Source organism: Acinetobacter sp. NIPH 817, assembly GCF_000368405.1.
Lineage (GTDB): Bacteria > Pseudomonadota > Gammaproteobacteria > Pseudomonadales > Moraxellaceae > Acinetobacter.
The window spans coordinates 2524723-2582393 of the sequence record NZ_KB849420.1; the positions used below are offsets into that span (position 1 = coordinate 2524723).

At 39.1% G+C, this 57671-nt stretch carries 56 protein-coding genes and 1 pseudogene (1 of these 57 running past the window's edge); 23 read left to right on the forward strand and 34 right to left on the reverse strand.

Annotated elements, in window-relative coordinates; translation table 11 throughout:
• Window positions 1-383 precede the first annotated feature (383 nt).
• The 7 genes from F968_RS15495 to F968_RS15525 all read left to right on the forward strand — a co-directional run bounded on the left by F968_RS15495 (window position 384) and on the right by F968_RS15525 (window position 5327).
• Window positions 384-1262, forward strand: coding sequence for an MlaA family lipoprotein (locus F968_RS15495; protein WP_004794490.1), 879 nt, complete (start codon window positions 384-386; stop codon window positions 1260-1262).
• Between the two features lie 109 nt (window positions 1263-1371).
• Window positions 1372-2340, forward strand: coding sequence for an RsbU family protein phosphatase GigA (gigA, locus tag F968_RS15500; protein ID WP_004794492.1), 969 nt, complete (start codon window positions 1372-1374; stop codon window positions 2338-2340).
• Window positions 2341-2442: 102 nt separating this feature from the next.
• Window positions 2443-2964 carry an anti-anti-sigma factor GigB gene (gene gigB, locus F968_RS15505; protein WP_002117273.1) on the forward strand — a complete coding sequence of 174 codons (522 nt, stop codon included), beginning with the start codon at window positions 2443-2445 and terminating at the stop codon, window positions 2962-2964.
• Window positions 2965-2990: 26 nt separating this feature from the next.
• Complete coding sequence (locus F968_RS15510) at window positions 2991-3815, forward strand: carbon-nitrogen hydrolase family protein (protein ID WP_004794494.1); 825 nt, start codon at window positions 2991-2993, stop codon at window positions 3813-3815.
• A gap of 14 nt (window positions 3816-3829) precedes the next feature.
• Window positions 3830-4204: a DUF4951 domain-containing protein gene (locus tag F968_RS15515; RefSeq protein ID WP_004794496.1), complete on the forward strand. Its 375-nt coding sequence runs from the start codon at window positions 3830-3832 to the stop codon at window positions 4202-4204.
• 165 nt (window positions 4205-4369) lie between these two features.
• Entirely contained in the window at window positions 4370-4807 is a 438-nt protein-coding gene (locus F968_RS15520; RefSeq protein ID WP_004794498.1) for a MarR family winged helix-turn-helix transcriptional regulator, read from the forward strand.
• Window positions 4808-4895: 88 nt separating this feature from the next.
• Entirely contained in the window at window positions 4896-5327 is a 432-nt protein-coding gene (locus F968_RS15525) for an organic hydroperoxide resistance protein (protein WP_002117290.1), read from the forward strand.
• Window positions 5328-5385: 58 nt separating this feature from the next.
• Here the strand turns inward: F968_RS15525 and gspE are convergent, their stop codons facing one another.
• Complete coding sequence (gene gspE / locus F968_RS15530; RefSeq protein WP_004794500.1) at window positions 5386-6876, reverse strand: type II secretion system ATPase GspE; 1491 nt, start codon at window positions 6874-6876, stop codon at window positions 5386-5388.
• A 96-nt stretch (window positions 6877-6972) separates the two neighbouring features.
• Here gspE and F968_RS15535 point away from each other — a divergent pair, with 96 nt between their 5' ends.
• Together F968_RS15535 and F968_RS15540 are read left to right on the forward strand one after the other, a co-directional pair.
• Window positions 6973-7794: a hypothetical protein gene (locus F968_RS15535; RefSeq protein ID WP_004794502.1), complete on the forward strand. Its 822-nt coding sequence runs from the start codon at window positions 6973-6975 to the stop codon at window positions 7792-7794.
• A gap of 9 nt (window positions 7795-7803) precedes the next feature.
• On the forward strand, window positions 7804-8721 hold the full coding sequence (locus tag F968_RS15540) for a mechanosensitive ion channel family protein (RefSeq protein ID WP_004794505.1): 918 nt from the start codon (window positions 7804-7806) through the stop codon (window positions 8719-8721).
• Here F968_RS15540 and F968_RS15545 read toward each other — a convergent pair.
• Window positions 8711-11515: a DUF2339 domain-containing protein gene (locus F968_RS15545; protein ID WP_004794507.1), complete on the reverse strand. Its 2805-nt coding sequence runs from the start codon at window positions 11513-11515 to the stop codon at window positions 8711-8713. The genes F968_RS15540 and F968_RS15545 overlap by 11 nt on opposite strands.
• Window positions 11516-11669: 154 nt before the next feature.
• Here F968_RS15545 and polA point away from each other — a divergent pair, with 154 nt between their 5' ends.
• Complete coding sequence (gene polA, locus F968_RS15550; protein WP_004794510.1) at window positions 11670-14441, forward strand: DNA polymerase I; 2772 nt, start codon at window positions 11670-11672, stop codon at window positions 14439-14441.
• A gap of 51 nt (window positions 14442-14492) precedes the next feature.
• Here polA and F968_RS15555 read toward each other — a convergent pair whose 3' ends face one another.
• From F968_RS15555 to ppx, 5 genes are read right to left on the reverse strand one after another with little or no spacing between them, the layout of a single operon-like run.
• On the reverse strand, window positions 14493-15062 hold the full coding sequence (locus F968_RS15555) for a YggT family protein (protein WP_004794512.1): 570 nt from the start codon (window positions 15060-15062) through the stop codon (window positions 14493-14495).
• 21 nt (window positions 15063-15083) lie between these two features.
• A complete protein-coding gene (gene proC, locus F968_RS15560; protein ID WP_081399200.1) occupies window positions 15084-15920 on the reverse strand; it encodes a pyrroline-5-carboxylate reductase in 837 nt (278 codons plus the stop codon).
• Complete coding sequence (tilS, locus tag F968_RS15565) at window positions 15892-17295, reverse strand: tRNA lysidine(34) synthetase TilS (protein ID WP_081399564.1); 1404 nt, start codon at window positions 17293-17295, stop codon at window positions 15892-15894. The genes proC and tilS overlap by 29 nt, the downstream gene beginning before the upstream one ends.
• Window positions 17232-18053, reverse strand: coding sequence for an acetyl-CoA carboxylase carboxyltransferase subunit alpha (locus F968_RS15570; protein ID WP_004794519.1), 822 nt, complete (start codon window positions 18051-18053; stop codon window positions 17232-17234). Before F968_RS15570 ends, tilS begins: the two co-directional genes overlap by 64 nt.
• Before the next feature lie 18 nt (window positions 18054-18071).
• Complete coding sequence (gene ppx / locus F968_RS15575) at window positions 18072-19592, reverse strand: exopolyphosphatase (protein ID WP_004794521.1); 1521 nt, start codon at window positions 19590-19592, stop codon at window positions 18072-18074.
• Window positions 19593-19869: 277 nt separating this feature from the next.
• Here ppx and trxA point away from each other — a divergent pair, with 277 nt between their 5' ends.
• On the forward strand, window positions 19870-20196 hold the full coding sequence (trxA, locus tag F968_RS15580; protein WP_003655060.1) for a thioredoxin: 327 nt from the start codon (window positions 19870-19872) through the stop codon (window positions 20194-20196).
• A 322-nt stretch (window positions 20197-20518) separates the two neighbouring features.
• Window positions 20519-21787: a transcription termination factor Rho gene (gene rho / locus F968_RS15585; protein WP_004794523.1), complete on the forward strand. Its 1269-nt coding sequence runs from the start codon at window positions 20519-20521 to the stop codon at window positions 21785-21787.
• A gap of 182 nt (window positions 21788-21969) precedes the next feature.
• Here rho and F968_RS19985 read toward each other — a convergent pair whose 3' ends face one another.
• A complete protein-coding gene (locus F968_RS19985; protein ID WP_081399565.1) occupies window positions 21970-22104 on the reverse strand; it encodes a hypothetical protein in 135 nt (44 codons plus the stop codon).
• Between the two features lie 94 nt (window positions 22105-22198).
• On the opposite strand from F968_RS19985, the gene F968_RS15590 reads away from it, so the two are divergent.
• Window positions 22199-22432 (forward strand): hypothetical protein, encoded by a 234-nt coding sequence (locus F968_RS15590; protein ID WP_004794525.1) that lies wholly within the window; start codon window positions 22199-22201, stop codon window positions 22430-22432.
• A 153-nt stretch (window positions 22433-22585) separates the two neighbouring features.
• On the opposite strand, the gene F968_RS15595 is transcribed toward F968_RS15590, so the two are convergent.
• From F968_RS15595 to pheS, 3 genes are read right to left on the reverse strand one after another with little or no spacing between them, the layout of a single operon-like run.
• Window positions 22586-22882 carry an integration host factor subunit alpha gene (locus F968_RS15595; protein WP_000126166.1) on the reverse strand — a complete coding sequence of 99 codons (297 nt, stop codon included), beginning with the start codon at window positions 22880-22882 and terminating at the stop codon, window positions 22586-22588.
• A complete protein-coding gene (pheT, locus tag F968_RS15600) occupies window positions 22879-25260 on the reverse strand; it encodes a phenylalanine--tRNA ligase subunit beta (protein WP_004794527.1) in 2382 nt (793 codons plus the stop codon). Before pheT ends, F968_RS15595 begins: the two co-directional genes overlap by 4 nt.
• Before the next feature lie 32 nt (window positions 25261-25292).
• Window positions 25293-26273 carry a phenylalanine--tRNA ligase subunit alpha gene (gene pheS, locus F968_RS15605; protein WP_004794529.1) on the reverse strand — a complete coding sequence of 327 codons (981 nt, stop codon included), beginning with the start codon at window positions 26271-26273 and terminating at the stop codon, window positions 25293-25295.
• A gap of 158 nt (window positions 26274-26431) precedes the next feature.
• Here pheS and F968_RS15610 point away from each other — a divergent pair, with 158 nt between their 5' ends.
• Complete coding sequence (locus F968_RS15610) at window positions 26432-27424, forward strand: hypothetical protein (protein ID WP_004794531.1); 993 nt, start codon at window positions 26432-26434, stop codon at window positions 27422-27424.
• A gap of 6 nt (window positions 27425-27430) precedes the next feature.
• Here the strand turns inward: F968_RS15610 and F968_RS15615 are convergent.
• From F968_RS15615 to rpmI, 4 genes and pseudogenes are all read right to left on the reverse strand, one after another.
• A pseudogene (locus F968_RS15615) lies at window positions 27431-27854 on the reverse strand (N-acetyltransferase).
• A gap of 57 nt (window positions 27855-27911) precedes the next feature.
• Complete coding sequence (locus tag F968_RS15620) at window positions 27912-28469, reverse strand: NADAR family protein (RefSeq protein ID WP_004794534.1); 558 nt, start codon at window positions 28467-28469, stop codon at window positions 27912-27914.
• Between the two features lie 92 nt (window positions 28470-28561).
• Window positions 28562-28921 carry a 50S ribosomal protein L20 gene (gene rplT / locus F968_RS15625; RefSeq protein WP_000124858.1) on the reverse strand — a complete coding sequence of 120 codons (360 nt, stop codon included), beginning with the start codon at window positions 28919-28921 and terminating at the stop codon, window positions 28562-28564.
• Window positions 28922-28932: 11 nt separating this feature from the next.
• The gene (rpmI, locus tag F968_RS15630) at window positions 28933-29127 is read right to left on the reverse strand and encodes a 50S ribosomal protein L35 (RefSeq protein ID WP_003655048.1); all 195 of its coding nucleotides are present in this window, start codon (window positions 29125-29127) and stop codon (window positions 28933-28935) included.
• Between the two features lie 236 nt (window positions 29128-29363).
• Between rpmI and nreB the strand changes: the two genes are divergently transcribed.
• Window positions 29364-30617, forward strand: a complete 1254-nt coding sequence (gene nreB, locus F968_RS15635; protein ID WP_004794538.1) for a nickel resistance MFS transporter NreB — start codon at window positions 29364-29366, stop codon at window positions 30615-30617.
• A gap of 44 nt (window positions 30618-30661) precedes the next feature.
• Here nreB and F968_RS15640 read toward each other — a convergent pair whose 3' ends face one another.
• The 4 genes from F968_RS15640 to thrS form a co-directional block, all read right to left on the reverse strand.
• On the reverse strand, window positions 30662-31090 hold the full coding sequence (locus F968_RS15640; RefSeq protein ID WP_004794540.1) for a YqaA family protein: 429 nt from the start codon (window positions 31088-31090) through the stop codon (window positions 30662-30664).
• Between the two features lie 57 nt (window positions 31091-31147).
• Window positions 31148-31768 carry a glutathione S-transferase N-terminal domain-containing protein gene (locus F968_RS15645; RefSeq protein WP_004794542.1) on the reverse strand — a complete coding sequence of 207 codons (621 nt, stop codon included), beginning with the start codon at window positions 31766-31768 and terminating at the stop codon, window positions 31148-31150.
• A 229-nt stretch (window positions 31769-31997) separates the two neighbouring features.
• Complete coding sequence (gene infC / locus F968_RS15650; RefSeq protein ID WP_081399203.1) at window positions 31998-32549, reverse strand: translation initiation factor IF-3; 552 nt, start codon at window positions 32547-32549, stop codon at window positions 31998-32000.
• Between the two features lie 5 nt (window positions 32550-32554).
• Complete coding sequence (thrS, locus tag F968_RS15655) at window positions 32555-34477, reverse strand: threonine--tRNA ligase (protein WP_004794546.1); 1923 nt, start codon at window positions 34475-34477, stop codon at window positions 32555-32557.
• Between the two features lie 393 nt (window positions 34478-34870).
• Here thrS and F968_RS15660 point away from each other — a divergent pair, with 393 nt between their 5' ends.
• Window positions 34871-36508 carry an acyl-CoA synthetase gene (locus tag F968_RS15660; RefSeq protein WP_004794548.1) on the forward strand — a complete coding sequence of 546 codons (1638 nt, stop codon included), beginning with the start codon at window positions 34871-34873 and terminating at the stop codon, window positions 36506-36508.
• A gap of 45 nt (window positions 36509-36553) precedes the next feature.
• On the opposite strand, the gene yjgA is transcribed toward F968_RS15660, so the two are convergent.
• The 9 genes from yjgA to mazG all read right to left on the reverse strand — a co-directional run bounded on the left by yjgA (window position 36554) and on the right by mazG (window position 43190).
• Window positions 36554-37090 (reverse strand): ribosome biogenesis factor YjgA, encoded by a 537-nt coding sequence (gene yjgA / locus F968_RS15665; protein ID WP_004794549.1) that lies wholly within the window; start codon window positions 37088-37090, stop codon window positions 36554-36556.
• A 2-nt stretch (window positions 37091-37092) separates the two neighbouring features.
• A complete protein-coding gene (locus F968_RS15670; protein ID WP_013198928.1) occupies window positions 37093-37362 on the reverse strand; it encodes an HPr family phosphocarrier protein in 270 nt (89 codons plus the stop codon).
• Window positions 37359-38210 carry an RNase adapter RapZ gene (rapZ, locus tag F968_RS15675; RefSeq protein ID WP_004794551.1) on the reverse strand — a complete coding sequence of 284 codons (852 nt, stop codon included), beginning with the start codon at window positions 38208-38210 and terminating at the stop codon, window positions 37359-37361. Before rapZ ends, F968_RS15670 begins: the two co-directional genes overlap by 4 nt.
• Window positions 38211-38234: 24 nt before the next feature.
• On the reverse strand, window positions 38235-39083 hold the full coding sequence (gene panC, locus F968_RS15680) for a pantoate--beta-alanine ligase (protein WP_004794555.1): 849 nt from the start codon (window positions 39081-39083) through the stop codon (window positions 38235-38237).
• A 3-nt stretch (window positions 39084-39086) separates the two neighbouring features.
• The gene (panB, locus tag F968_RS15685; protein WP_004794557.1) at window positions 39087-39896 is read right to left on the reverse strand and encodes a 3-methyl-2-oxobutanoate hydroxymethyltransferase; all 810 of its coding nucleotides are present in this window, start codon (window positions 39894-39896) and stop codon (window positions 39087-39089) included.
• Between the two features lie 46 nt (window positions 39897-39942).
• Complete coding sequence (gene folK / locus F968_RS15690) at window positions 39943-40425, reverse strand: 2-amino-4-hydroxy-6-hydroxymethyldihydropteridine diphosphokinase (protein WP_004794560.1); 483 nt, start codon at window positions 40423-40425, stop codon at window positions 39943-39945.
• Window positions 40422-41885 carry a polynucleotide adenylyltransferase PcnB gene (gene pcnB / locus F968_RS15695; RefSeq protein WP_004794561.1) on the reverse strand — a complete coding sequence of 488 codons (1464 nt, stop codon included), beginning with the start codon at window positions 41883-41885 and terminating at the stop codon, window positions 40422-40424. Before pcnB ends, folK begins: the two co-directional genes overlap by 4 nt.
• A gap of 125 nt (window positions 41886-42010) precedes the next feature.
• Window positions 42011-42415: a ComEA family DNA-binding protein gene (locus F968_RS15700; protein ID WP_004794563.1), complete on the reverse strand. Its 405-nt coding sequence runs from the start codon at window positions 42413-42415 to the stop codon at window positions 42011-42013.
• Window positions 42384-43190, reverse strand: a complete 807-nt coding sequence (gene mazG, locus F968_RS15705; RefSeq protein ID WP_004794566.1) for a nucleoside triphosphate pyrophosphohydrolase — start codon at window positions 43188-43190, stop codon at window positions 42384-42386. Before mazG ends, F968_RS15700 begins: the two co-directional genes overlap by 32 nt.
• Window positions 43191-43302: 112 nt before the next feature.
• On the opposite strand from mazG, the gene F968_RS15710 reads away from it, so the two are divergent.
• Window positions 43303-44076: an SDR family oxidoreductase gene (locus tag F968_RS15710; RefSeq protein ID WP_004794568.1), complete on the forward strand. Its 774-nt coding sequence runs from the start codon at window positions 43303-43305 to the stop codon at window positions 44074-44076.
• Window positions 44077-44123: 47 nt separating this feature from the next.
• Here F968_RS15710 and F968_RS15715 read toward each other — a convergent pair whose 3' ends face one another.
• From F968_RS15715 to cysM, 4 genes are read right to left on the reverse strand one after another with little or no spacing between them, the layout of a single operon-like run.
• A complete protein-coding gene (locus tag F968_RS15715; protein ID WP_004794570.1) occupies window positions 44124-46430 on the reverse strand; it encodes a RelA/SpoT family protein in 2307 nt (768 codons plus the stop codon).
• A gap of 30 nt (window positions 46431-46460) precedes the next feature.
• Entirely contained in the window at window positions 46461-47852 is a 1392-nt protein-coding gene (rlmD, locus tag F968_RS15720) for a 23S rRNA (uracil(1939)-C(5))-methyltransferase RlmD (RefSeq protein ID WP_004794572.1), read from the reverse strand.
• Between the two features lie 9 nt (window positions 47853-47861).
• Window positions 47862-48680 carry a 3'-5' exonuclease gene (locus tag F968_RS15725; protein ID WP_004794574.1) on the reverse strand — a complete coding sequence of 273 codons (819 nt, stop codon included), beginning with the start codon at window positions 48678-48680 and terminating at the stop codon, window positions 47862-47864.
• Between the two features lie 12 nt (window positions 48681-48692).
• Window positions 48693-49616, reverse strand: coding sequence for a cysteine synthase CysM (gene cysM / locus F968_RS15730; protein WP_004794576.1), 924 nt, complete (start codon window positions 49614-49616; stop codon window positions 48693-48695).
• Window positions 49617-49788: 172 nt separating this feature from the next.
• Here cysM and F968_RS15735 point away from each other — a divergent pair, with 172 nt between their 5' ends.
• From F968_RS15735 to rsfS, 5 genes are all read left to right on the forward strand, one after another.
• A complete protein-coding gene (locus F968_RS15735) occupies window positions 49789-52596 on the forward strand; it encodes a GacS-like sensor histidine kinase (protein WP_004794578.1) in 2808 nt (935 codons plus the stop codon).
• A gap of 94 nt (window positions 52597-52690) precedes the next feature.
• Window positions 52691-53479 (forward strand): crotonase/enoyl-CoA hydratase family protein, encoded by a 789-nt coding sequence (locus F968_RS15740; protein WP_004794580.1) that lies wholly within the window; start codon window positions 52691-52693, stop codon window positions 53477-53479.
• A 12-nt stretch (window positions 53480-53491) separates the two neighbouring features.
• A complete protein-coding gene (locus F968_RS15745; RefSeq protein ID WP_004794581.1) occupies window positions 53492-54361 on the forward strand; it encodes an NAD(P)-dependent oxidoreductase in 870 nt (289 codons plus the stop codon).
• A gap of 13 nt (window positions 54362-54374) precedes the next feature.
• A complete protein-coding gene (locus F968_RS15750) occupies window positions 54375-55169 on the forward strand; it encodes a hydroxypyruvate isomerase family protein (RefSeq protein WP_004794584.1) in 795 nt (264 codons plus the stop codon).
• Between the two features lie 81 nt (window positions 55170-55250).
• Window positions 55251-55652 carry a ribosome silencing factor gene (gene rsfS, locus F968_RS15755; RefSeq protein WP_004794586.1) on the forward strand — a complete coding sequence of 134 codons (402 nt, stop codon included), beginning with the start codon at window positions 55251-55253 and terminating at the stop codon, window positions 55650-55652.
• A gap of 84 nt (window positions 55653-55736) precedes the next feature.
• Here the strand turns inward: rsfS and F968_RS15760 are convergent, their stop codons facing one another.
• On the reverse strand, window positions 55737-56114 hold the full coding sequence (locus F968_RS15760) for a hypothetical protein (RefSeq protein WP_004794588.1): 378 nt from the start codon (window positions 56112-56114) through the stop codon (window positions 55737-55739).
• Between the two features lie 263 nt (window positions 56115-56377).
• Between F968_RS15760 and F968_RS15765 the strand changes: the two genes are divergently transcribed.
• Window positions 56378-57199, forward strand: coding sequence for an SDR family NAD(P)-dependent oxidoreductase (locus tag F968_RS15765; protein ID WP_004794590.1), 822 nt, complete (start codon window positions 56378-56380; stop codon window positions 57197-57199).
• A gap of 63 nt (window positions 57200-57262) precedes the next feature.
• On the opposite strand, the gene F968_RS15770 is transcribed toward F968_RS15765, so the two are convergent.
• A protein-coding gene (locus F968_RS15770; RefSeq protein WP_004794591.1) for an NAD(P)(+) transhydrogenase (Re/Si-specific) subunit beta crosses the window boundary here: on the reverse strand, window positions 57263-57671 show its 3' portion. The gene runs 1046 nt beyond the window's last position; only the last 409 of its 1455 coding nucleotides appear in the window; the start codon falls outside the window, past its right edge; it ends in the stop codon at window positions 57263-57265.

Here is a 57671-nt window from a genome sequence, read left to right on the forward strand (position 1 = left end):
TCACCAGCAAGCTAGGTCGGCTATATTACTCTTAATCTCTTAAAAGTCAACAGGTAATTTCGATATTTTTAAAACTTATTCTCAAAACCAACTTCTCATCAAATTCATCACTTAAAGCAACCAATCTAATTCCAAGTAACTGTTTTTCAACAAGTTCTTATCTGCATCACCGCCGATGGATGTGCATTATAGACCATTAAAAACCTTTGGCAACCCCTTTTTTAATTTAATATTGCCACATGTTCGTTTTTTAGCCTTTTTAGCATTTTATCTATATTATTTGATCAATTTTACATTGATAATAGGTTATCAATTTTGTATTAAAACATATCTCCACCCAACTGCACATTAAGTATTAGCCTGGCTGGCGGTTAAGGAATTATATGAATTATTCTAATTTAATTTTACTAAGCGTGTTATCTGTAGGTGTTTGTACCTCTATATATGCTCAAGAAAACACGGTAAGTGAATCTGCTAATGCGAGTTCATTAGAAGAAACAGGGCCAAACCATCCCCGTTCACAAATTATTAAAGATTTAAAAAACATTAAAGTTAAAGATTTAAAAATTAATGCAAATGCAGCTCAACCAGATCTTGTCAAAGATCCTTTGCAATCATTGAACCGTCCAATTTATTCTTTTAATGATATGTTGGATCGCAATTTTTTACGCCCAGTTGCTGTTCAATATAGAGAAAAAACCCCAGAAGATGTACGTGGTTCTTATCGCCAGTTCCGTAAAAATCTTGGTGAACCATGGAATGCTGTCAATCAGCTTATTCAAGGCCGCCCTGGTCGTGCAGCAAAAACTTTAGGCCGATTTACGATTAACACTTTAACTACTCTTGGTTTGGCTGACCCAGCAAGTCGCTTAGGCTTACCAACTGAAGAAGAGAATTTTGGTGTAACTCTTGGCTACTATGGCGTTCCTTCTGGCCCATTCCTTATGTTGCCTTTTTTTGGTCCAAGCACCTTACGTGATGGTTTTGGTTTAGCAGTAGATGCCCAAGCTCGCCCACAAAAATACGTTATGGATGATCAAGAAGGTCTTTATTGGTCGAGTAATCTATTACAAGCCGTGGATACACGTGCTCAATATCTTGATTTAGATCAAACCTTACAAGGTGATCAATACGCTATGATTCGAGACTTATACCTCCAGCGTAAAGCATTCCAAATTGCAGAGAAGAAAGGTGACTCAGCTGACGTATCTTTCATTGATGATGACTCAGAAGATACACCAGATGAGAATCAAAACCCTTAACATGAAATAAAGGTGTTGCTTGGATTAAGAGTTCGGCAATACCTTGATTTTGATCATACATACTCTATGATGAATAAAGTGATCATATAAAAGGACTACCATATCTTCTATGTATTTTATTAAACCGACACGCTCTATTCCTTATTTAGAGCAAGCTTTGGATAAACTGCCAGGCTTACAAGTCATTAACATAGATGATTTAGATTTATATGATCCAACCATCATTGCAATTGCAGATGTACAAGATTTCCTAACTTATAAATGGAATTTACCAACGGTCGTAATTGCTTTTGAACATGAAGGTACCGCTTTGGCACATGCATGGGAAGCAGGTGCTCTTGCAGGCTGGGTGTGGAATCAGTTACCTAATGATTTAAATAAAGCCTTATCAAAAATTGATGCTCAATATAAGCGTAACCAAGATAGTCGTGATTTACCTTCGGCTGCTGAACTGCAAAAACGTTTATTGCCGAATCCAATTGATTTATTAAATTATGAAGTCGAAACTTTCTTTCAGCCTTCAGCTTATCTTTCCGGTGATTGGTACGACTATTGGAAATTAAATGATAAAGAAGTTTTATTCTATCTTGCTGATGTTTCAGGTCATGGTGTAACCAGTAGTTTATTAACATCATGGATGGCAGCATTTCATGGTCGCTCCAAAACCCCAAGACAATTAATAAAAAAATTAAATGGGATGCTAGTTCAAGAAAATATCGAAAAGCACATTACGATTGTGGTGGGTATTTTAAACCTTGAAACACATACTCTTCGCTGGTCAAGTGCTGGGCACTACCCTCCTCCTATCATTTTTGAGCCTAATCAGGCACCGAAGATTCTAACAACGAGCAGTTTCCCACTAGGTTTAACTGACGAACTCGAAGTTGAAGAGCATATTTGTACGTTAAATCGCCATGCTCGCTTCATTGTTTGCTCGGACGGAGCCCTCGAACCTTTTGATGGCGGTTTAAACGATCAGTTCCAACAATTGGTCCATCATTTGCAAAATCAATCATTTCAAGCACCCGATCATGTGGCCGACGATATTGCCATCTTCAGTCTTTGTCGAATGAATTAATTTACGAATCAATTAATTACATAATATACGACTTAAGGACTCTTGAGTCTGGGATGGCACTATGTGATAATTTTTCTATCCTTCTCTGAAAATGGCATTTATATGTCAACAGGTCATGTTGAATATGCAAGTTTAAATGGAACGCATATTTTCAAACTTATTGGTGAAGTGCGAGCCCATTCTTGTATAAGTCTAGACAAACTTTTAAACAGAATTGAACAGCAAGAGAATGTTGTAGGTGCAATCGTTGATTTAACCCAAACAACATTTATTGATAGTACTGTATTAGGCATCCTAGCTAAGTTGGGTTTAAAGCTTAAACAGACTCATCATATTCAAGCTGTGATGCTATCTACCAATCCAGATATCACAACCTTAGCCAACAGTATGGGGCTAGGGCAGGTTTTTGTCATTTTGAATTATTGTGGTGATCCTAACGTTTGCACATTAACGTTAACAGATGAACAAATCACTCATAATGCAATGCTAAGAACTGTTCTGGATGCACATAAGACATTGATGAAACTCAATGCAAACAATCAGAATATGTTTGAGCCACTTGTTAAGCAGTTACAGAAAGAACAAGATACGCTTGAACAGGTATCTGACAAGCAAAATGCCTGATTTTCACCATTAAGCCGGATTAGAATATGACCCTCGTTTCTGTTGCTCAAATGAACTCTCAAAATGATATTGAAAATAATTTTCAAGTCATTGAGTCTTTGATTCAACAGAGCAAGGCACAAAATGCCAGTTTGATTGTTTTCCCCGAAAACTTTGTATGTTTTGCTGCTGGAAAACAACGTGAAACTGCTGAGCAATTTGAATCTATTCAACAAAGGCTTGAGAAACTCGCACATCAATATCAAATCTGGATTGTGGCTGGCACCTTACCTTGCCCATTCCGTCCAGATGGTTCCACTATTCAAGATGGTCGCGTCCGAACTGTTAGCCTCTGTATTAGTCCTGAGCGTACAGAAGCGCGTTATGACAAGATCCATTTATTTGATGTACAAGTTGGTGATGCTGTTGGTGGTTATCAGGAGTCTCGTTTCTTTGAACCAGGAACAGACGTAGTAGTCACATCTACCCCTTTTGGCAATATTGGCTTAATGGTATGTTATGACTTGCGTTTTCCAGAGCTTGCTCTAACGCTAAGACAACAAGGCGCTCATATTCTTACTGCCCCTGCTGCATTTACCTATACAACTGGACAAATGCACTGGCAGCTTTTGTTACAAGCTCGGGCAATGGATAGCCAATGTTATGTTTTAGGTGCAGCACAACAGGGCTGGCATGGTGAAAAACGACAGACCTGGGGACACTCTGGGGCAACTGATAGTCGTGGCCAAATTTTAAGTATGGTTGGATATGAAGGAAATGGTTTAATTACTGTACCCTTTGATCTAACGGCGCAAGATCTCGTCCGCTCTTCAATGCCTCTAATGACACACCGTAAATTAATTCACTATTAAAAGTTTAATTATTCATGTGGAAATACTTATTTAGCTTTTTTTGCTTGGGGGCAAATATTCATTGTTATGCTGAGTTTGGGACAACGAATCATTTCGTTTCACCAACGGCACAGCTCAAATCAGATATTCTCCCCTCTACTCCTAAAGATATTCCTTTGCCTGCATTTGGCCAGAGAATAATTGGATGGGGAACGGGTGCAGAAGGCGCAAGACAACGTTTAGAAAATATTCAGCCAGCAGATGTTTCTATGATTAAAAAACAAGGAACAACGCTTGAAATGATTACTGCATGGCAAGATTTTTATGAACAAGAGCAACAACGCAATGCAAATAATCCTACCGCTAAATATCGTGCGCGTTTAATGAAAAAAATTGCAGATCTGTGGTAGACAATTTTATCTAAAATATTTTTATGTTATGGAATAATTGGATTAATTATTCCATTTTTTATGTCTCTTAATTTACTTTATTCATAACCTATTCTGATGAACATTTAAGAAACTGAATAGAACGCGATATACTACAAAAGCAATATGAGTTTCTTTGAGGAATATATGGACCAAGACTGTCAAAACTTAAAGCTTGAGAATCAATTATGTTTCCTCATTTATTCAACAAATTTAGCGCTTAATCAACTCTACAGAAAACTTCTCGCGCCTTTGGGGCTTACCTACCCCCAATATTTAGTGATGTTAGTGTTATGGGAGCAAGATGAAGTGACTGTTTCAGAAATTGGAGCTAAACTTTTTTTAGAATCATCCACCCTCACTCCTATCTTGAAAAAGTTACAAGCCCTGCATTTGCTTCATCGTACCCGCTCAACTCAAGACGAGAGACAAGTGATTATTACACTTAGCGATGAAGGAAAAAAATTAAAAGATCAAGCATTGGATATTCCAGCAGGTGTACTAGAAGCAAGTTCATGTGATATGACAACACTATTAGGCCTGAAAGATCAACTTACCAAACTCCGTACAAACCTAGTCAAATAAACAGCAATTTTTTCAAAAAATATACTTGTCAAAATAATTAAGTCGTGTACGATATATTTGTATTCAATTTATTTTAGGAATAAAAACGATGTCATTAGAAAAAGTTGTTTATCGCGCAAAAGCTAAAGCAACCGGTGGTCGTGATGGCCGTGCAACTTCATCTGACGGTGTATTAGATGTACAACTTGGCGTACCTAAAGAAATGGGTGGCGCTGGTGGTGCCGTAACAAACCCTGAGCAATTATTTGCAGCTGGCTATTCAGCATGCTTTTTAGGAGCTTTAAAATTTGTTGCAAACCGCGATAAATTTAATATTAGCAAAGATGCTTATGTAGAAGGTGAAGTGGGTATTGGTCCAATTCCTACAGGTTTTAGCATCGAAGTAACTTTAAATGTTTACTTAGTGGGTATGGACCGTGAAGAAGCTGAAAAGTTAGTTGCAGCAGCTCATATTGTTTGCCCATATTCAAATGCAACTCGTAACAATATTGATGTAACTTTTAATATTGTGACTGAGTAATTTTTTAAGTTTAAAAAATGCCCGAATCATATCGGGCATTTTTATTGCAGATTACAAATTATACTTCACTTGCTTCATTGGTTACTCGAAGTACTTCTTCAAGTGTGGTTTTACCTGTAAGTACTTTGCGTAAACCATCATCACGAATAGAACCCGAATACTGACGAGCATGATTTTCTAACTCATATTCAGCCGCATTGCCATGAATAAGGCGACGCATTGGCTCATCAACAGGTACGATTTCATAAATGGCTGTACGTCCATTAAAGCCTAAATGTGAGCAATGATCACATCCTTTGGCTTCAGGTAACTGCAACAAAGGTTCATTATGAATATGTTGAAAAACCTGTTTTTCAAAAGTATCAGCTTCACGCCATGTCATACAATGTGGACATAAAGTACGAACCAAACGTTGAGCAATCACCCCAATTAAAGAGCTTGATAATAAGAAGGGTTCAATCCCCATATCTTTAAGTCGAGTAACCGCACCAATAGCTGTATTGGTATGTAGTGTCGATAAAACCAAATGTCCAGTTAACGATGCTTGTACTGCAATTTCAGCTGTTTCCAAGTCACGAATCTCACCTACCATCACTACATCTGGATCTTGACGCAACATTGCTTTTAAAGCGCGAGCAAACGTCATATCCACTTTGGTATTGACTTGTGTTTGACCAATGCCTTCAAGTTGATATTCAATCGGATCTTCGGCAGTTAAGATGTTGCGCGTATTATCATTTAGATCAGATAAAGCTGCATATAAAGTCGTTGTTTTCCCCGAACCTGTAGGGCCTGTGACCAAAATAATGCCATGAGGACGATGTACTAACTGAGTTAAACGCTCGTAGTCATTTGCCATTAATCCCAAGTGGATCATATTAAGTCGACCAGCTTGCTTATCGAGCAAACGCATTACAACCCTTTCACCATGTGAAGATGGTAAAGTCGAAACACGAACATCTACTTCTCGGCCTGCAAGACGTAAAGAAATACGCCCATCTTGCGGCACACGCTTTTCTGCAATATCGAGTTTTGCCATGACTTTAATACGTGAAACCAGCAACGGTGCCAACTCACGGCGCGGCTGTACAACTTCACGTAATTGGCCATCTACACGTAATCGTACAGATAATTTCTTTTCGAAAGCTTCAATGTGAATATCAGAAGCTCCTACTCGAATTGCCTCAGAAAGTAGCGCATTAATCAGACGAACAATAGGCGCATCATCTTCCTGATCCATCAAATCTTCTGTCTCAGGAACCTGATCGGCCAAACTTAATAAATCAGGATGATCTTCTAAACCTGCTGCAACTTGTTGTGATTCCCCTGTATCTCCGGCATAGCTTGTACTTAAGAGCGTATTAAATTCTTGTTCAGTACATAATTGGAAATGAGCTGGCTTACCTAGAATTCGTCTTGCTTCCTGCAATGCAATTTTTTCAGTGTTTTGACGTCTAATAATAAATACTTGATCACCGTCATAACGAAATAAAACACCATGACGCTTGGCAAAACTATATGGAACTTGTATTTGTTTCAATATTTGCATCACAATTTATAATGATGAGTAAGATGATTTTGAGTGTACTCTAAGCAGATTACAGCGTGAAGTCTGTTTAACAACTCGGTAGAGGAATTTTACGTCTTGTTTGAAAATAATGAATATCAGCCTCGCCCCCAGAATTCCTTAAAATGGTGGGGAGAACAGCGCTTTGAAATTAATCAGTCTAAAGCATGGCAATTTGGTTCAATGCTTTTTCGTCTAACGCGCGGTATAAAAGAATGGCGTATTGAATATTATCGCCCCTCTCTTCAAGACGATAATGAGCAAGATTGGCATCCAATTGCCGATCCGAACTTTGCCTTTCCGCATACTGTTCAAGTAGAACGCTACATGTTTCGGAAAACTAATCCAGAATTTTTACTTATGCCCCGTCTGGCAGACCGTTCTGTAGTCATTAAACCCGTTGATCCTATCTACATTCCAGCGGGACAACGTGGGACTCTATATATAAGTACACCACTATGGATTGCAGGTTTAGTTGAAAGTCAGCATGAGCCTTTGTTTGAGATTCCTGTGATTCAACCTAAAGATACATGGTTTGGTCCTAATGCCCAGCAAGGTGAAATTTGTTATGCCACTTCTGTAGATGGGCGTACCGATTTAAACCTGTTAACACCTCGAGCTTTTCGTGCGGTTACACCGATTGATTTTCACAACACCAGTAATCATCAATTACGCTTTGATCGTATGAATGTGCCAGTTACGGCCCTTCCTCTTTTTTATAGTGAAAGTACTGGTCGTTTATGGACTTCTCAAATTAAAGTTTATTATGAAGGTTCTGATCGTCCCGCACGTATTCGTATTGAAAACCGTACGCCTCCTCTTGCTGGTGAAGTGACCTATGTTCACCCACCACGTTCACCTGGTGGAGCATTATTCAATATGTTTGATTCATTCTTTTAAGAGGGTTATATGGCTGATTCAAATATTCCAAAAGATATCGCTGATAGCCTCAAAAGCATATTTACCAATATTAATACCGAACGTATTAGTGAAATTTTAGTCGCTGTTGTACTGTGTTTCATTGGCTTTGTTCTTGCTCGTATTATTTCGAATACGTTTATTAGAACCATTGGCTCACGTTTTAATGCTCATCAACGTCTGGTGTGGCGCCGTGGTATTTTTTATTTCATTTTCTTACTCTTCATTATGACGAGTTTAAAAGAAGCTGGTTTTAAACTGAGTGTGTTTCTTGGCGCGGCAGGGATTTTAACCGTAGCGCTCGGTTTCGCATCACAAACATCAGCCAGCAACTTGATTAGTGGTTTATTTTTGATTGGTGAAGGTTCATTTGAAGTCGGTGATACGATCCAGATTACGCTCATTCGTGGAAATACAATTGAAGGTGAAGTGATCTCGATTGATTTACTTTCGGTTAAGCTGCTTACATTAGACAATGTCTATATTCGTTTGCCAAACGAACAACTCATTCGTGCTCCCGTGCACAACTTATCTAAATATCCTATACGACGTATTCCAATTACACTTGCAATTAACTTCCATGAAGACATCATTAAAGTTCGCGAGGTTCTACTGAATGTAGCAGCTCATTATCCTCTTGTTTTAGATGATCCTAAACCCGCTGTTACAGTTACTGCATTCAGAGAATCATCAATTGAGCTTTTATTTACAATGTGGTGTCGACAAGAGAACTCTTTAAAAGTTCGAGATGAGATGCAAGAAAGAATTCGAAATGGATTTTTAGATAACCGAATCGAAATCCCTGTTCCTAAAATGGGCTTGATTGATCGACCATCTAGTGTTTTTGCTGAAGATGATATCGATCAATACAGCAATCAAAAAGAATTAAATCGAGAGCCTAAAGCTTAGGCTCTTCATTTTTCTGTACAGCGGATGATGGTGGTAATGGCGCAAGATAAGCAATAATCAACATTACCCCACCCGCGCCAATAAATGAAATGACTCGAGTTAAAGTGGCACTTTGCGATAGATCTAGTAAAATCAGTTTTAATACGACAATCCCTAAAAGCGCAGCACCTACAAACCACAATTGACGAATCATTTTTCTACTAGAGAATGTAGTTAAAATGAATGCCAAGATTACCCAAAGCAATGTCAGACTTAACTGTACTATTCCATTTGTCCAAATTGCAGCACTCCAGAGTGGTGTTGCCCAGTAATGGTGCAAGCCTCTAACCACCACACTACTAAACACCAACAACCCTACTAGAATTGTTGTAATTTTAAAAGTCCACTCCAGTGATTTATCTTGATCAAAAGCATGCTGATAAATAATAAAGAGTAGACCAGCAAATACTGAAATTGAAAGGAAGTCAGTTAAGTTAATCAAAGGAACAAAGTAAAGGTACTCAGCAGAATGCCGGTCTACGCTCACTACTAGCAACCAAAGTAAGCTTAAACACCACACTGGAATTTGATGTAACAAGGTAGTTTTATTAGCTTTATACGCCCAAAGGGAATAAACCACAGGAACAAAAGCCAGAGCAACAAGTGGCATTTGTGGAAATATTGCCAAACCAACCGTTGCTAATGCTAACCAGCTCAAACCAGACCAGACCTTTAAAGATCCAAACTGACCTGATTGCGGTTGAGCCATAACAAATAAGGCACTAAGAAGCATTGCTGTGATGAGGAAAGTACCCTGCTGTAATATACTCGGCCATTTAAACATGCTGAATACTTGACTAGTAAAGGCTTCACCCAAAATTAACAACAATAACAGACTAATTAAACCTAACTGTAGACTCTGCCATTGGACCCTTAGTTTATAGTGAACCACTACACTAAATATTGATAATAATAGTATCGCAATCATCAAATATGGGCTTAAGCCATGATGTTGCCATGCCAAAATTTCTATACCAGCAATAGCGCCTGCATACATACCTAAGCATAAGAAAATGCCACTAAACATGCTGGCACTAAAATAGTGTTGCTCTTTACTGTTGTATTGCAATAAATAATAGGCTGAAATGAATTGGGCAATTGCATAAATGCTTGTGCTTAGCGTCGGGAACTCTGCATTCGCCCAAAATTGATAAAACAATGCAACTGAACTGAGTAAAACTAAAATTACACCAATATATCGGCTCAAACAGTAGCGCTCAGTTACTCCCCATACAATAAGGGCCGTACCTTGAGCAACCCAGCCAATTGCAGTCCAATGTGCCCCTTTCGCGAGTGGAAAGATTAAAGCAAAAAATGCAACGGCGAGGATGAAAAAGCTTTTGGCAAGAACTGAAAGTTGAGGATGGGTCTTTTTGATCCAGAAAGTTAATATCGCATAGGTACCAGCCAAAACAGCAGCACCAATCGTCAATGCTTGAGTAGACTCATGAACTAAATAGGCATGTAGCGTAAAGCCTAGTACAGGCACACTAAAAATAAGACCAACATCCAAGAGCGGAGGTAAACGAATGCCTTCTTGTTGTTCACGTGCTGAAAATCGAGATATATTTTGGCTATAACGGACACTAAGCCAAATAAACAGAGCTATATGTAGCCATAAAATCCAGTCTAATGTGTCAAATTTTGCTGGTTCCGCATAAAAACCTATCGCACTACCACCAATAAACATTGTGGCAAAGAAAGCAATCTGATTTAAGATTTTCCATGGTTGAATAAAATTAACCGCAGCAACTGCTAAGTTAATGACTAAGTAGTAGCTAAATAGGAAGACTACATCCGGACGATATTGTGGAATAACTAAAGGTGCTGCATAAGCCATGCCGAGTGCTAAAATTGCCAAATAAATAGCTTGTTGTTTTAAACTCAGGAATACCGTAATAGCCAATAAGATAGTAAACAGAATACTCGCTGTAGTTAGATTGGCAATTACACCAAAATGATGCGAGAACACGAGTGTTAGGAATACAACAGCTAGCCCTACACCCTGCAATGCCACAGCAAAAAGTTGATTTTTCCTTTGCAAGCTATAACCAAATGCCGTTAATACACCTCCCGCAATTGCAATAAAACCAAGTTTCACACCTAAACTTAATTGCCAGTGCTCACTTGCAAAACGCAATAACAACACTACCCCAACCATCAACACGGCGACGGCAACTCTTAAAATTGGATTGCCATGAACCATCCAGTCGACTGCTGGTTGCCACCATGCAGTTTTTACAGGAACTGGTTGTTCTTCTTGATTTAAAACTGATGTTTCAACAGGAATTAACGTGTCTGTACTATTGGAATCAACTTGCACTACCGCTGGAGTTATAATTTCTGTTTGTAGAGTTTCATTTACATGAACAGTTTGTTTTACTGACTCGAGGTATAACAGTCGAGTATGAAACGCACTAATCGTTTGAACTAAACATAACAATAAAACCAGCAATGCCCCACCAGCAATCCACATCCAGTGATTCATATAAGCAACTAATGCAACCAAGGCGGCTGCATAAATCACTATTGTTTGTGTATGAATAGAATAAAGTGGTTTTTTCTGCTTAGAAAACTGTTGTTCTAAATGAGTCAGACGCTGATGCAGATTTGATAATAACTGAACCAGTACTACCACGAGTGCAATAGATAAAGCAGCAACAGCACTCTGAAATTTAAAACCAATTGAAATGGCTAAAAACAAAGTCAAAGCGATCAAAACAATGATCATTCCCTGTTTGTCTTTTTTATACATGGGCTTAGCAATATGACACCTTCATTAGATGTCATCTTACTTCAAGCCAATACAAGCGTATATTTATACATACAAAATACTGCAAAAATCATAATCCTGCATTCATGGCCGTTTTCACGTAAAATACCCGTAATTCAAATTAAGGAATTGTTCAATGCCACCATTTGTCTTGGTTGATGGGTCCTATTTTTTATTTCGTGCATATCATGCATTACCACCATTGACGACCTCTACAGGGTTACATACCAATGCAATACGTGGAGCAATTTCTGCGATTCAAAAACTTATGCGTCGTATGCAACCGACGCATATGGCCGTAATTTTTGATACGCCTGAGCCAACTTTCCGTCATAAGCTTTCACCTATTTATAAAGGTGATCGCCCAACCATGCCTGAAGAGTTATCTCAACAGATTCCATATTTACATGCATTAATTAAAGCCCAAGGCATTCCTTTATATAGTCTTCCAGGCGCTGAGGCAGATGACATTATCGGTACACTTGCTAAACGTGCCGTGCTTGAAGGGCATCATGTACTTATCTCAACTGGAGATAAAGACATGGCTCAGCTCGTCAATGATCATGTCAAACTTGAAGATAGCTTTAAAGATCGTGTAATGGACACCGACGGTGTTTTTGAAAAATTTGGCGTTTGGCCAAATCAGATTATCGACTATTTAACACTAATGGGTGATGCATCCGACGGTATTATGGGTGTTCCAGGCGTAGGGGCAAAAACAGCCGCTAAGTTACTGACCGAATATGGCACTTTAGAGAATATCATTGCCAATGCTGATCAACTTAAAGGTAAGATTAGCCAAAATATTAAAGATAATTTAGACAATATTAAGCTTGATCACCAGTTAGCTAGCATTGTCTGTGATCTTCCTTTAGAACTCGACTGGCATGAACTAAAACTCACTGATCCAAATGTTGATGCTTTACGTAACCTCTATACTGAGCTTGAGTTTAGAAATCAGTTACAGTCGCTTGATCATCCGAATAATCCAAACAGCTCTACTTATAAACAACAAGTTTCACAAGTAGTGGTTCAAGATGAAGTTAAACCGGCTGACGCTATAGAAACCGAAGATCAGGCAAGCTTAACTAGTCAAGATGACCAGCTTGGGACTGCAAATTATCATACTGTTTTAACTCAAGAAGCATGGGATCAACTCTTGCAACGCATGCAAAATGCTGATCATTTTGCCATTGATACAGAAACTACAAGCCTTGATTACCGTATTGCCGAGATGGTTGGTTTTTCAATCGCTTTTGATGCGCAAGATGCTTACTATGTGCCTTTAGCGCATAATTATGAAAATGCACCGCAGCAACTGGACCGTGAACAAATTCTGGCTCTAATTAAGCCTGTATTAGAAAATGAAGCGGTTAAAAAAATCGGTCATCATCTTAAATATGATGCCCATATCTTTGCTAATCACGGTATAGACCTTAAAGGCTGGTATTTCGATAGCATGCTGGCATCTTATGTACTAAATGCAGCAGCAACTCGTCACGGCATGGACGATGTTGCTCGTGTCTACTTAAGTCACTTAACCACCACTTTTGAACAAATTGCTGGTAAAGGTGCTAAACAAAAGACTTTTAATCAAATTGAGATTGAAGTTGCTGCCCACTATGCAGCAGAAGATGCACATGTGACCTATCGCTTGTATGAAGTACTTTCAAACAAACTTAAGCCATTTCCTGAGTTAGAAAATATTTTATATAACATCGAAATGCCGGTTGCCCGAATTTTATCAGGCATGGAAGAAGATGGTATTCGTTTAGATCATGCTTTCTTAGATAAATTAAGTGTTGAATTTGCAAAAACCATGGAAGGCCTTGAAAATCAGGCTATGGAAATTGCAGATGAAACTTTTAATATCGCTTCACCTAAGCAAGTAGGCGAAATCTTATTTGATAAATTAGGAATCAAAGGCGGTAAAAAAACTGCAACTGGACAATACAGCACCAGTGAAAGTGTTTTAGAAAAGATTGAACATCCTTTAGCGGAAATTATTCTAGAGCATCGTGGTTTGGCAAAGCTAAAAAGTACCTATACGGACCGTCTAGTAGAGCAATCTCATAACGACACTCATCGTGTGCATACGAGCTATCATCAAGCACTTACAGCGACAGGTCGCCTCTCCTCTTCTGATCCTAACTTACAAAATATTCCAATTCGTAGACAAATTGGCCGTCAAATTCGTAAAGCATTCATTGCACCAGAAGGCCGAGTTTTATTAGCTGCCGATTACTCGCAAATTGAACTGCGTTTAATGGCACATTTTTCTCAAGATGATGCTTTAGTACATGCGTTCCAGCACGGACAAGACGTTCACCGCCGTACTGCGGCAGAAGTATTAGGCATTGCAATTGAAGATGTAACCAATGACCAACGTCGTCAAGCTAAGGCAGTAAACTTTGGTCTACTGTATGGTATGTCTGAGTTTGGTTTGATTCGTCAGTTAGGTTTCACACGTCAAGAATCGCAAAATTATATTAAGCAATATTTCCAACGCTACCCTGGCATCTATGAATATATGCAACGCACGCGTCAAGTTGCATCAGAGCAAGGCTTTGTTGAAACTATTTTAGGCCGTCGTCTTTATACACCAGATATTGATGCACGAAATGTGATGGTGCGTAAGGCTGCCGAACGTGCTGCAATCAATGCACCTTTACAAGGTAGTGCAGCTGATATTATTAAAATTGCGATGATTGAAGTCGATAAAATCTTGCCAAAAGATCAAGCCAAGTTACTTCTTCAAGTACACGATGAATTAGTTTTTGAAGCCGATCAAAACATTGCTGAAGAACTTTCCAAACAAATCGCAAAAGTCATGGAATCTGTTGTAGAAATTTCCGTGCCTTTAGTGGTTGAAGTAGGACAAGGACAAAACTGGGATGACGCCCATTAATTAATAGAAATAAAAAAGGGCTATGAAATACAGCCCTTTTTTTGAGTTAGCTTAAAGACCAGTTAAGAGAACTTTAGCAACTTCATTCATTAAAATTTCGGCAATATAGAGCGCCAAAAAAGCCAAAATTGGTGATAAGTCAATCATTCCCATATTAGGCAATAAACGACGGAATGGCGCGAGCAATGGTTCAGCTAAATCTTGAATCACCTCAATATAAGGTGAACGCGATTGAGTGAACATAACCACCCAACTCAAAATGATTGTTGCAAAAATTAAATAACGGCAGAAACGGATCAAGTCCTGAATCATAGTCACAAATGTCAGAATCACTAAATGAATCGGACTATTTGGCATAGAACCAGAAAGATACATCACACCGAAAATTTTCAGTAAATACAAAATAATTAAAAGAGCTAGCGCAGCTAAATTAAATCGGCCTTTTGCGACCGTCGGAAAAATTCGGCCAAAAATATCAACAATTTTAGTCGCCTTTACAGTCGATAAAACCACAGGATTATAAGGACTTACTGCCGCCAATTGCATTAAAAAACGGAAAAAGACCAATAAAATCGCGACATTAATTAAAATTCCAAAAATTAGCGCAGAATTTGCACCCATAGTTGTCTTATCCTATTTAAGCTATTTCGCACTGTCACTCAATTCTTGAGCCAATTCTTGGCTACGCTTCTGTGCAGCAGCCAATGCAGATTGAATATTTTGGGAGATTTGTGCACGGTCAAAAACTTCAAGTGCGGCTTGTGTGGTACCATTTGGCGATGTCACATTCTTACGAAGTTCAGATGGAGTGTTTGAACTGGTAATTGCCATTTGAGCTGCACCTAACGCCGTTTGAAGAGTTAACGCAGTTGCAACTTTTTCATCCAGTCCTAAATTCTTACCTGCACGGATCATACTTTCCATCAGATAGAAGAAATATGCAGGACCTGAACCAGAAACTGCTGTTACCGCATCAATTTGAGCTTCGGAGTTTACCCAAATTGTTAAGCCTGTGGCCGCTAAAATCTGACTTGTTAATTCACGATCCGAAGTACCTACTACATCATTTGCATAGATACCGTGCGCGCCAGTTTGAACTAGAGCTGGGGTATTCGGCATAACGCGAACAATTCGATTGCTATCAATTAAGTTTGATATCGTTTGAATTTCAGCACCAGCAATAATTGAAATGACTAATTTATCTGATAACAGACCTTTCAACGGACGTAAAACAGTCGCCAAAACTTGCGGCTTTACCGCTAGAACGACAACATCAGCATTTTGAATTGCAGCCACGTTATCTTGTGTTACATGGACTTCTTTTTCTTGTAATAATTGACGGATCTGCTCAACAGGATCTGAAACGGTAATACGTGTCGGTGGTAAACCTCTTGAAATGAGCCCGCCAATTAACGCTTGGGCCATATTACCGCCACCAATAAAACAGATATTACAATTTACTGCACTTGCCATAACCATATTCGCCATTTACCAGATTACAAGAATGAGAAATTAAATCTGGTTGCCATCCTCCTTGCTCACAATACGGAGACTGAGCCAACCAAAATCCTTTCGGTGTAAAAACCCCAAGCATAACATTATCTATGACTAATATTTGAATTGTATGACGAAGCCAAGGCAAAATATGTGCTTCTTGAATTGCTTTTTTTAATGGCCATTGTCCAACACGACCATATAAGTGGACTTTTTCTCCACCTTGGCGTCGAATTATTGTCAATTTTTTATTTAATAAAGATGGAGCCAAACCGATATTTTTTTGTGTAATCTGAAAACGCCCTGAAGCGTAATGCACTATTTCCCCCATTTGGAAATGATGCTCCCACTCTACTTCAACCGGGTTTAATTTTTCAGCAAGAAAAACTTGCTTACTCAATCTATAAAGATGGTGTTGATAACGGACATAGTAAAACTGATTCCAGTGTAATGCTGCCTGTGCATCAGACTTTGAGTCAATCACTTCATTTTTTAAACGCTCAACCATTTCAAATGCAGGTCGATATTGCCCATCACCTTTCATCCAAACTGAAAGTAATTGACGTTGACGGGCAACTGATAAGTCTAAAAGTTTAGTTAAGTCTAGACACTCAGCAGTACCACAATGTTTTAAATCAGCTTTCAAAACTTCTTCTAAAATTTCAGAAGCATCTTGCATGAGATAACTGGTTCGGCTCAGTGCTTGCTGCATTTTAGGAAATCTGTTTTGTAAAAATGGCCAAAGTTCCTCACGCGACCACGCCCGATCATAATGAATATCGTAATTTGTCGGGTCATTTACATACGCAATTTCAAGTTGAGTAGCCCAATCAGCAATTTGCTCACGAGATAAGTCTAAAAAAGGACGCCAAATCGTCATGTCTACACGGTAATCCACAGATTGCATTGCGGCTAATCCATCAACACCTGCACCCGATAATAAACGTAGTATTACCGTTTCAGCCTGATCTTGCTGATGATGAGCAAGTACTAAAGTTTCATTCGCTTGCAAATGCTGTAGATAAGCTTGATAACGTGCCTGACGTGCTTGAGCTTCCAAATTACCATCGGTAACCTGAACTTTTTGAATAATAAAAGGAATATCTAAACGAGCAGCTTGTTCAGCGACTAGTTTCCCCCACTCTGCACTTTGTGATTGCAGTTGATGGTCGATATAAATTACTCGGATCTTTTGAGGGAAAATTTGAGACATCAAATGTAGTAGCAGCATAGAATCCATGCCACCACTACATCCAATAAGAAAAGAACTATTTTCTGAAAATAGTTGAGCCTGCTTTAAGACATTATGCCTAAATTTGCGCTGCCAAACTTCATTAAACGTTGATAACGTTCTTCGCATCGTTCATTTGCATCCATTGGTAGCAACTCATCCAAAGCTTGCTTCAAAACTACTTTTAGGTTTTGCATGACTTGCTCAGGGTCTAAATGCGCCCCTTCGCCTTCATCTACTACATATTCAACAATACCTAGAGATTGTAATTTGTCTGCTGTCAAACCTAAAGCTTCGCTTGCTTGAGCCGCTTTTTCAGCAGTTTTCCACAAAATAGATGCACAACCTTCTGGTGAAATCACAGAATAGATACTGTGTGACAACATAATGACTCTGTCAGCAACACCAATCCCTAAAGCACCACCAGAACCACCTTCACCTAGTACTGTTGCAACAACAGGAACTTTCAAGCTTGAAAGTTGAGCAAGGCTAGTAGCAATTGCTTCAGCTTGTCCACGCTCTTCAGCACCAACACCTGGGTAAGCACCCATCGTATCAATAAAAGTGAAGACCGGAAGATTAAAACGCTCAGCCATATCTAATAGGCGTTGAGATTTACGGTAACCTTCAGGGTTAGCCATACCGAAGTTATGCTTTAATTTTTCACGGGTACTACGACCACGGTGTTGTCCAATGACCATCACAGGTTGACCGTCAAAACGAGCAAGACCACCTACCATCGCACCATCGTCACCAAACAAACGATCACCATGCAAGGCGTCAAACTCTGTAAAGATTTCACCGACATAATCTAGAAACTGCGGACGTTCAGGATGACGTGCAATTTGAACCGTTGTCCAAGCTTTGGACTGAGTAGATTTTTTCATAGGTCGAATATTATCCCTTTAATCGATAAATTTTTCCGACTGAATATTCAATTCAATGTCCCAATGCTTAAACTGCTCTTGCTCATCGTGCAAGTCGGCAACTAACAATGGCCATTGTTTGGCATCACCAGAAACACTAAGCTGCCATTGTTGATCATTTATGATGGTCAGTTCAATGGCAGGAAGCATCTGATCACTTCGACTATGGTTGAGTAAAACTGCTAGGCGAAGTAATAAACTTAAGTAAAGTAATTTATGACCACCAGCCTTCAAAATTTCGTTTTTTACATCATTTCGCAATTTACGACGATGGTGAGCCACTAAATGTGAAAGATGATTTTGGTCGATTTGCGAGAAACCTGGAATATCTGAGTGCTGTAATAAATAAGCACCGTGGCGATGATAACCACCATGACTAATTGCTAAACCAATTTCATGCAAATAAGCAGCTCGACGCAGTAAGTCACTGTCTTCACTCGTTAAATTAAGAGATTTCGCAACACCATCAAATAATTGTTGTGCTGTGTTTACAACTCTTTCTGCTTGCTTCGGATCGGCGTTATAACGCCCCATTAAGGCCTGTACACTACGATCACGGATATCTTCATGTTTAAATCGACCTAACAGGTCATACATCACACCTTCGCGTAATGCACCATCAGAATATGCCAAACGATCAATTTCTAAAACTTCAAAAACTGCGTACAAAATTGCCAATCCGGCTGGCAAAACTGCTCGTCGATCTTCTCTTAGTCCTTCAAAATCAATTTCAGAAACATTTTTAAACTTAAGTAATTTATCTTTAAGTTTATAGAGGCCTTCTCGAGTGACATTTTCTTGTTCATCACTTAAGCCCATATTGACCATAATTTGGCGACAGGCTTTAATTGTTCCACTCGAACCAACAACCGTATCCCATCCTTCCATTTTATAAGTCGTTGCAATAGCAGAAAGTTCTTTACGAGCAGCAACTACGGCCTTATCAAATGCTTTTTGTGTGATTTCGCCATCAGAAAAATAGGCCGTTGTATAAGCCACACAACCCATTTGTAATGACTCGGTGTAAATAGGTTCAAACTCTTCACCGATAATGAATTCGGTAGAACCACCACCAATATCAACAACTAAGCGACGCCCACCATTCGCCATGGTATGTGATACACCTAAATAGATCAGGCGGGCTTCTTCTCGTCCTGCAATAATTTCAATAGGTTTAGGTAAAATTTCTGCAGCTTTTTGAATAAATTCATGACCATTTTTTGCCTGACGCAAGGCATTCGTAGCCACGATTCGTAAACGATTAGGTTGAACAGAGCTCAATCTTCCAACAAAACGGGCTAGACATGCTAAACCACGTTGCTGCGCGGCTTCTGTTAAATTTTTATTTTCATCTAAACCAGCTGCAAGCTGTACTTTTTCTGACATCGAAGCAACTTTTTTAACTTCACCATGATCTACCCGTGCAATTGCAAGGTGAAAGCTGTTCGACCCCATATCTATGGCGGCAAGTAATTCTTCATCAATCAGAAAGTCAGACATTATTGAACTAAACCCATAACAATTCACGCCTAGAGTAATTCACAAGAATGCAATTGAAAAGCCATTTTCATCAACAATTAATAGCCATCGATATTTTTCTAATTGTTAAACGATTGTACAAGCCGATGATGAATATCGTGAGCATCCATTAGACAAATTTAGTTAAGCCTTGAATAATAGCATCAAACCCTTACATTGAACTAAGTAGCTATGTAATACTGATAGAGATAATTTCTCCTGTAGTAATAGCACTTTTTCTAAAAATTGGAGCCGTACCATGTCTGCGACTATTGTAAATACAACTGATGATAACTTCCAAGCAGATGTTCTAGACGCTGAAACACCTGTACTTGTTGACTTCTGGGCAGGTTGGTGTGCACCTTGTAAAGCAATTGCACCTGTTCTTGAAGACCTATCAAGTGAATATGCTGGTAAAGTAAAAATTGTTAAAGTTGATGTAACTTCTTGCGAAGATATTGCGGTGAAATACAATATCCGTAATATTCCTGCTTTATTACTTTTCAAAAATGGTGAAGTTGTAGCTCAACAAATTGGTGCTGTACCTCGCTCTAAACTTGTTAGCTTTATTGATGAAAATGTTTAAGTCAAAATGCTAAGAATGAAAATACGCTATACTTTTTTATAGCGTATTTTTTTCGGCTATAAATTGACAAATTAACTAAGCTGGCTTATATTGCATGCTCAAGAGGCACTGAAGGGAATCATCTTCGTCCGGCTTCTTACAAGACACAAACATAAAGATCGCCACTCGGCAACAGAAATTGTTTTTTCACATTTTTCTTCGAAACAATCAATCAGACTTCTGAATTGTTATTGTGTAAATACAATTGCGATAATCTTTTTTGTATGCGAGCGATTTTTCTTCTTTTTAAACCACACTCTACTCTTTCCTAATTCTGACCCTTATGAATTTAACTGAACTCAAGAAAAAACCAATTGGTGAATTAATTAAAATTGCTGAATTTATGGGCCTGGAAGGTATGGCTCGTAACCGAAAGCAAGATATTATCTTTGCCATTTTGAAACGCCATGCAATGAATGGCGAAGAAATTTTTGGTGATGGCGTTCTTGAAATTCTCTCTGATGGTTTTGGTTTTTTGCGCTCTGCGGCAGGTTCGTATTTAGCAGGTCCGGATGATATTTATGTGAGTCCTTCACAAATCCGACGCTTTAACTTGCGTACAGGTGATACCATCACAGGTACTATTCGCCCTCCAAAAGAAGGTGAGCGTTATTTTGCGTTGCTCAAAGTTAACCAGATTAACTATGACACGCCAGAAAATTCTCGAAATAAAATTTTATTTGAAAACTTAACACCCCTTTTCCCAACTGAACAATTGGTTATGGAACTCGGTAATGGTACGACAGAAGACTTAACTGCTCGTGTTGTTGACTTAGTTGCGCCAATTGGTAAAGGGCAACGTTCTATTATTGTTGCACCGCCAAAAGCGGGTAAAACAATGTTACTTCAAAATATTGCTCAATCTATTGTTAGAAACAATCCTGAAGTATTCCTGATTGTTCTATTAATTGACGAGCGTCCAGAAGAAGTAACTGAAATGGAACGTACTGTTCGCGGTGAAGTCATTGCTTCAACATTTGATGAAGCTCCTGCTCGCCACGTACAAGTTGCAGAAATGGTAATTGAAAAAGCAAAACGTCTTGTTGAACATAAAAAAGACGTTGTGATTCTTCTTGACTCTATTACCCGTCTTGCTCGTGCTTACAACACCGTTATCCCATCATCAGGTAAAGTATTAACTGGTGGTGTAGATGCTCATGCATTAGAGCGCCCTAAACGTTTCTTCGGTGCTGCACGTAATATTGAAGAAGGCGGATCTCTTACGATCATTTCAACTGCTTTGATTGAAACAGGCAGTAAAATGGATGACGTAATTTATGAGGAATTCAAAGGTACAGGTAACCAAGAGATTACACTTGATCGTCGTATTGCTGAAAAACGCGTCTTCCCTGCTATGAATATTAAGAAATCTGGCACTCGTCGTGAAGAGCGTTTAATGGATGATGATAACTTACGTAAAGTATGGATCCTCCGTAAACTTCTTCATCCTATGGATGAGTTGGCGGCAATGGAATTCTTACTTGATCGTATGAAAGAAACCAAAACAAATGATGATTTCTTCGATCAAATGAAGCGTAAAGCCTCAACTTAATCGATTAATCTTCAATAAAAAGCCACTCTTTTGAGTGGCTTTTTATTTGGTTGACAAGCTTTACACAAAAATACATTTTGCAGTTTTTTATGTAATTTTACTTATAAGCTTTTGATAATAATTATTTTTGAATTAAAAAAAATAAGTTTTTTAGTAGTTTATCTCTACCTTTTCCAATACACTCAAGCTGATTGATTGTTTTTTTCTGTTAAAAAACAGACTGTTTTTCTGTTTTTCATACATTTTTTTGACAGACGACAGTAGTATTTCAGCATTTGCAGTGATAGCATAGCGGCAGACCAGTTAGACTGCTCCATGCGTTGTTACCTAGCTACGTTTTAGGAATAATAAAAGCAAAACAGTCCAACTTAGGTTTTTTTAATCTCAAATCTTTTTTGTGAGAGTGATGCCATGTTATTCAAAAAATTTGCTGTTGCTGCTGCTGTAGCTGCTACTTTAGCTTTCGTTGGTTGTTCTAAGAAAGAAGAAGCTCCTGCTGCTGCTTCTGAAGCTGTAGCTGCAGCTTCTGAAGCTACTGCTGCTGCTTCTGTAGCTGTTGATGCTGCTGCTTCTGACGTTGCTGCTGCTGCTTCTGACGTTGCTGCTGCTGCTTCTGACGTTGCTGCTGCTTCTGCTGCACACTAATCTATATAGATTAGATAAAAAGAGGACATTCTGTCCTCTTTTTTTACGCCTAAATTTTATATTCCAAAAATCATTTCGCTTAAACTATCTAGATAAATTGATATAACATTTTAATTAATTAAAGCCATCTAAATATAAGTAAAAAAAAGCAGATCAATCGATCTGCTCATTTCCAACGCGTTGTCTAAACTTTTGACCTGCTCTAAAAGTCACTACCCTACGTGCAGAAATTGGAATTTCTTCACCTGTTTTAGGATTACGTCCTGGACGTTCGCGTTTATCTCTTAACTCAAAATTACCAAAACCAGAAAGCTTAACCTGCTCCCCTGCAATAAGTGCTTGGCTAATTTCGTCGAAGAACAACTCGACCATTTGTTTTGCTTCACGGCGATTTAAGCTGGTTAACTCACTTAAATGATCAGCCATGTCTGCTTTAGTTAATGCTGTCATGAGGCCCTCAATGTCGCTTGATAAGTGTTTTCTAACACTTGGATTATATTGTCCATACCAGATTTAATTTCAGCATCTTCAAGCGTACGTGAAGGATGTTGCCATAATAACGCAAACGCTAATGAGCGTTTACCTTCTTCGACACCCTGCCCCGTATACACATCGAATAACCATGTAGAGTCTAAAAGCTCTCCACCAGTTTTTTCGATTAACTGCTGAATATCTCTAACATTTATATTATCAGAGATTAAAAGCGCAATATCACGTCTGATCGAAGGAAAACGTGATAATTCTGTAAAATTAGATACATAAGATTGCAAAACTGCTGTTTGATCGAGTTCAGCAACCCAAGTTGTGCTCAAATCTAGCTCATTTTCTAAAGATGGATGCAGACGGCCTAAGTAACCAATTGATTGTCCATCAACTAAAATTTCAGCAGACTGTCCTGGATGCAACCATGCACGCTCTGAATGCACATATTCAACTTTGACACGACCAGCAGCTAGAATCTCTTCAATCTCTCCTTTGAAGTCGAAGAAATCCATTGGTTGAGGCTTAACATGCCAAGATTCAGGTTGCTGTGAACCTACTGCAACCAAAGCTAAAGTTGGAATCTGTTTTAGATCTTCAATACTTTTAGCATTTTGATAATCAAAACGTAGCCCTAATTCAAAGAAACGAACACGGCTTTGCTGACGGTTAAGATTATATTGTACGCAAGGAATTAAACTTGAAAGTAAAGTACTACGCATCGCAGCCAAATCACTTGAAATTGGATTTGCTAGCATTAATGGATTTACTTGTGGGTTTAATTGCTTTTCAAGTTTTGCATCAGCAAAGCTAAAGCTAATTGCTTCTTGATAACCTAAAGTCACGATCGTTTGACGCAGCTCAGCGAGTTCAAAACGATCTTGATATTTAGCAAATTTAACATCCATGCTTGGTAAGCTAATTTGGATATTGTCATAGCCATCAATACGCGCTACTTCTTCAATTAAGTCTTGATAAATAGCCATGTCATAGCGATGTGATGGTGGTACTACACTCCATTCACTTTCAGCCTTAACTGTTACCTTACAGCCTAGTCGAGTTAAAGCATCTGCAATGAACTCACCCGCAACTTGATATCCCAATAATTGATCTACCTGAGCTTGTTTCAATTCAATTGCTTCACGCTTAGGCAGTAGATCAGTTTTTTCAGCTACAGTAATTGGACCAAACTCGCCGCCTGCTAACTCTTGAATAAGCTGAGAAGCACGATTCATCGCAATTAAAGGTAATTCAAAATCTACACCGCGTTCATAACGCTGCGAAGAGTCGGTATGTAAACCAAAACGACGAGCACGCCCAGCGATCGCAAGTGGTGCAAAGAAAGCACTTTCTAGGAAAATATCAGTCGTATCATCAGTTACACTTGACGATAAACCACCCATAATTCCAGCAATTGCCAAAGCTTTTTGGTCATCAGCAATCACCATTATATCTTCTTGCAACTCAACTTCTTGATCATTCAGAAGTTGTAATTTTTCTTGTTGTGTTGCTTGACGAACATGTACAGCCCCTTCGATTTTAGACAAATCGAATGCGTGCATTGGTTGACCCAATTCCATGAGGACATAGTTGGTCACATCAACCAAAATACTATGAGTACGGATTCCTGAACGTGATAAAGCCTGCTCCATCCACTCAGGAGTAGCAGCTTTTACATTAACGTTTTTAACTACACGCCCTAGATAACGCGGAGCACCCTCAGCACTGATAACTACTTTTTTCTCATCAGCAATAGTAGCATCAACCGAGTTAATTACAGGCTCATTCATTTGTAGCTTATTAATAACTGCAATTTCACGAGCAATACCACGAATACTAAAACAGTCACCACGGTTTGGAGTAATGCTGATATCAATGACATTATCGTCAAGTTTAAGGTATTCGCGGATATTTACTCCTACTGGAGCATCAGCTGGTAGTTCGAGCAAACCATCGATTTTATCTTCAAGATCAATCTCAGAAGCACCACAAAGCATGCCTTGTGACTCAACTCCTCGAAGTTTACCTTTTTTGATTTTAAAATCACCAGGTAAAACTGCACCAATGGTTGCCACAGGTGCTTTCATTCCAGCGCGAACGTTCGGTGCACCACATACAATTTGTAAAGGCTCACCTGAACCAATATTCACTGTTGTAACACGTAGACGGTCTGCATCAGGATGCTGCTCAACAGTGAGCACTTCACCAATTACAACGCCAGTAAATGGTTTAGCAACAGGTGCCAATTCATCCACTTCAAGACCAAGCATCGTCAACTGATCAGACAATGTATCACTATCAATTGCCGGATTAACCCATGTACGTAGCCAATTTTCGCTAATCTTCATCTTTATAAACCTTTTTTAATCCTGAAAAACTGTTAGGCAAATTGGCGTAAGAAACGCACATCATTTTGATAGAACATACGCAAGTCATTAATGCCATAACGCAACATAGCAAAGCGCTCTACCCCTAAACCAAAAGCAAAGCCTTTGTATTTATCAGGATCAATACCCGCAGCACTTAATACATTTGGATGTACCATGCCACAGCCTAAAACCTCTAACCAACGGCCACGTTCATCCATAATATCTACTTCTGCACTTGGTTCAGTAAACGGGAAATATGATGGACGGAAACGTACCTTTAAATCTTTTTCAAAAAATTCATTCAGCAGGTTAATTAATAAACCTTTTAATTCAGCAAAGCTGGTGTTCTCAGCAACATACAAGCCTTCGATCTGATGAAACATTGGCGAATGCGTCTGATCAGAGTCACAACGATAAACGCGGCCTGGACATACGATACGAATTGGTGGCTCACTTGTTTCCATTGTACGAATCTGTACACCAGATGTGTGCGTACGCAGTAAATGAGTGGCATCAAAATAGAAAGTATCGTGCATAGCACGCGCTGGATGGTGACCAGGAATATTTAATGCTTCAAAATTATGATAGTCATCTTCAACTTCTGGACCAGTCGCAACTGTAAAACCAGCTTTAGTGAAGAACTGACAAATTCTTTCTTGTACTTGAGTAACAGGGTGAACTGTACCGACGCGTTGACCGCGGCCCGGCAAAGTAATATCAATCGTTTCACTTGCTAGTTTTTGCTCAAGTGCTGCCTGTTGTAATGCCGCTTGACGTTCTGTTAAAGCAGTATTAATTGTTTCTCGAACAGCATGAATCGCAGCACCTTGTACTTTGCGTTCTTCAGGGTCCATTTTCCCTAATGCTTTCGATTGTTCTGCAAGCTGGCTTTTTTTCCCTGTAAATTGCACACGCACCTGATCAAGTGCAACAAGGTCTTGAGCTGCTGCAATGGCAGCAAGCGCTTCTGTGGTCAGGGCTTCCAGTGACATATTAACTCTCAAAGCAACAAATTAAAAAAATATAATAAAACACTGCATTCTAACAGTTTTTCATCAGATTGATGAAGTTTATCCATCATGAAAAATGTATTAGGCAACAAAAAGATAAAACGTATAAGATAATAGCATCGTCAATGAGATCAACTATTATGGCGCTCAATCAAATTTGGAAACAACAACTTACGCTTGTGACGTATGGTAATGAATACCTCCGTCAGAATTTAAGCTTTACCCAATGGCGACAACATCATATTTTTGACCACCATAGTTTTCAGTTTCGTGACTTAGCCTCTCAGCATTTACTCGCTCAACACTTTCAAGTTTGGCTAGAAGCGCTAAAAAAACAAGGTACCACTCAGCTCAGTTTACATTTATCAAGCCTGCTAAATGAAGAGCAAAATCCAAACAGCAACGTTGAGCTTCTGCCTTATACTCATTTTATCGTTAGCCATCAAAATGATAAGAAATTTGCATGGATTTTTGGCCATGAACTTGCTGAATGGTATAACAATGATAATGAGTTTGAAGCGCCTGCTTCACAAACCTGTGAGCTTCGTCTAGAAACTTTCTGGCGTTTTGAACTCAATGAAAAATTATCAAAAAAAATTGAAGCTGATTTAAAAAATCCGCCATGGCAAGAAATAGCTGACTTTATGGAGAGTGAATTATTTCGTAGTAAATATGCAGCAGGGTTTGAAGAGCCAGAATTTCAAAAAGCTCATTTTGATGGTACAAACATTACGAGCCAAGAACCAAGACTTGCTTTAATTCCAGAGAATTATCCTGCAGATTATGCTCATCAGCTTTTATCTCGCACTCAAGCATTGGCTAATTATTTAGAACAAAAGAAACGCCTTGCAAATGATCCATTAGGAGAAGAGCTAGACCAAGAACAACTCATCAATTTAAGAAATTTTACGCAAAAAACTGATGATTTATTTGCCAAACTTATTGTTAAGGCTGCAAATCACTACCAAACAGCTCAGATTGTACCTGTAGTTAAAGCCTCTCCGTTCGAGCAATCAAATGAAAATCCACAACATTTGAAATCTCATCACCATAAAGGTACTGGTTCAGGCGTTATTAAGCTGATTATTCTAACGATTATTATTTGTGCTCTGGCTTATTATTTTGGGCTTTAATCAAAATTACAGTTCCCATTGATAAAGTAATTCTGTTATTTCGAAGCCGAACTCAGGTAGTTCGGTTTCGCCAATTATTCTGGCTCCCATTTTTTCATAGAAGAAGCGACTCGGTTTTTTGTTAAAGACTTCTAAACAAATAAAAGCATAACCTTGATTTAAAGCGCATTGATAGAACTTCTGGATTTAAATAACCATCGAGAAAGGCTTTCACTATTCCATTTTCAGAATAGATAAATAACTTATGATCAGGACTTTTGGTGATTTCTTTCCATAACTGTTCTTTATCTAGTACGTTAAGCTCATCCAATATTTCCTGCTTAAGCATACCTGTATAGGTTTCTTTCCAACACTGCACATGCACTTCTGCAATAGATAATGCATCCATAAAATTAGCTATACGAATTTCTGTTTCACTTAGTGATTGCAATTCGTTCCCCTCATATCACTACTTTTAAAGTGAAGCACCCATTTGTTTCATATAAACTTATTCAGCTAAAAGCCGCCCTCGAACATGCATTAAAGTAAAACCTAACAAATTTAAGCCTTGCCATTGAGATGGATTTTGAATATGTGGATGGTCTTGTGCCATACCAACTCCCCAAATTTTATCGACTGGAGATGCTTCAACTAAAATACGATCTTTTGTGGCTAATAAGAATTCTTTCAATTTATGATGCTGAGAGAATTTAGCAAAGTTCGCCTGTACGACAATGCCAAACCGATTTTCTTGCCATATCTGTTCATCATAATTACGCACTTTACGACCAAGCTGTTTCGCCTCATTCGGATGTTTAACCTGCAAGATCCGTGCAAAATTTTCTTCATCATTAAATAATTTTGCTTTTTGCGCCATCATATAGTGCTCAGCAGTAAAGTATTCATCACCTTCCACTTTAAATTGCGCAGGAAACCACTGGCTAAAACAGCTTTTATCAACAAGATCAGCTTGTTTGGGAGTATGCCCCCAGAAATATAAGTACTTAAATTGGTGGCCTTGCTGTACTTTTTGAATTAAGTCATTTAGAAATTTTTCATCTTTCATCATTTATCTCTGATTATTTTCTCTTTTTTTAAATAGAACCACTAAAAATAAAAAAGACCGCTAAAAAGCGGTCTTTTTTTGAATCTCTAAGCTTATGCAGCTAATGCGCCTTTAGCTTTTTCAGCTAAAGCAGCAAATGCTACTGCATCATGCATAGCGATGTCAGCTAATACGCGACGGTCGATGATCACTTGAGCTTTTTTCAAGCCATCGATCATACGGCTGTAAGACAAACCGTTTTGACGAGCACCAGCATTGATACGCGCAATCCATAGAGCACGGAATTGACGTTTCTTTTGACGGCGGTCACGATAAGCGTATTGACCAGCTTTGATTACCGCTTGGAACGCTACGCGGTAAACGCGTGAACGAGCACCATAGTAACCTTTAGCGCGAGCAAGAATTTTTTTGTGACGACGATGAGCCACTACACCACGTTTTACACGAGCCATTTATAATCTCCTTAGATGTATGGGCACATACGACGAACTGAGTTCACGTCAGAAACATGAACCATTACACAGCCGCGTAATTGACGGATACGTTTAGCAGATTTTTTGGTCAAAATGTGGCGCTTAAATGCTTGTTTGCGCTTGAAACCGTGTGCAGTCGCCTTGAAGCGTTTAGCAGCACCGCGGCGAGTTTTCATCTTAGGCATAACAACCTCTTTTGAACACCTGTTCGGAACGTTCGCACCATTGCAAAAACGACCTGCAGGTAAGGGAGCCGATATTCTAAAGCATCCCAACTTAAAACAAAAGTAAAATGCTCATTTTTTGATAGTAAATTGTCTATTTTATATAAACGATATTTTCTATAATCAATTATCAAATTACGAGAAAATCCATAAAATCATCGCCTATAATAAGTGCAATCTCCTAAATTCAAAAGAATATGAATATACAAAATGATGCTTTCGCTGCATTACGGTATCGAGACTTCTCTATCGTTACGATCAATCAGTTTTGCTTAACGCTCGCAATTTTGATTCAAGAAATTATTGTTGCCTATTCATTATATCAAATCACTAAAGACCCACTGACTTTAGGTTTAATCGGACTTGCAGAAGCCATTCCTTTTATTGCCCTTTCTCTTTGGGGAGGCTATTTTGCAGATAGGTTTAATAAACAGATTATTATGAAAATCTGTTTATTTTTTGCGGTTCCCCTTCCCTTGGTTTTATGGTTACTTTTCCACTTACATGGTTTAGAGCATATCAGTGTTAGCTTCCTTTCTTGGGGCATTTATGCTGTTATTTTCGGTTTAGGAACAATCCGCGGTTTCTACAATCCTTCTGCAACATCTTTAAAACCATTTTTAATTCCACGCGAACTTTATGCAAATGGTGCGACATGGACAACCATTGGTTGGCAAAGTGGTGTAATTATTGGACCAATGCTGGGTGGTTTCATGCTTGCTTATTTAGGTAGAGAAACCAGCCTATTTAGCGTTGCTGTTTTACTTGGCATTTGCTTTATTTTAATTAACTTATTGCATAAACGTAATTTCCCTAAAATTGAAACGGACAATATTCTAGAAAGCTTAGGAGAAGGTTTCCGTTTTATCTGGAAAACCAAAATTGTTCTTTGGGCGATTTCTCTTGATTTAGCTTCTGTTTTATTTGGTGGCGTTATCGCGTTATTACCAATTTTCGCAGAAGATATATTAAAAGTCGGTCCTGAAGGGCTTGGATATTTACGAGCAGCTCCATCTATTGGCGCACTTATCACGATGATTGCTTTGACTCGCTTTCCGCCAACTCAGCACGCATGGCGTAACATGTTACTTGCTGTAGCAGGTTTCGGAATATTTACTATTCTATTCGCCTTCTCAAAAAATATGTGGTTATCTCTTTTTGCTCTTGCTATGACAGGCGCATGTGACAGTATCTCTGTTGTTGTAAGACAAACCATTTTGCAAATTTTCCCACCAGAAAATATGCGAGGCCGCGTTGCTGCCGTAAACGGTATGTTTGTATCTTCAAGTAATGAATTGGGAGCCTTTGAATCAGGTTTAGCGGCTAAATATTTAGGCACGATTACCGCTACAATTTTTGGAGGCTGCATGACGCTGGTTGTTGTGACTTTCTGTTGGATCAAAACGAACGATCTATTTAAAGTTGATATCACCAGAAGCTCAGAAGATTAATTTAAATAGCTATAAATCAAAGCATCTTCGGATGCTTTTTTATTTTAAATAAAACCCATCACCACCCAGTAAATAAACAAATAGCGTCCTGCTTTGGCGATAATAACAATACCAAGGAAACGCCAAAAATTTTCTTTGAAGAGTCCAGCAACCAAAGTAATTGGATCGCCAATGATAGGTGCCCAACTCAAAAGTAAGGAGTAAAAACCATACTTATGATAAAAGCGTTGGGCTTGTTCTAAACGCTTTTCAGAAACTGGAAACCACTTTCGATGTTTAAATTGCTCTATCTTTAGACCTAACCACCAATTGACACAAGAACCTAAGACATTACCCAAAGTAGCAGTACTGATTAAAAGCAAAGCTGAATATTGTCCCTTTAATAATAAGGTGACCAATACCGCTTCAGACTGTAAAGGTAATAATGTGGCAGCGCCAAAAGCACTGATAAAAAGCAAAAAGTAACTCAGCATAATCAATTACACCAAATGACTTTTTGCTTTAAGCATTTATTAAATCTAGGCAAGAAATTAAGCTACTTTAATCGATAATGCTTTCTGAACTGCTGGGCGTGCTGTTAAGCGGACAATATATTCTTGTACATATGGGTAATCTTCAAGGTGAATACCTTGCCATTCATAACGCAATATCCAAGGTAAAATTGCCATGTCAGCAATCGAGTACTCACCAGCAACAAACTTCTGACCAATTAATTGTTTATTAAGTACACCATATAAACGTTTAGTTTCACTTACATAGCGGTCTATGGCATAGGGGATTTTTTCTGGGGCAAAACGATTAAAATGATGATTTTGCCCAAGCATAGGTCCTAACCCGCCCATTTGCCACATGAGCCACTGCTCAACCTCAACTCGCTCTTGTTCATCATCTGGATAAAATAATCCAGTTTTTCGACCTAGATATTGCAAGATAGCACCCGATTCAAATATTGATATCGGCTCACCACGAGGTCCATTTTGATCAACAATCGCAGGAATTTTATTATTTGGAGAAATTCTCAGGAAATCTGGTTGAAATTGATCATTTTCTAAAATATTAATTGGATAAAGGGTGTAATCCAGTCCCATTTCTTCTAAGGCAATTGTGATTTTATGTCCATTGGGAGTGCCCCAATAATATAGATCAATCATTCTATTTTCCTATTCATCGTTATCATGACTGCGTCTTGCGTTATATCATGTTTTAAGAGGAGCGATGAGATTTCCAACACTAAAAAACACATAAAATTCGTGAATTGAATTTCTTAAAAAAATATAGCAATTGTCTTAAATAAAACTGAACAAAGAAAAGTTAAGTGATATTTTTTATTAATATTAGAATAAAAAAAAGCACTGCTTTTGCAGTGCTTTTTTTTGAGTATTACTTTTTCTTTTTCGGTCCAAGTAACATACCCATTTGACGGCCTTCCATTTTTGGTGCTTGTTCCACAACCCCATACTCAGCCACGTCTGCTTCAATTTTTTGCAATTGAGCTAAGCCAAGTTGTTGATGAGCCATTTCACGACCACGGAAACGTAAAGTGATCTTCACTTTGTTTCCTTCTTCAAGGAATTTCAAAATAGCACGAAGCTTAACTTGATAATCACCAACATCAGTTGCAGGGCGCAGTTTGATTTCCTTCACTTGCACTTGATGCTGTTTTTTCTTCGCATCTTTTTGCTTCTGCTTAAGGTCAAACAAGTGCTTGTTGTAATCCATAATTTTACAAACAGGCGGCTCGGCGTTTGCAACGATCTCAACAAGATCAAGTTCAACCTCTTCAGCAGCACGCAGTGCTTCACTTAATGAAACAATTCCTTTTTGCTCACCTTCAGCACCGACGAGGCGTACTTCTTTTGCACGGATCTCATCATTAATTGCTGGACGGTTGCTTTTTGCACCTTGTTGTTGGTTACGGTCAGGCTGTTTAATCTTTCTTACTCCACAATATACCGGCCGCGTTCGGCGACGGCAGACTTCACTAAGTCAATGAATGCATCTACTGACATAGTACCTAAATTTTTTCCTGAGCGCGTACGTACATTCACTGTACCTTCTTCAACTTCTCGATCACCAAGAACTAACAGGTAAGGAATACGCTCTAAAGTACGCTCACGAATCTTAAATCCGATTTTTTCGTTTCTCAAGTCAGAAATAGCACGAAGACCATTTTCTTTGAGTTTTGCTACGACTTTCTCACAAGCCTCAGCTTGAGAGTCAGTAATATTCATAACACATGCTTGTAACGGCGACAACCAAGGTGGCATGAAACCAGCGTAGTGTTCAATTAGTATACCAATAAAACGTTCAAAACTGCCAAGAATTGCACGATGCAACATAACAGGCTGATCACGATCATTGTCTTCAGTTACGTAAGACGCATCTAAACGCTCTGGTAAGTTGAAGTCACATTGAATAGTACCACATTGCCATACACGTCCGAGACAGTCTTTCAATGAGAATTCAATTTTCGGACCGTAGAACGCACCTTCACCTGGCTGTAATTCCCACTCAAGACCCGCTGCATCTAAAGCATCTGCCAAAGATTTCTCAGCCATATCCCAAAGCGCGTCATCACCCACACGTTTTTCTGGACGTGTAGACAGTTTCATTTGCACTTCTTCAAAGCCAAAATCTTTATAAACATCTAAAGTGAGTTTAATAAAGTCTGCAACTTCTTGACCGATTTGTTCTTTAGTACAGAAGATATGAGCATCATCTTGTGTAAAACCGCGTACACGCATAATACCGTGTAAAGAACCAGATGGTTCGTTACGATGGCAAGAACCGAACTCGGCTAAACGAATTGGTAAATCACGGTAAGACTTCAAACCTTGGTTGAAAACTTGCACGTGACATGGGCAGTTCATTGGCTTAACCGCATAATTACGACTTTCAGAATGAGTCGTAAACATGTTATCAGCGTAGTTCGCTGCATGACCAGATTTTTCCCAAAGCGTAAAGTCTACGATTTGTGGAGTTTTAATCTCGAGGTAACCATTGTCTTGCTGAACTTTACGCATGTATTGTTCAAGAACTTGATAAATCGTCCAACCGTTTGGATGCCAGAACACCATACCTGGTGCTTCTTCTTGCATATGGAACAAGTCTAAGGCTTTACCAATTTTACGGTGGTCGCGCTTTTCAGCTTCTTCAATACGCTTAATGTACGCAGCAAGCTGTTTCTTATCAGCCCATGCAGTACCATAAATACGTTGAAGCTGTTCATTCTTCGCATCACCGCGCCAGTAAGCGCCAGAGATTTTTGTCAGCTTGAATGATTTTAAGAATTTGGTGTTTGGTACGTGTGGACCACGGCACATATCCAAATAATCTTGATGGTAGTACAAGCCCATTTGTGTTTCTTCAGGCATGTCTGCAATCAAGCGTAATTTGTATTCTTCGCCACGTGCAGTAAATTCAGCAATTACTTCATCACGTGGTGTCATTTTTTTAACGACATCGTAATCTTGGTCGATGAGCTTTTTCATGCGCTCTTCGATCGCTGCCATATCGTCTAATGTAAACGGACGAGGCATCCAGATGTCGTAGTAAAAACCTTCTTCAATGACTGGACCAATCACCATCTTGGCTTCAGGGAATAGCTGCTTAACAGCATGTCCTACAAGGTGTGCACAAGAATGGCGAATAATTTCAAGACCTTCTTCATCTTTTGGAGTGATAATTTGTAAGGTCGAATCTTCGGTAATTAAGTCACATGCATCAACTAAGCGATCATTTACACGGCCAGCAACAGTATTTTTTGCTAGACCAGGCCCGATACTTTGGGCAACTTCCATAACAGATACAGCGTGATCAAAACTTTTTTGATCGCCATTTGGCAATGTGATAATTGGCATAAAAAAATCCTTAAGGAGTGATGCCCTATACGAAGGAGCATTTCACCGCGAGATTATGATCGAGGCGAACCTCAAAATATAAAAACGGTGTAAATCAAAATTAAAAAACCTGAAAGATTTTACACTTGTTCAAGCAAAGTGAAAACCTTTGAGCCCACAAAATCATAAATACATTTTGCTTATCAGGTAAACAGCAATAAATGACTTAAAAATATATTGGGAAGATTTTTTAAACACACTCAGCGCAAGTGGTTTAAGATGAAGAAAATAGCATTTTTGCTCATTTTCTGACTGAAGGGTATTTCTGTTTAAGACTAAAGCATAGATGCTTTGATGCGTATTAAGTCATATTTTCAAAGAATGAATTAAAAATAGAACACGGAGTTGTTTACCATGGTTAGTGCTTATGATGAGTTACCACGCACACCCGCAAACTTTGTTGCATTGTCACCTCTACGCTACTTAGAGCGTGCAGCCTATATTTATCCGAATCAAGCTTCAATTATTCATGGTAAGCGCCAAATTTCATGGAAAGAAACTTACCAACGTTGTTGCCAGTTTGCTTCTCAGCTCAAACAGCTGGGCATTGAAAAAAATGATACGGTGTCGGTCTTATTACCAAATATTCCAGCCATGGTTGAAGCACACTTCGCAGTTCCAATGGCTGGTGCCGTACTCAATACACTCAATACACGCTTAGATGCAAAAACAATAGCTTTCATGCTTGAACATGCTGAAAGCAAAGTGCTTTTGGTTGACCCTGAATTTGTTAACTTGGCAAGAGAAGCACTCTCTCTTATTCCTAACCAACACATTATTGTGATTGATGTAGCTGATGATGAATATGAAGGTGAAAATCAGTTTATCGGTTCTTTTGAATATGAAGAATGGATAGCCCAAGGCGATATTAACTTTGTATGGCATTTACCAGAAGATGAGTGGGATGCGATTAGCTTAAATTACACATCTGGAACTACAGGTAATCCTAAAGGTGTGGTCTATCATCATCGTGGGGCTTATCTCAATGCTGCAAGCAATATCTTAGCCTGTGGCATGAAACCTCGTGCTGTGTATTTATGGACATTACCACTTTTCCATTGTAATGGCTGGTGTTTTGCATGGAGTATCGCAGCCAGTGGTGGAACGAATATTTGTTTGCGCAAAGTCGACCCAGAATTAATCATGCAACTCATTGCAGAACATAAAGTTGATTATTTCTGTGGTGCACCGATTGTTCTTTCAATGATTATTAACTTACCTAAAGAAAAACAAACCAACTTTGATCATCATGTTGAAGTTATGGTTGCTGGTGCAGCTCCTCCAGTTGCTATTATTGAAGGTATGCGAAACATGGGAATTAACGTCAACCATGTTTATGGCTTAACAGAAACATATGGTCCTTCTGCCTTATGTGCTTCACAATCTGGATGGAATGAACTTTCAATTGCTGAACAAGCTCAGCTTCACTCCCGTCAAGGTGTACCCTATCCATTACAAGACAGTATGCGTGTGTTAGACCCCGAAACAATGCAGCCTGTCCCGAATGATGGACAAACTATGGGAGAAATTATGTTTCGTGGCAATATTGTCATGAAAGGCTATTTAAAGAACCCGAAAGCAACCCAAGAAGCTTTTGCTGGCGGATGGTTCCACACCGGAGACTTAGCCGTTTGCCATCCAGATGGCTATGCAAAAATTACTGATCGCTCGAAAGACATTATTATTTCAGGCGGAGAAAATATCTCATCTCTAGAAGTAGAAGATGTGTTGTATAGACACCCAGCTATTTTAACCGCTGCGGTCGTTGCCAAACCCGATGCTCGTTGGCAAGAAGTACCCTGCGCATTTATTGAATTAAAAATGGGTACTACAGCAACACCTGAAGAAATTATTGAACATTGCAAAAAAGAGTTAGCACGCTTTAAAGTTCCTAAAGATGTGGTTATTACAGAAATTCCAAAAACATCGACCGGCAAATTACAGAAGTTTATTTTGCGAGAATGGGCAAAAGAACGTGCTGAGAATATATAAATAAAAAAGCGACGCCTCGAGCGTCGCTTTTTTATTTAAGCGTATTTAGCCTTGATCAGACAATAATGCGATTTGCTGCACATAGTTAACAAATTTAACTTTTGATGCCTCAATATCTGCTTCACTCGCCTGTTGAGTTTTATCACGGTTGATTCTCAACACATGCTGACGCAAAGTGTGACGTTCCGATGCATTATAAATTTTACTAAATTCATTAATTGCAGGATCACCCTGCTCAATCATACGGTCAACCCAACGCATTAATTGAGCCTGTCTTTTCGCGCCTTGCTGCGGAGTTAAATAAGACAAAATAATCGTCTCATCTTCATTGCGCAATAACTTACCAATACGTTGAAATTGGCGACGACGTGCTTCAAAAGAACTAATGTTCTGCACTTCCATTAAAGCATCAATTAAACGCTCATCAACTGGAAGTTTCTGAATTTGTTTAATAGAAAGTTGTGCGAGTTGCTCACCTAAAGCAGCCATGCGTTGCACTGCTTTTTTCTGTTCGGTTTTACTTGCACGTCCTTCTAAAGAACCGAAATCTTCTTCAGTATAACGTTGGGAACCACGTGCCACGATTAATCTGCCTCATAAAATTTTGCTGCGAATAACGCCAGTACTTCATTTAATGCCTGCTCTTCGTCGGTACCATCAATGACCAATCGCAAAGTGGTTCCTTTACCTGCACCTAACATCAGCAAAGACATAATATTTTTTGCATCTACCAAATGATCGCCTTTTCCAATCTGGATTGACGAACGAAACTTTGTAGTGACCTCGATCAGTTTTCCTGATGCACGAGCATGTAAACCGAGTTTATTAATTACATCAACAGTTGTGTCTATCATGACCAGTGCTTCATTTCTCTGTGTAAGACCTGAACAGACCATTCTGCCTCAAGTGCTTGTTTTAGTCTATCTACGATATAAACCGAACGATGTTGCCCCCCAGTGCAACCAATAGAAATCGTCATATAGTGACGATGTCCTTCAGCAAATGCGGGAAGCCATTTTTTTAAGAAGTGAAGAATATCATCAAACATTTCGTTTGCTTGCGGACTTGCTTCTAAAAATAGTCTTACTGGCTCATCCAAACCAGAAAAACGTCTTAATTCTAAATCCCAATGTGGATTTGGTAAATGCCGTACATCAAAAACATAATCGGCATCTAAAGGAATGCCATGTTTATATCCAAATGACTGCAATATGACAATAAGCTTATCTGACTGCCCCAATTTAGACAGTAAAATATGCTTTAAATCATGAACGCTTTTATCCGTTGTATCAATATGAACCGTAGCGCGGAACTGAATTGGAAGCAGTAACTGCTTTTCTTCATGAATACATTGCAACAGACTTTTAAAACGATTAGCTAATGGATGTGGACGACGCGATGCACTAAAACGCGCAATCAGATCCTGATCTTGTGTCGTCAGATAAATAACATCAACAGTTCCATGTCTTTGTAATTGCTCAAACACATGATCGAACTCTTGCATATCTGCCCGAGTACTTCTTACATCCACACCTAAAGCTAATTGCTCTAGATTGTTTTCATGATCTAGCTTTGCCACAATTTCAGGCAGCAATGCCAAAGGCAAATTATCAATACAGTAATAGCCCAAATCTTCTAATACTTGAAGGGCCGAAGATTTTCCTGAACCAGACTGTCCTGTCACGATAAGTATACGCTTCATGGCATGGCTGTCCTTTGATCTCTTTTATTGGGGTGTAAAGGCAACTTCTAAATTGTCAATCAAACGGGTTGCACCTAGTTTTGCCGCGACAAACAACACAATATCACGATCAAATTGAGCAACAGGTAACAGATTTGTCTGACGAGCTTCGACATAATCAACAACAAAACCATTATCTGTCAACTGAGTTTTGATATCTTCTACAACTTGTTGCAAATCTTTGCCTTGATGTAACTGTTGCTCAGCCTGCTTCAAACTTTGATAAATAACCGGAGCAATCTGACGGTTCTCAGCACTTAAATAACCATTTCTTGAGCTAAGCGCCAAGCCATCTGCTGCACGAACAATTGGCACGCCAATTACTTCTAAAGGAATATTTAAATCTTGTACAAACTGACGAATAACGGCTAACTGTTGGTAATCTTTTTGTCCAAAGAAAGCGTAATTCGGTTGCACAATATTAAAGAGCTTAGTTACAACCAAAGCTACACCATCAAAGTGTCCTGGACGTGAACTACCACATAAAGCATCTGTAATCTGGCTGACACTTATGTTCGTTAAACGCGGTTGTGTACCGTACATTTGCTCAACTGATGGCGCAAAAATAATGTCACAGCCAACATCGGCAAGTAGGCGACTATCTTGCTCTAAAGTACGAGGATAGCTGTCAAAATCTTCGCCTGGACCAAATTGCGTCGGATTTACGAAGATGCTTACAACCACAACATCACATAGCTTTTTCGCTTCACGAACAAGTGTGAGATGCCCTTCATGTAGATTTCCCATTGTTGGGACAAAACCAATAATTTTACGTGCAGCTCTAGCAGGATTTAAAGAAGCTGCAAGACCTTGTATGGTTGTTTCTGTTTTCATGAATTACAGCTCAACGTGAAAAGTATGTTCTTTGGCAGGGAATGACTGATCCTGCACAGCAGCATGAAAAGCTTTGAAAGCGTCTAAAATAGCAGTTTCACCTGATTGCTCTTTCATAAAGTTACGCACAAAACGCGCAACTCGACCAAAAGTTAGGCCCAACATATCTTGTACAACCAATACTTGGCCATCAGTTGCATTACCTGCGCCAATACCAATTACAGGCGTATTTGGAAATAATTCAGCAATTTCTTGACCCAACTGAGCAGGAACACATTCAAGTAATAATACCGCTGCGCCCGCCTCAACCACTGCTGTACAATCAGCAATAAGCTGATCTGCTGCTTCACGTGTTCTAGCTTGTAATTTATAGCCACCGAATACATGTACAGATTGAGGCGTTAAACCTAAATGTACACAAACAGGTACACCATTACGGGTTAAAACCTGCACGATTTCACTTAACCATGCACCACCTTCAATTTTCACCATTTGAGCGCCAGCTTGCATGACTGTTCTTGCATTTTGCAAAGCATCATTCAAGGTTGCATAACTCATAAATGGCAAGTCTGTCATAATCAAGGCATGTTGATTACCGCGACGCACCGCCGCCGTATGATAAGCCATATCTTCAACGGTTACTGGCAAAGTTGAATCTCGCCCTTGAATTGCCATTCCAAGAGAATCACCAATTAAGATTGTATCAATTTCAGCAAGTTCCATTGCTTTTGCCATGCTTGCATCGTAACAAGTTAGACAAGAGAACTTACGTCCTTCGGCTTTAAATTTTCTTAAGTCACTCAGACTAATCATGATGATATCCTCTACAGGAGTTTGCAGAACATAATGAATCGAGAGCTTAAGCCCAAGACTCATCCGCAAGTACAGTCAGCGTTGGCTGCTGTATCAGTTCTAAATTTTTAAGTGGCTGATCATTAATCTGTAAATCAGCATCTAAATCTAATAAAGGAATCACAACGAAATCTCGTTGTAGAATGCCTATGTGCGGCACAGTTAAGCGCTCATTGTGAATTTTTTCATTGCCATAAATAAGCAAATCCAGATCTAAAGTTCGCTCACCCCAACGACGAAGTCGTACACGACCAGCTTCTTGCTCAAACCGTTGTAAATGATCCAACAAATCTAAAGGTGCAAGATCGGTATTTAATTTTGCAACTGCATTTAAATAATTTGGCTGATCTTGAGGCCCCATAGGTGGACTTTGATAAAGTCTAGAAACTTTAACCATTCCTAACGTCTTAAGCTTAGCAATGGCTTCAGATAAAATTTGACGTGAATCGCCTAAATTACTTCCTAAACCAATATAAGTGGTTATTGTCATTGCGTTGGCCCAAAGACGACTTGGCTTAAATCACGTTGTACCCGCTTACGTTTTAAAATTGGATGATCGCCTATCACGCCTGCTTCAGAAGTAGTCGCTTTTTCAACAAATCGGCCAACTGCCTGATCTTGTCTAGTACGTTCTTTTTTCCCACGGCGAGTACGTGGTTCCGGAATATCAACCAAAGGTTCAATTTCCGTATCAACTTTATTATTTTCAATAGGTTCAGCAGCAGCTTTACGACGGTTTCTAGCTTTCTGACGATTATATTGACTAATCGCCGCTTCTTTTTCGTCATTTGACATTTCTTGGTAGGCTTCCCACCAGCTTCCCATTCCTTGTGTTGTGTCATCACCTGACTTTTCACGAAGTAATAAGAAGTCAAAACCTGCACGGAAACGAGCATGTCCAGCCAATGCTTCTATTTGCTGTGGTTTTGGATTAAGCAAACGGGTCTGCATTTCCCAAACTTCACGAATAAAAGTTTCTGCAAAGCGAGGAATAACTGTGCGTGTTGCTTGACGTTTTAAGACATCTAAACCAGCCTGCGCACGGGCTTCAGCCGGCACAATACCTTTAGATAAATAAAACTCACAACGCTCTAAAAATGGTTGCCACAATAACACTGCATAGAAAAATGCTGGGTTAATTGTTTTCCCAACCTGAATACGTTGATCTGTATTCTTTGCTGCTCTTAAAATAAATGGAGTGAGGTTAGGCTGAATATCTGCAAAGAGTTGCTTCCAGACACCAAACTCAATCAACATTGGCAAAACACGTGCCAAATGTCCCATTGTGAATAGCTTCTGAGATTCATCGTATAAACGATGCGGAGAGACATCACGCAGTAATTGCGTCATTTCAGCATCAAAGATATCGAGAATATTTGAATCAATTTTGAAATTTAACTTAGCTGCAAAACGTAGAGTTCGCAGCATACGCACTGGGTCTTCTTCGAAGCGCTGTGCCGGATCGCCCAATAAACGTAGAGTTTTATTTTTTACATCGTCAATTGCTTTGCAGAAATCGAGCACAATACTCTTACGCGGTTGGTAATATAGCGTATTGATTGAAAAATCACGTCGAGCAAAGTCTTGTTCGATAGTACCCCAATTATTGTCACGTAAAATCATGCCTGAGGCACTAGTAACTGCTTTTTTAGGAGGGGCACGGAATGTAGCAACTTCAATAAGCTCACGCCCTGAATAGACATGTGCTAATTCAAATCGACGACCAATGATTCGGCAACGTCTGCCAAAAACTTCTTTAATTTGAGAAGGTGTCGCATTGGTCACTGCATCGAAATCTTTAGGATTAAACCCTAGCATTAAATCACGGACACCACCCCCAACAATATAAGCTTCATAGCCAGCTTTAGTCAGGCTATCGATCACATCTAAAATCGAAGAAGGAAGTTGGGCTGTGGACAAACCACATTTTGACGCTCGCAAGGTTTGCAAAAGACGCTGTCTCCTACGTCAGGACGTAAATAACAAGTTGTCGCTAATCATAGCTCTAACGCACACAAAGGGCAATTTGATTCTCTGTAGTTTGCGCATGAAATGACAATTGACAAACAGATGATTTATAAAGTCAAACGCGCTTTATTCTTTTCAAAAATGGCTGGACCGATGCCCTTTACGCTTTTAAATTCATCAATATTTTTAAAGCCACCATTCTTTTGACGGTATTCTACAATCGCTTGAGCCTTTTTCTCACCAATCCCTTTTAGCTTTTGAAGCTCATCAATATTGGCTTGATTCAAGTGAACTTGCCCTGAAGAATCAGTCATTGTTGAACTTTTTGGGGCATTAGAGTGAGAGGAATGTTGCGTGCTTAACTTCTGATCATACATCTGCTGTTTAGCTTTCCACTCCTTAAAATTTTGATCGAAAGATTGGGCCTGAATCAGTGTTGATGAAATCAGGCTCCAAAATAAAACAATAAAAATATAATACTTACTCTTCCAAAGATTCATGCTGAGCTGCATGTGTTTTTTCCCCTAACTTTAACTGCCGCTTTGCCTGATTCCACAATTCATCCATTTCAGACAAGGTCATGTCTTCTAATGTTCTTTGCTGTTTTTTCGCTTGATCTTCAATAAAAGCAAAACGGCTTCTAAATTTATGTATTGTTGATAAAAGTGATGTTTCACTTGAAATCGCAAGTTTACGTCCTACATTGACTAATGAAAACAGGCAATCTCCAAATTCATCTTGAATTTCATCAATATTTTGATTTTTTAGTGCTTGCTTAAACTCATCTAACTCTTCTTCTAGTTTTCCATAAGCATCTTCTACGGTTTCAAAGTCAAACCCAACTTTTGCGACATTTTCTTGAATTTCTTGTGCCTGCAATAGGGCTGATCCATGCTTTATTTCATCTAATCTTGATTGCGGCTTGCCTTGTTTTTCTTGCCGTTTAATTTGTTTCCAAAGCTCACTTACTTGCTCTGGCGTTAAGTTATTAAATTGATCTGCCTGAAAAACATGTGGATGGCGGCGAATTAACTTTTCACTTATTGCCTCAACAACATCTTGAAAATTAAAAGCGCCTTGCTCACTAAACATTTGTGATTGAAACACGACTTGTAATAACAAATCGCCTAGCTCATTTCTGATTTCATCGATATTACCCTGACGGACAGCAGCCTCAACTTCATATGCTTCTTCAATCGCATATTTAGTCAGTGACATTGGGGTTTGTTCTTGATCCCACGGACATTTTTCTCGTAACTCTTGCATGATTTTAAGCAATTTATCCATGGTAACCCTCAAGTTTAAAAAATCGGTCAGTAAAACTAAGATTTTAATTTGTTATGATCAAAATCAAAGCGATTAAATCAGTCGCACTATTGTACTGACAAAGAGAAAAAAGATGAGATACAGTATTCTGATTAGTGGTGCTGCTCAAGGTATTGGGGCTGAAATTGCACGCGTATTCTACAAACAAGGATATAAAGTAGGCATTTATGATATTAATGAATCGCTTGCTCAAGAATTGGCAAACGACTTAGGGCCAAATGCCCGTGCCGGCTATCTAGATGTAAGTGATTACGACCAATGGCAACGTATATTAAAAGAATTTACTGAATGGGCTGGCAAACTCAACATCTTAGTAAATAATGCCGGTATTTTATATTCTGGTGCATTTGAAACGACTGATATTAAAGCTCATCAAAGAACAATAAATATTAATGTAAACGGTGTCATCAATGGCTGTCACGCTGCCCTACCTTATTTAAAGCAAGCGTCTTTTGCACGTGTTATCAATCTATCTTCAGCTTCTGCAATTTATGGGCAAGCTGATTTGATTTCTTATTCAGCTAGTAAATTTGCTGTTCGCGGAATTACTGAAGGTTTAGATGTGGAATGGAAGAAATACGGTATTCGTGTTTTAGATGTGATGCCGCTGTTTGTGCAAACTGCAATGGTTAACAATATGGATGCAGGCACTATTCAAAATATGGGAATCGACTTAACACCGAATGATATTGCTCAACAGGTGCTTACGCTTGTAGAGAAAAAAGCTCATTTTTGGACACCAACTCACACTCCTGTTGGCATAAAAACCAAACTGCTTTATCAGCTCTCGACCTTAAGCCCTCAGTTTTTAAATCGACTCACTAATATTTATTTATCAAGAAAGTAATTCGAATTAAAAAGGCTGTCATTTGACAGCCTTTTTACTCAATTTATTTAAACACCTTGAATCATGCGTCGCGCACTAATAATCCCAGGTTGCTGCTCTAAGCGTGCCAATAAGCGAGAAAGCTGTGCTAAACCCTTAACCTCAATTAACAACTTCATATTGGCAATACCATCTGCCTCAGAAATTGTATTAACCTGACGAATATTGATTTGGTCAGAGAAAATCACTTGAGTTAAGTCTTTAAGCAGACCACGACGATCATAAGCTTCCACCACAATTTGAACGCTTTGACCACGTGTTGGCTGCATTTCCCAATCGGCTTCAACAGCACGCTCTGGTTCCTGCTTAATCATACGCTGATAATCTGAACAAATGACTTTGTGGATACTGACACCACGGTTCAAAGTAATATATCCAGCGATTGATTCACCATGTACGGGCTGACAGCACTGCGCGATGTGCAGCTCTACATTGTCTAAACCATCAATTAAAATTCCATGAGCCGACAATGTATGGCTAGCACGTGGATTTAATGCTGGTTTAAGCACTAGTTCAGGTTCATCCTGATCTAGATGCATTTGGCGGTTCACCTGATTAATCAAGGCATGTAAGCTAATATCACCGCTTACCAGACTCACCAAAATGTCATCACCTGTTTTTACATTAAAATGTGATGAATAATCATTTAGGTCGATACTTTTTGGGTGAATCGCTAGACGAGCTAACTCTTTATTAAGAAGTTCACGGCCAACTTCAAGATTTTTACTACGATCTTGTTGTCTAAACCAATGACGCAGCTTGTCACGAGCACGAGAGGTCTTAATATAACCTAAAGAATTCACCAACCAATCTCGGTTTGGATCACGATCTTTTTTAGTTAAAATCTCAACCTGTTCGCCAGTTTTTAAAGTATAGGTTAATGGCACATAACGCTGGTTAACTCGCGCTGCGTAACACTTGTTCCCTACTTCCGTATGCACATGATAAGCAAAATCTAAAACTGTCGAGCCACGAGGCAATTCCTTAATATCACCATCACGACTGAAAACATAAATCTTCTCAAAGCCTTCAAAGTCTTGTAGTTGATCAAAGCCTTCTGTTTCATCTTCGTTTTGATGTACCGTCGTTTCATTGCGTTCTTGATAGTGTTCTAGAACGGCACGCAATGAATGCAAACGATGGTTAAAGGAATGGTCTGTATTCTTTGAACCCTCTTTATAGTTAAAGTGCGAACATACACCCAACTCTGCTTCATCGTGCATCTCATGAGTACGAATTTGTACTTCAAGTGATTTATTTTCGGCAATTACAGCAGTATGCAAAGAGCGATAACCATTTGCTTTTGGGTTGGTAATATAGTCATCAAACTGATGCGGAATATGACGCCAGATTTGATGTACGATACCCAAAGAGTGGTAACACTCTGGGACACTATTAACCAACACACGTAAGGCACGAATATCATAGAGCTGATCAAAACTCAGGTTTTTGCTTTTCATTTTTCGATAAATCGAATAAATGTGCTTCGCTCGACCTGTGATTTCTGACTCGATTCCGTAAGACGCCAACTCATTTTTTAAACGATCAATCACGAACTGAATATAATGTTCACGCTCTAAACGTTTTTCATTCAGTAATGATGCAATTTCTTTATAACGATCTGGAGCTAAATAGCGAAAAGCGAGATCTTCAAGTTCCCATTTAAGCTGAGCAATACCGAGTCGATGTGCTAATGGCGAATAAATAGTAAGAATTTCACGTGCTACGCGTTCTTGACGTTCACGAGAGGAATTTGCCAGCTCTCGTAAAGAATAAGTACGTTCAGCAAGTTTAATTAAAACAACACGAACATCTTCGGTGACCGAAATCAGCATTTTATAAATGCCACTCAAATGTTCTCGTTGATTGTTATTGAAGTGGTCTTCTAACCGCTTATTTTTTTCAATGAGTTCCGAGAGTTTACCCATTGCCAAAGCGCCTTTGACAAGGTTATAAACCTGATCTCCAAATTTCTTTTTTACTTCTTCTATATCAGTAATGTCTTCACGCACACTACGATAGAGCATGGCTGCCGATAGAGTATCTTCATCTACATGGAGATGTGCCAAAATGTCGGCCATTCCAACGCCAGTAGCGAAAGTATTTGAACGATGATTAACCGTTGAGTCCAACTCTTTTTGCAGGGTTAAATGAGCAACCTGCTCAAGCTGTTCAAGCTTCGCCCCATCTAATATTTCACGCACCCGATCCAACCATGAGGCTAAACCGATTTGCGTTTCGGCGGCATGCTCTACAGTCGTTTCCTCGGACAACTCAGTTAGTTGTTCAGGTAACTGTTCACGTACTGTGACCATACCATTCTCCTCAATATGTAACTCATGTTTTTAATCGTTTATCTCTTGAATTTTTTCAAATAGTGCAATGGATTCAACATGTTCTGTGTGCGTAAACATGTCCATCACAGCTGCTTTTTTTAACTGGTAACCATATTGGACCAAAACACCCGCATCCCTTGCCAGTGTAGCTGGATTACATGATACATAAACGATTCTTTTTGCTCCAAAATTTGATACATACTGCATAATTTCATATGCACCAGCACGAGGAGGATCAATCAATAATGCATCAAATCCTTGATTTGCCCAAGAATGATGCGAAAAATCTTTTGTTAAATCTTGTGAAAAGAAGGTTGCTTGCACCAAACTATTGCATTTTGCATTAGCTGTTGCCCGCTGCACCATTTCTTCACTCCCTTCCACACCGACAACCTGACCACTCTCACCAACACATCGTGCTAACGGGAGTGAGAAATTGCCTAAACCGCAAAATAGATCAAGTACCTTTTCACCTGGTTGCAATTGAAGCAATTCACATGCCAATTGAACCATTTGTTCATTTACTGTGGCATTGACCTGAGTAAAATCCAATGGCGAAAAAGCAAAATTTACATCAAACCGCTCTAAGGCATAGTGTAAACGTAAAGCACCTTTTTCATCATCAATACGATGAATACTTTCAGGCCCCTTAGGCTGCAAATACAATTGCCACCCTTTGTCTAACGCAAATTGCTTTAATTGGTTGACATCAGAATTATTTAATTTTTCTACATGACGAACCAACAAAGAAACTTCATGATCACCTTTTGCTAATTCTACATGACCTATATGCGCTTTGCCTTTTAGACTTTGGAGTAAAATACGTAGCTCAGGCAAGCTATCTGATAGTTTTTTATCCAAAACACTACAAGTGTGGATAGAAGTTAGTCGATTACTATGGTGTTCACGAAACCCCATAATTAAGCGATCTGGCTTTGGCAGATGGCGCACCCCTATTCGAGCACGACGACGATAATCTGTTTGTAAAGATCGAATTGGCTCAAGCCACTGTTCAGGCTGAATTCCAGCAAAATGTTGTAAATGCGATTGGAGCACACTTTGCTTTAAGCGGATTTGTTCATCAGGATGGATATGCTGCATGCTACAGCCACCGCAAATACCATAATGAGGACAAATTGCATCTCTACGATGAGTTGAAGGCTCTCCTAACAACTGCACCATCTCAGCTTCTTCAAGACGCTTCGCTTGATGAGTAATCTGAGCCTTTACAGTTTCTCCTGGCAATGCATAACGAATAAAAACTTTCTTGCCATGCTTATCTGCTGGATGATCAGGATGAGAACCATAATGCGCAATTCCCCGCCCCTCATGAGAAAGTGTTTCAACTTGAAAAATATATTCAGGTTGTTGAGGCTTGCGAGCTTTGGCGTGTTGTTTCAAAGGATGAACCTAAAAATCTGAAGAATTAAAATAGTGAGAAGTAAATTCAGTATGTTTAGAAGTACGTTCCCATACTTCAAGAAAATCAGACTGTTGCGGCATGGTCTGCAAATATTCAATACTCGAACTAATCCAGTGGTTATGTTCATCTACGCTCATCTGGCCTTTTAGTACGAGCCAACGTAAATAAATAAACCACGTATTGAGTACATCCCCTTCACAATAGCTAGTCAATTTTAACCACTGTTGATTACGAACATATTCAGGCACATGATAACCCGATTCACCGCGTTTACCCGGCAAACCTAAAATGCAGGCAATATCATCAAGCTTTTGAAAATTACGCCCATTAAACATTGCCATCACGTCCATTAAATCAATGTGGCGATGGTGATAACGGTTTTGGTAATTATTAAAACGCTTCTGGCTATCAATCTCACCTTGATCAAATAGACCAGGGGCAGAGAGCCCATGATACATAGCGCGAAACAGAATGACAGGTAAATCAAATTGTGAGCCGTTCCAACTCACTAAAGTCGGATGACGCTTATCAAAAATTGACAAGAACTTTTGCAAAATCTCAGCTTCAGAATATTGTTCACGACTAAAAGAGAATAATCTAAAGCCAGACTCATCAATCCATAGACCAGAAATACAAACAATTTCATGCAAAGGTAAGCGCTGAAAATCCATGCCTGATTCTTGACGACGGAGTTTAGTCAATGCTTGCTCTACATCAGCCTCTGGTAAATCAAGATGATATAAATGCGCTCCCGCTTTTAAATCAGTTAAAGTTTCAATATCAAAAACTAAGGTAGGGAAACGCATTATTTCTCTCAATTATGAGTTATCGTCCTGTACTGAAAACAATCCTGTAGACAAGTAGCGGTCGCCACGGTCACAGATAATGCAAACAATAACAGCATCTGGATTTTCTTCTGCAATTTTCACTGAAGCCCACACCGCCCCACCAGAAGATGTACCTGCACTAATTCCTTCCTGACGTGCTAAACGGCGAGCCGTTTTTTCCGCTTCAATTTGCGGAATATCCATAATTTGATCAACACGTTTCGGATCGAAAATTGTAGGTAAATATTCTTGTGGCCAACGGCGAATACCAGCAATATTTGAACCTTCAGAAGGCTGTAAACCAATAATTTGAATATCTGGATTTTGTTCTTTTAAATATTTAGAAACACCCATGATGGTACCAGTTGTACCCATTGAGCTTACAAAATGGGTAATCTTTCCACCTGTTTGCTTCCAAATTTCAGGGCCTGTGGTGAGGTAATGCGCTTCAACATTATCTGGATTGCCAAACTGATTGAGGACCAAACCTAGACCTTCAGCTTGCATTTGCAAAGCCATATCTCGTGCAGCTTCCATATTCGGCGCTTCAATCAATTCTGCACCATAAGCACGCATAGCATCCTTACGTTCCTGACTTGAATTCCCCGGCATGATTAATTTCATTTTATAACCACGCATTGCTGCAACCATTGCCAAAGCAATACCTGTGTTCCCACTGGTTGCTTCAATCAAGGTGTCACCCGGCTTAATTTGACCACGTTTTTCTGCTTGCATAATCATGTTATATGCAGGACGATCTTTTACAGAACCTGCCGGATTATTACCTTCTAATTTTGCTAAAACCGTCGCTTGCGTATGAGAAGCTAAACGCTGCAAACGAACTAGAGGTGTATTACCTACATAGTGATCTAACAAAAATTCGTCAGCTAAAAAGTCAGGTTGTGTATTACTCATGATCAACACCTATATCGAGGTGCGCCTATTGTATGAAAAAATGCTCGGTACTGCACCCATTTCAATATGCTTTTTCATGAAAGCGATTAAAGCTCGGTCATTTATAAAATGCCGTCTGTTTTAAAATAAAGCGTGATAAGATGCCGTACAGAGAGATAAATCTGATGTAGCCATGTCTAATTTCAATAAAACCTTATCGAAACGCTTACGTCTGAATCATGCATATGGGCAATTGATTGCTCTAATTTTTGTGCCGATTATGATTTTAACAGGGGTCGGTGCTTTTCTGGTTTTAACTGAAACGTCACATTCGGTAAAACAACAACAGCTACATCACGCCTCAGCGATTCTAGCTCGCTACAATCAGATTTCGAAAGATCTATATACACTGGTTGAACTACAACCCGATGAATACGATCATGCCCAGCACATTATGCAAAGCATGTTTAGCGAAAAAAATCTTAAACGCGCGGTATTAATTGATAACAATGGACAGACTTATTTAAGTATTGGTTATCGTGATAATCGTTATTGGCCTAGCTTTCCTAGTAATAATATTTTTTTTGGTCCCATCTCTTATAACCATAATAATATTTATGGAATGCAGATTAGTAATAAAGCTGGAAAAGCCCCAGTTTGGTTAATGATTGAAATGGATAACCAACCTTTAGAGTTGGCACGTTATCGCATTATGATTGCTCTCGTCATTACTGGATTAATGACCTTACTATTACTTTTACTGTGCTTGAATTTTTACTCTCGTCGCTGGATTGCGCCGATGTATGAAATTCGCATGCAGTTGCAACGTCTAAATGCTGATACTCTAGACCAGCACCTAGTCATTAACAGTACTGGAGAGCTGCGCTTACTACAACGTGATATTGCAAATGTTGTTAAGCGATTACACTTTAGCTTTTTAGAATTAAAAGAACACACCGAACAAACAGAAGAAGACTTACGCAGAACCTTAGATACCTTAGAAGTCCAAAACATTACTTATCGTCAAGCACGTGACCAAGCGATTTCATCAAACCAAGCAAAGTCAGTTTTCCTTGCCAATATTAGTCATGAGCTTCGAACACCTCTAAACAGTATTGATGGCTTTATTCATTTATTGCTTCGTCAACAAAATTTAAATAACGAACAAAATCTTTATTTGCAAACCATTCGCAAGTCGTCGGCCCATTTATTGGCATTAATTAACGATGTATTAGATTTCTCAAAAATTGATGCGGGTAAATTAGAACTTGAAACAGCACCTTTTGATTTAGAAGAAGCCATTTTTGATGTCATGGATATGCTGTCTCCTTTGGCTGCTCAAAAACATATCGCCATGGCTTTTTACTATGCCGACAACATTCCACAAGAAGTGATTGGCGATGCTTTACGCTTCAAGCAAATCCTGACCAACTTAATTTCTAATGCAATCAAGTTCACTCCAGATGGTGAAATTATTGTTCGCGTTCGTATGGAACATGATGATATTGGGCAATGTCTGCTTCATTTCAGTGTTCAAGATAGTGGTATTGGTTTAAGTGGCACAGATCGTAAAAAATTATTTGAATCATTCTCACAAGGCGATGCATCGGTTACACGTCAATTTGGCGGTACAGGTTTGGGTCTTGCCATCTCTAAACAACTTGTTCATCTCATGCATGGTCAAATTGGTTTTGAAGATAACCAAGAACGCGCTCCAACAGAAAAAGGCTCGACCTTCTGGTTTACCGCACAATTTGTGGTAGATGAAGATTACGAAATCGAACACCCACACTTTGAGCATTTACAAGTGGTGTCTTATCTTGCGCACCCTGCTACAGCAAGTGTTTTACGTTACTACCTTGAAAACTACCATGTTCCACACATCGAAACACAATCGATTCTGGACTTGTTTAGCCGCTTAAAACATCTTGATCAGAAAGATAATACATGGCTCATTGTTGACCATAGCGGCGATACTGAAGCGTTATTAAAAGAAATACGCAGTCGTTATCAAGGCAATTTAGCCGTCTATGGCTATCAAATGACACTTGAGCCAAACATGCTCAGTGAATACCGTGCTCGCCCTCTCTATCAACCATTAAGTCGAAGCGGACTCATTCAATTATTAAATGATCAACCTATTTTTGAAGAGGAACAACAAGACTTTAATGGTCAGGGTTTACACATTCTGGCAGTAGATGACCATTTGCCCAACTTAATTGTTTTAGAAGCCTTACTTGGTGAGCTAAACGTTAAAACAACTAAAGCACTTAGTGGTCAAGAAGCACTTAACCTGATCCAAGAGCGAATTGATCAGAAACTTAAACCATTTGATTTGGTGTTTATGGATATTCAAATGCCTGTCATGTCAGGTATTGATACAACTCGTGCTATTCGCTCTTTAGAATCGACTTTAGACGGAGAAATGCAGCTTCCAATTATTGCACTAACCGCGCATGCGCTTGCTGATGAAAAGCAAAAACTCCTGAAAGTAGGCATGAATGACTATGTCACCAAGCCAATCCAAATGGAGCAAATCATCCAGATCTTAACGCAATGGACTAAAAACAACTTTACAGCAAAAGCCTTAGATAAAGACCATCATGTCGTTGCAGAAGCTTTAGATCCACAAATTTTAAACTGGCAACAAAGTTTGCAGCTTGCAGCAAATAAAGAAGACTTGGCACAAGATCTACTTAAAATGTTAGTTGATAGTTTTCCAACTGAGCTAGATGAAATGCAGCAGCTCATTGAGCTTGAAGACTTCCCTCAACTTGAACATGTTTTACATCGCCTCTATGGGGCTACTCGCTATGTAGGCGTCCCGAAACTACAACAAGTGACTGGTGACTTTGAGCAATTTATTTCAACACTGCGTAAAGAACGCCGTATAGCAGATGAAGGCTTCATTGAAGAAGTGATGCTGCGCTTTGATGAACTAGGTCTTGTCGTTAAAGAGGTAGAAAGTGCAGCCCATCAAATCTTGGTGATTCCTGACTAATATCTCTATCAAAGAGGCATGACTGGGCTGTCATGTTTCCAAATTACAGCCATGTTATGCTCCGTTCATCTATAAAAAAAGAAGCGGGAATCTCATGGCACTCTTACGTATTGAAAAAAATAATGGCATTGCAACGGTATATTTAAACCGTCCAGACAAACGCAATGCAATGAGTTTTGCCTTATTAAAAGAGTTAGTTTCAACTGCAAAAGCAATTAAAAAGGATAGAGATATTCGCTGTGTTATTTTGACAGGCGAAGGGAATGTGTTTAGTGCTGGAATTGATTTATCCGACCTAAACAATCCGAAAAACTCTGCTTTTGCCATTTGGGAACTTGTAAAACCCGGACAAAGTCTTTTTCAAAAAGCATTTCTGACTTGGCAGAATTTACCTGTCCCAGTTATTGCTGCATTAGAAGGATATTGTTTCGGCGCAGGTATGCAACTTGCCTTGGCTTCCGACATTCGAATTTCTCATCCAGAAACCAAAATGTCGATTATGGAAAGCCGTTGGGGTTTAGTCCCTGATATGGGACTCACTCGCTCATTAAAAGGTTTAATTAGTGTTGACCTTGCAAAAGAACTCACCTTAACTGCCCGTGTTTTTGACGGTAATTATGCAAAAGAAATCGGTCTTGTGACTCATTTAAGTGACTCGCCTCTAGAGAGAGCACATGAGATTGCAGCTGAAATGTTACAACGCTCACCTGATGCCCTCACAGCGGCAAAACGCGTACTAGATGCAATGGAGCATCAACCAGAAAAATCATTGCGTCTAGAAAAAATCTGGCAACTTAAATTATTACTAGGTAAAAATAGCAAACTTGCTCGTAAAAAAGACAAACATCCGGAAGTTAATTTTTTACCACGCCAATATAAATAAAGAGCTTAGATGATGAATTTTGATCGTAATACCCCTATTGCTTTTTTAGGTATGGGGCTTATGGGAAGTCGAATGGCAACCCGCCTTATTCAAGCTGGCTTTCAAGTTGCGGTTTGGAATCGAACCTTCTCTGCATGTGAAGAACTGATTGATATCGGTGCACTACCTTTAGAACTTTCAAATATTGGTAACTATCCTATTATTTTAATCTGTCTAGCAGATGACAAAGCAGTAGAAGCAGTATTTGAAAAAATTCAGCCTAACTTAAAAGCTGAACAAGTTATTGTGGATTTCTCAAGCTTATCTGTTGCTGCAACAAAAACGCTTGCTCAAGCAGCTGCCACACATGACGTTATTTGGATTGATTCACCTGTATCAGGTGGAACAGCTGGAGCAGAACAAGGCACACTTGTCATTTTTGCAGGCGGTAATGCTCAAACGATTACAGAACTAACGCCTGTTTATAATGTTTTATCTCAACGTGTAACGAGAATGGGTGATACAGGAACTGGCCAAGCCACCAAGATTTGTAATCAACTGATTGTTGCAGCCAACAGCGCCCTTATTGCTGAAGCTGTCGCGCTTGCTGACCGAGCTGGTGTAGATACAACTTTACTCGCTCCAGCTTTAGCAGGCGGATTTGCGGACTCTAAACCCTTTCAAATTCTAACTCCACGTATGGCAACTCATACCTTTGAGCCAATTCAGTGGAAAGTTCAAACATTATCTAAGGATCTTAATAACGCAGTAACATTGGCTAACAATGTTAATTTAGACATCCCAGTTGCACAAAAAGCTCTATTACAGCTACAAACTCACCAAAAAAATGGCTTTGCTGAGAAAGATTTAGCTACTATGATTCAATTAGTAGAGCAAAAATAAACGGAGTTTGAGTATGGGTCGTCTTGCAGTCAATTTATCCATGATTTTTACCGAAGTTCCTTTAATTGAACGCTTCGCTCTGGCCCATGCACAGGGCTTTGAATATGTCGAAATTCAATTCCCTTATGAATTAACTATTGCAGATATTCAAACTCAACTCGAACGCTACAACCTTAGCCTTTGTCTAATCAATGTGCCTGCTGGTGACCTTATGCAAGGCGGAAATGGTTTAGCAGGCATTCCTGGTCAAGAAATAGCTTTCCATGAAGCATTAGAGTTAGCCATTAGCTATGCCACAGCTTTAAAGGTTCCTCGTGTTAATATTTTAGCTGGTAAACAACCGCTCGATGCTGACTTACTGCCTTGTTTAAAAACATTAGCAGCTAATTTAAAACTTGCGTGTAACTTACTCAGTGAACACGATATAGAACCCGTTTTTGAAATGATTAACGGTACAGATATGCCCCGCTTTTTAGTACAAAATATTGCGCAGGCACAAGAAATGCTAGAAGCGGTCAACGACCCTACTCTAAAAATGCAATATGATTGCTATCACATGGCAATGATGGGCGAAGACGTTCTTGAGGGTTTACAAGAGAATATTAACTCAATTGGTCATATTCAATTTGCGGACTGTCCGGGCCGTCATGAGCCAGATACAGCTGAAATTCCTTATGAACAAATTTTTTCTTGGTTAAAACAAAGTTCTTATCAAAACTATATTGCAGCAGAATATAAGCCTGAAAATACTTCAAATCAGTCATTTACATGGAAGAAAAAGTATTTTTCGGATGATGTAAATATATAAACTGTTACGAGTTTTATTTGAAATTTAGCGCGAAAACCACTATATTAGATAGTGAGTAATTGTCAGGAAAATATACCCTATATGAATTTAGAACCATCGCCCAGCGTGTCTAATTCTCACGATTTCGCAATGAATACCTCAAATAAAGACGTACAAACTTGTCTCAAAGTCGTCCACGACGCTTTAGTTGATGTAAAAGCAAAAGATATTCTCCAGTTAGATGTTAGCTCAATTAGCAATGTCGCTGATGCTATTGTAATTGCGAGCGGTACTTCTACTCGTCATGTGAAAGCACTTGCAGACAATGTTGCAGAAGAAGCTCGAAAAGCCGGTTTCCGCCCGATTGGCGTTGAAGGTGAACGAGATGCAGAATGGATCTTAATTGATCTCGGCTTTGTTGTAGTACATGTGATGCTACCAACAGCTCGTAAATTCTATGATTTAGAAAGCTTATGGCGTACCGCTCCAGAGTCGGTTGCTTAAAATTTTGCTTTTAAAAAAAGCGGCTCTTTTGAGCCGCTTTTTTAGTTGTTAAAAGTGATATTTTTCATTACCACCTACAGTTTATTATGTACTAGCTTTTCTTTTTTCTCGAATAACTTTAAGCATTTCCTCAGTCATATTTATTTTCATTTTCTTTACAATATCACTTTGTAGCTCAGAAATTAGTTTGAGTTGCTCCGTACTTATATTTTTATAATCATCACCTGCCATTTTTTTTATATCAGTTACCCCCATCCATTCCTTTTCCTCTTGTCTACATTTATAGAAAGCATCTTCAACAATATCATTTTCATCTTTGTTCATTTTTATTGGAGGCCCAACTTGCCCCATCAAACAATTTGCATATTTTTCACTCGCCTCCTCAAGAGGCTCTGCCAAAGTTACCGATGAAAAGGAAAAACTGATAAATGAGATTATGAAAAAGATTACTCTTTTAACCACTTAAACTCCTTAAATAATTACTATATATCAATCAAATATTATCATTCTTAGCATCCAGTTAAAGTAAAAAATTGCCAATATAGCCTCTCCATCACATTAACTAAAAATAAATACCTCCATTTTTGATTATAGAGATTAAGTGAAAGTCCAAAGCTGCCAGTCATCACCCATTTTTAAATTTGACATGACAAATTGTCAGATTTGCAGCACTATACATTTTCTGAAAGTCCTCACCAATAAATAGCATAACCGGAGTACAGAAAGTGAAGATATTAATTACAGGTGCCAATACGGGCATTGGCTTTGCTACAGCAGAACAACTCGTTAAACAAGGACAACACGTCATTCTAGCGTGCCGAAATCCACAAAAAGCCCAAGATGCGCAGAACAAACTACGCTCACTCAATCAAGGTCAAGTCGATTTAGTTTCCCTCGATTTAAACAACCTTGAGTTAACCCGAAAAGCAGCAGATGAAATTGCAGACAAATATGGCAGCCTTGACGTACTCATCAATAATGCAGGCTTATTCGCCAAAACCAAACAATTAACCAATGAAGGCTTTGAGCAACAATTTGGGGTTAACTATTTAGGTCATTTTTTACTAACTCAAAAATTAGTTCCAGTTTTAAAACAATCTCCAAAAGCACGTATTATCCATCTTGCATCTATTGCTCACTGGGTAGGCTCAATTAAACCCAACAAGTTTCGCGCAGAAGGTTTTTACAATCCCCTGTTCTATTATGGGCAATCGAAGCTTGCAAATTTATTATTCAGCAATGCACTAGCAGAACAACTAGCTGGAAGTTCAATTACCAATAATGCATTACACCCCGGCGGTGTTGCTTCCGATATTTATCGTGACTTACCAAAACCGGTTTATGCAGCGATGAAATTAGGATTAGTGCCAACTTCAGTTCCAGCAAAACTCATTACAGAAATGGCAACTGGAAATGCTTGGCAAAACCGTAATGGCGAATATGTCAGCGCACATATGCCAGACTGGAAATCATCACATGCCAAAAACCAGCAACTGGCACGCGACCTCTATCAACAATCTCTAAACCTCGTAGAAAAATTTCTTTAAACAAATAAGCCAAATAAAAAAAGCCACCCGAGGGTGGCTTTTACAATCCTGATTGAGGTCAGATTAGTGACCACCACCATTGATTGCTTTTGTCATATCTTCAACAACTTTCTTAGCATCACCAAAGATCATCATTGTTTTTTCGTTATAGAACAAATCGTTGTCTAGACCAGCATAACCTGTTGCCATAGAACGCTTAATCACCATGATTGTACGCGCTTTATGAGCCTCAAGAATCGGCATACCATAAATCGGCGAGCTTGGATCATCTTTTGCAGCAGGGTTAACAACGTCGTTTGCACCAATTACAAGTACTACGTCAGTTGCAGGGAAGTCCGAGTTAATCTCATCCATTTCCAAGATATCTTCATATGCCACGTCTGCTTCTGCAAGCAATACGTTCATGTGACCAGGCATACGACCAGCAACAGGATGGATTGCGAAACGAACGCGAACACCTTGCTCTTTTAGA

Bases quoted from the DNA above. Each gene is read 5' to 3' on its own strand.
- thrS (WP_004794546.1), bottom strand. From the start codon at position 34,477: ATGCCAATTATCACATTGCCAAATGGCGATCAAAAAAGTTTTGATCAC.
- F968_RS15555 (WP_004794512.1), bottom strand. From the start codon at position 15,062: ATGGGTGCAAATTCTGCGCTAATTTTTGGAATTTTAATTAATGTCGCG.
- ppx (WP_004794521.1), bottom strand. From the start codon at position 19,592: ATGTCTGACTTTCTGATTGATGAAGAATTACTTGCCGCCATAGATATG.
- pheS (WP_004794529.1), bottom strand. From the start codon at position 26,273: ATGTCACTGGAAGCCCTGACCACAGAAGCGCTTGCTGCCATTGCAGCA.
- rsfS (WP_004794586.1), top strand. From the start codon at position 55,251: ATGAATTTAGAACCATCGCCCAGCGTGTCTAATTCTCACGATTTCGCA.
- F968_RS15620 (WP_004794534.1), bottom strand. From the start codon at position 28,469: ATGAAAGATGAAAAATTTCTAAATGACTTAATTCAAAAAGTACAGCAA.
- pheT (WP_004794527.1), bottom strand. From the start codon at position 25,260: ATGAAGATTAGCGAAAATTGGCTACGTACATGGGTTAATCCGGCAATT.
- F968_RS15670 (WP_013198928.1), bottom strand. From the start codon at position 37,362: ATGATAGACACAACTGTTGATGTAATTAATAAACTCGGTTTACATGCT.
- gigA (WP_004794492.1), top strand. From the start codon at position 1,372: ATGTATTTTATTAAACCGACACGCTCTATTCCTTATTTAGAGCAAGCT.
- folK (WP_004794560.1), bottom strand. From the start codon at position 40,425: ATGACAATAACCACTTATATTGGTTTAGGAAGTAATTTAGGCGATTCA.
- tilS (WP_081399564.1), bottom strand. From the start codon at position 17,295: ATGCGAAGAACGTTATCAACGTTTAATGAAGTTTGGCAGCGCAAATTT.
- F968_RS15540 (WP_004794505.1), top strand. From the start codon at position 7,804: ATGGCTGATTCAAATATTCCAAAAGATATCGCTGATAGCCTCAAAAGC.
- F968_RS15740 (WP_004794580.1), top strand. From the start codon at position 52,691: ATGGCACTCTTACGTATTGAAAAAAATAATGGCATTGCAACGGTATAT.
- panB (WP_004794557.1), bottom strand. From the start codon at position 39,896: ATGATTAGTCTGAGTGACTTAAGAAAATTTAAAGCCGAAGGACGTAAG.
- F968_RS15710 (WP_004794568.1), top strand. From the start codon at position 43,303: ATGAGATACAGTATTCTGATTAGTGGTGCTGCTCAAGGTATTGGGGCT.
- F968_RS15660 (WP_004794548.1), top strand. From the start codon at position 34,871: ATGGTTAGTGCTTATGATGAGTTACCACGCACACCCGCAAACTTTGTT.
- F968_RS15570 (WP_004794519.1), bottom strand. From the start codon at position 18,053: ATGAAAAAATCTACTCAGTCCAAAGCTTGGACAACGGTTCAAATTGCA.
- rapZ (WP_004794551.1), bottom strand. From the start codon at position 38,210: ATGAAGCGTATACTTATCGTGACAGGACAGTCTGGTTCAGGAAAATCT.
- nreB (WP_004794538.1), top strand. From the start codon at position 29,364: ATGAATATACAAAATGATGCTTTCGCTGCATTACGGTATCGAGACTTC.
- rho (WP_004794523.1), top strand. From the start codon at position 20,519: ATGAATTTAACTGAACTCAAGAAAAAACCAATTGGTGAATTAATTAAA.
- F968_RS15590 (WP_004794525.1), top strand. From the start codon at position 22,199: ATGTTATTCAAAAAATTTGCTGTTGCTGCTGCTGTAGCTGCTACTTTA.
- F968_RS15725 (WP_004794574.1), bottom strand. From the start codon at position 48,680: ATGCGTTTCCCTACCTTAGTTTTTGATATTGAAACTTTAACTGATTTA.
- F968_RS19985 (WP_081399565.1), bottom strand. From the start codon at position 22,104: ATGGAGCAGTCTAACTGGTCTGCCGCTATGCTATCACTGCAAATGCTG.
- F968_RS15545 (WP_004794507.1), bottom strand. From the start codon at position 11,515: ATGTATAAAAAAGACAAACAGGGAATGATCATTGTTTTGATCGCTTTG.
- F968_RS15700 (WP_004794563.1), bottom strand. From the start codon at position 42,415: ATGCAGCTCAGCATGAATCTTTGGAAGAGTAAGTATTATATTTTTATT.
- F968_RS15515 (WP_004794496.1), top strand. From the start codon at position 3,830: ATGTGGAAATACTTATTTAGCTTTTTTTGCTTGGGGGCAAATATTCAT.
- F968_RS15645 (WP_004794542.1), bottom strand. From the start codon at position 31,768: ATGATTGATCTATATTATTGGGGCACTCCCAATGGACATAAAATCACA.
- F968_RS15750 (WP_004794584.1), top strand. From the start codon at position 54,375: ATGGGTCGTCTTGCAGTCAATTTATCCATGATTTTTACCGAAGTTCCT.
- F968_RS15510 (WP_004794494.1), top strand. From the start codon at position 2,991: ATGACCCTCGTTTCTGTTGCTCAAATGAACTCTCAAAATGATATTGAA.
- F968_RS15595 (WP_000126166.1), bottom strand. From the start codon at position 22,882: ATGACAGCATTAACTAAAGCAGACATGGCTGATCATTTAAGTGAGTTA.
- F968_RS15745 (WP_004794581.1), top strand. From the start codon at position 53,492: ATGAATTTTGATCGTAATACCCCTATTGCTTTTTTAGGTATGGGGCTT.
- F968_RS15640 (WP_004794540.1), bottom strand. From the start codon at position 31,090: ATGCTGAGTTACTTTTTGCTTTTTATCAGTGCTTTTGGCGCTGCCACA.
- proC (WP_081399200.1), bottom strand. From the start codon at position 15,920: ATGGTTATGGCAAGTGCAGTAAATTGTAATATCTGTTTTATTGGTGGC.
- rplT (WP_000124858.1), bottom strand. From the start codon at position 28,921: ATGGCTCGTGTAAAACGTGGTGTAGTGGCTCATCGTCGTCACAAAAAA.
- rpmI (WP_003655048.1), bottom strand. From the start codon at position 29,127: ATGCCTAAGATGAAAACTCGCCGCGGTGCTGCTAAACGCTTCAAGGCG.
- gigB (WP_002117273.1), top strand. From the start codon at position 2,443: ATGTCAACAGGTCATGTTGAATATGCAAGTTTAAATGGAACGCATATT.
- mazG (WP_004794566.1), bottom strand. From the start codon at position 43,190: ATGGATAAATTGCTTAAAATCATGCAAGAGTTACGAGAAAAATGTCCG.
- F968_RS15525 (WP_002117290.1), top strand. From the start codon at position 4,896: ATGTCATTAGAAAAAGTTGTTTATCGCGCAAAAGCTAAAGCAACCGGT.
- F968_RS15520 (WP_004794498.1), top strand. From the start codon at position 4,370: ATGGACCAAGACTGTCAAAACTTAAAGCTTGAGAATCAATTATGTTTC.
- polA (WP_004794510.1), top strand. From the start codon at position 11,670: ATGCCACCATTTGTCTTGGTTGATGGGTCCTATTTTTTATTTCGTGCA.
- cysM (WP_004794576.1), bottom strand. From the start codon at position 49,616: ATGAGTAATACACAACCTGACTTTTTAGCTGACGAATTTTTGTTAGAT.
- F968_RS15495 (WP_004794490.1), top strand. From the start codon at position 384: ATGAATTATTCTAATTTAATTTTACTAAGCGTGTTATCTGTAGGTGTT.
- F968_RS15715 (WP_004794570.1), bottom strand. From the start codon at position 46,430: ATGGTCACAGTACGTGAACAGTTACCTGAACAACTAACTGAGTTGTCC.
- F968_RS15735 (WP_004794578.1), top strand. From the start codon at position 49,789: ATGTCTAATTTCAATAAAACCTTATCGAAACGCTTACGTCTGAATCAT.
- F968_RS15610 (WP_004794531.1), top strand. From the start codon at position 26,432: ATGGCGCTCAATCAAATTTGGAAACAACAACTTACGCTTGTGACGTAT.
- panC (WP_004794555.1), bottom strand. From the start codon at position 39,083: ATGAAAACAGAAACAACCATACAAGGTCTTGCAGCTTCTTTAAATCCT.
- trxA (WP_003655060.1), top strand. From the start codon at position 19,870: ATGTCTGCGACTATTGTAAATACAACTGATGATAACTTCCAAGCAGAT.
- gspE (WP_004794500.1), bottom strand. From the start codon at position 6,876: ATGCAAATATTGAAACAAATACAAGTTCCATATAGTTTTGCCAAGCGT.